The sequence below is a fragment of the Vagococcus fluvialis genome (genome assembly GCF_003337315.1).
GTDB lineage: Bacteria > Bacillota > Bacilli > Lactobacillales > Vagococcaceae > Vagococcus > Vagococcus fluvialis.
The window spans coordinates 1-57671 of record NZ_QPJV01000001.1 but is presented as its reverse complement, the minus strand read 5'-3'; the positions used below and the strand labels follow the sequence as shown (position 1 = coordinate 57671).

Annotated in this window: 55 protein-coding genes (1 of these 55 running past the window's edge); 34 read left to right on the top strand and 21 right to left on the bottom strand. The window is 32.0% G+C overall.

Features of this window, described 5'->3' with window-relative positions; genetic code table 11:
• The 13 genes from DFR54_RS00250 to clpB all read left to right on the top strand — a co-directional run.
• Positions 1 to 1062: the 3' portion of an FtsX-like permease family protein gene (locus DFR54_RS00250; protein ID WP_114288414.1), read on the top strand. 474 nt of this gene lie to the left of the window's left edge; 1062 of the gene's 1536 nt are visible here — the last part of the coding sequence; its start codon lies off the left edge, out of view; its stop codon occupies positions 1060 to 1062.
• 13 nt (positions 1063 to 1075) lie between these two features.
• Positions 1076 to 1750, top strand: coding sequence for an ABC transporter ATP-binding protein (locus tag DFR54_RS00245; RefSeq protein WP_086343127.1), 675 nt, complete (start codon positions 1076 to 1078; stop codon positions 1748 to 1750).
• A complete protein-coding gene (locus tag DFR54_RS00240) occupies positions 1743 to 3257 on the top strand; it encodes a PASTA domain-containing protein (protein ID WP_114288413.1) in 1515 nt (504 codons plus the stop codon). The genes DFR54_RS00245 and DFR54_RS00240 overlap by 8 nt, the downstream gene beginning before the upstream one ends.
• 181 nt (positions 3258 to 3438) lie before the next feature.
• Positions 3439 to 5754 (top strand): cation-translocating P-type ATPase, encoded by a 2316-nt coding sequence (locus DFR54_RS00235; protein WP_227258537.1) that lies wholly within the window; start codon positions 3439 to 3441, stop codon positions 5752 to 5754.
• Positions 5755 to 5904: 150 nt separating this feature from the next.
• Complete coding sequence (dnaG, locus tag DFR54_RS00230) at positions 5905 to 7752, top strand: DNA primase (protein WP_114288411.1); 1848 nt, start codon at positions 5905 to 5907, stop codon at positions 7750 to 7752.
• Positions 7753 to 7772: 20 nt separating this feature from the next.
• Positions 7773 to 8882: an RNA polymerase sigma factor RpoD gene (gene rpoD, locus DFR54_RS00225; RefSeq protein WP_086343131.1), complete on the top strand. Its 1110-nt coding sequence runs from the start codon at positions 7773 to 7775 to the stop codon at positions 8880 to 8882.
• A gap of 112 nt (positions 8883 to 8994) precedes the next feature.
• Positions 8995 to 9696, top strand: a complete 702-nt coding sequence (locus DFR54_RS00220) for a tRNA (adenine(22)-N(1))-methyltransferase (RefSeq protein ID WP_114288410.1) — start codon at positions 8995 to 8997, stop codon at positions 9694 to 9696.
• Entirely contained in the window at positions 9693 to 10814 is a 1122-nt protein-coding gene (locus tag DFR54_RS00215) for a Nif3-like dinuclear metal center hexameric protein (RefSeq protein WP_114288409.1), read from the top strand. Before DFR54_RS00220 ends, DFR54_RS00215 begins: the two co-directional genes overlap by 4 nt.
• Positions 10815 to 10827: 13 nt before the next feature.
• The gene (pepT, locus tag DFR54_RS00210) at positions 10828 to 12060 is read left to right on the top strand and encodes a peptidase T (RefSeq protein WP_114288408.1); all 1233 of its coding nucleotides are present in this window, start codon (positions 10828 to 10830) and stop codon (positions 12058 to 12060) included.
• A gap of 106 nt (positions 12061 to 12166) precedes the next feature.
• A complete protein-coding gene (locus DFR54_RS00205; RefSeq protein WP_114288407.1) occupies positions 12167 to 12595 on the top strand; it encodes a hypothetical protein in 429 nt (142 codons plus the stop codon).
• A gap of 91 nt (positions 12596 to 12686) precedes the next feature.
• Positions 12687 to 13631: a glycosyltransferase family 2 protein gene (locus DFR54_RS00200; protein WP_114288406.1), complete on the top strand. Its 945-nt coding sequence runs from the start codon at positions 12687 to 12689 to the stop codon at positions 13629 to 13631.
• A gap of 10 nt (positions 13632 to 13641) precedes the next feature.
• Complete coding sequence (locus tag DFR54_RS00195; RefSeq protein WP_114288405.1) at positions 13642 to 14100, top strand: GNAT family N-acetyltransferase; 459 nt, start codon at positions 13642 to 13644, stop codon at positions 14098 to 14100.
• An 89-nt stretch (positions 14101 to 14189) separates the two neighbouring features.
• The gene (clpB, locus tag DFR54_RS00190) at positions 14190 to 16790 is read left to right on the top strand and encodes an ATP-dependent chaperone ClpB (RefSeq protein WP_114288404.1); all 2601 of its coding nucleotides are present in this window, start codon (positions 14190 to 14192) and stop codon (positions 16788 to 16790) included.
• Positions 16791 to 16840: 50 nt separating this feature from the next.
• Here clpB and DFR54_RS00185 read toward each other — a convergent pair whose 3' ends face one another.
• Complete coding sequence (locus DFR54_RS00185; protein ID WP_114288403.1) at positions 16841 to 18064, bottom strand: GNAT family N-acetyltransferase; 1224 nt, start codon at positions 18062 to 18064, stop codon at positions 16841 to 16843.
• Positions 18065 to 18188: 124 nt separating this feature from the next.
• Between DFR54_RS00185 and lepA the strand changes: the two genes are divergently transcribed.
• From lepA to DFR54_RS13145, 3 genes are all read left to right on the top strand, one after another.
• A complete protein-coding gene (gene lepA / locus DFR54_RS00180) occupies positions 18189 to 20024 on the top strand; it encodes a translation elongation factor 4 (protein WP_114288402.1) in 1836 nt (611 codons plus the stop codon).
• Positions 20025 to 20137: 113 nt separating this feature from the next.
• Positions 20138 to 20308 (top strand): hypothetical protein, encoded by a 171-nt coding sequence (locus DFR54_RS13150; RefSeq protein WP_167800114.1) that lies wholly within the window; start codon positions 20138 to 20140, stop codon positions 20306 to 20308.
• Positions 20309 to 20318: 10 nt separating this feature from the next.
• Positions 20319 to 20519 carry a hypothetical protein gene (locus tag DFR54_RS13145; RefSeq protein ID WP_170126891.1) on the top strand — a complete coding sequence of 67 codons (201 nt, stop codon included), beginning with the start codon at positions 20319 to 20321 and terminating at the stop codon, positions 20517 to 20519.
• Here DFR54_RS13145 and DFR54_RS13555 read toward each other — a convergent pair.
• Both DFR54_RS13555 and DFR54_RS13140 read right to left on the bottom strand, forming a co-directional pair.
• The gene (locus tag DFR54_RS13555) at positions 20445 to 20618 is read right to left on the bottom strand and encodes a glycine zipper domain-containing protein (RefSeq protein ID WP_167800115.1); all 174 of its coding nucleotides are present in this window, start codon (positions 20616 to 20618) and stop codon (positions 20445 to 20447) included. The genes DFR54_RS13145 and DFR54_RS13555 overlap by 75 nt on opposite strands.
• Before the next feature lie 47 nt (positions 20619 to 20665).
• Entirely contained in the window at positions 20666 to 20830 is a 165-nt protein-coding gene (locus DFR54_RS13140; RefSeq protein WP_167800116.1) for a hypothetical protein, read from the bottom strand.
• A gap of 326 nt (positions 20831 to 21156) precedes the next feature.
• Between DFR54_RS13140 and DFR54_RS13135 the strand changes: the two genes are divergently transcribed.
• From DFR54_RS13135 to DFR54_RS00170, 3 genes are read left to right on the top strand one after another with little or no spacing between them, the layout of a single operon-like run.
• Positions 21157 to 21294: a hypothetical protein gene (locus DFR54_RS13135; protein WP_170126890.1), complete on the top strand. Its 138-nt coding sequence runs from the start codon at positions 21157 to 21159 to the stop codon at positions 21292 to 21294.
• On the top strand, positions 21291 to 21890 hold the full coding sequence (locus DFR54_RS00175; RefSeq protein WP_114288401.1) for a dUTP diphosphatase: 600 nt from the start codon (positions 21291 to 21293) through the stop codon (positions 21888 to 21890). Before DFR54_RS13135 ends, DFR54_RS00175 begins: the two co-directional genes overlap by 4 nt.
• 3 nt (positions 21891 to 21893) lie before the next feature.
• Positions 21894 to 22088 (top strand): hypothetical protein, encoded by a 195-nt coding sequence (locus DFR54_RS00170; protein ID WP_114288400.1) that lies wholly within the window; start codon positions 21894 to 21896, stop codon positions 22086 to 22088.
• A 521-nt stretch (positions 22089 to 22609) separates the two neighbouring features.
• On the opposite strand, the gene DFR54_RS00160 is transcribed toward DFR54_RS00170, so the two are convergent.
• Positions 22610 to 22891: a hypothetical protein gene (locus tag DFR54_RS00160; protein WP_114288398.1), complete on the bottom strand. Its 282-nt coding sequence runs from the start codon at positions 22889 to 22891 to the stop codon at positions 22610 to 22612.
• A gap of 407 nt (positions 22892 to 23298) precedes the next feature.
• Positions 23299 to 23448, bottom strand: coding sequence for a hypothetical protein (locus DFR54_RS13130; RefSeq protein ID WP_167800119.1), 150 nt, complete (start codon positions 23446 to 23448; stop codon positions 23299 to 23301).
• A 294-nt stretch (positions 23449 to 23742) separates the two neighbouring features.
• Here DFR54_RS13130 and DFR54_RS00155 point away from each other — a divergent pair, with 294 nt between their 5' ends.
• Genes DFR54_RS00155 through DFR54_RS00145 form a run of 3 tightly spaced genes read left to right on the top strand, consistent with a single transcriptional unit; the run spans position 23743 to position 26504 of the window.
• Positions 23743 to 24225 (top strand): FeoA family protein, encoded by a 483-nt coding sequence (locus DFR54_RS00155; RefSeq protein WP_114288397.1) that lies wholly within the window; start codon positions 23743 to 23745, stop codon positions 24223 to 24225.
• Positions 24219 to 26369, top strand: a complete 2151-nt coding sequence (gene feoB / locus DFR54_RS00150) for a ferrous iron transport protein B (RefSeq protein ID WP_114288396.1) — start codon at positions 24219 to 24221, stop codon at positions 26367 to 26369. The genes DFR54_RS00155 and feoB overlap by 7 nt, the downstream gene beginning before the upstream one ends.
• A gap of 9 nt (positions 26370 to 26378) precedes the next feature.
• On the top strand, positions 26379 to 26504 hold the full coding sequence (locus DFR54_RS00145) for a FeoB-associated Cys-rich membrane protein (protein WP_114288395.1): 126 nt from the start codon (positions 26379 to 26381) through the stop codon (positions 26502 to 26504).
• Positions 26505 to 26545: 41 nt separating this feature from the next.
• Here DFR54_RS00145 and DFR54_RS00140 read toward each other — a convergent pair whose 3' ends face one another.
• The 3 genes from DFR54_RS00140 to DFR54_RS00130 all read right to left on the bottom strand — a co-directional run bounded on the left by DFR54_RS00140 (position 26546) and on the right by DFR54_RS00130 (position 28360).
• Positions 26546 to 26743 carry a YwbE family protein gene (locus DFR54_RS00140; protein WP_114288394.1) on the bottom strand — a complete coding sequence of 66 codons (198 nt, stop codon included), beginning with the start codon at positions 26741 to 26743 and terminating at the stop codon, positions 26546 to 26548.
• A gap of 113 nt (positions 26744 to 26856) precedes the next feature.
• On the bottom strand, positions 26857 to 27057 hold the full coding sequence (locus DFR54_RS00135) for a CsbD family protein (protein ID WP_114288393.1): 201 nt from the start codon (positions 27055 to 27057) through the stop codon (positions 26857 to 26859).
• Between the two features lie 127 nt (positions 27058 to 27184).
• Positions 27185 to 28360, bottom strand: a complete 1176-nt coding sequence (locus tag DFR54_RS00130; RefSeq protein WP_114288392.1) for a serine hydrolase — start codon at positions 28358 to 28360, stop codon at positions 27185 to 27187.
• 235 nt (positions 28361 to 28595) lie between these two features.
• On the opposite strand from DFR54_RS00130, the gene DFR54_RS00125 reads away from it, so the two are divergent.
• From DFR54_RS00125 to pbp4, 3 genes are all read left to right on the top strand, one after another.
• On the top strand, positions 28596 to 29780 hold the full coding sequence (locus DFR54_RS00125) for a glycoside hydrolase family 3 N-terminal domain-containing protein (protein WP_114288391.1): 1185 nt from the start codon (positions 28596 to 28598) through the stop codon (positions 29778 to 29780).
• 219 nt (positions 29781 to 29999) lie between these two features.
• Positions 30000 to 31517, top strand: coding sequence for a UDP-N-acetylmuramoyl-L-alanyl-D-glutamate--L-lysine ligase (locus DFR54_RS00120; protein ID WP_114288390.1), 1518 nt, complete (start codon positions 30000 to 30002; stop codon positions 31515 to 31517).
• A gap of 93 nt (positions 31518 to 31610) precedes the next feature.
• Positions 31611 to 33620 (top strand): penicillin-binding protein PBP4(5), encoded by a 2010-nt coding sequence (gene pbp4 / locus DFR54_RS00115; RefSeq protein WP_114288389.1) that lies wholly within the window; start codon positions 31611 to 31613, stop codon positions 33618 to 33620.
• A gap of 21 nt (positions 33621 to 33641) precedes the next feature.
• Here pbp4 and DFR54_RS00110 read toward each other — a convergent pair whose 3' ends face one another.
• Both DFR54_RS00110 and DFR54_RS00105 read right to left on the bottom strand, forming a co-directional pair.
• Positions 33642 to 34829: a DUF998 domain-containing protein gene (locus DFR54_RS00110; RefSeq protein WP_114288388.1), complete on the bottom strand. Its 1188-nt coding sequence runs from the start codon at positions 34827 to 34829 to the stop codon at positions 33642 to 33644.
• 75 nt (positions 34830 to 34904) lie between these two features.
• Positions 34905 to 35516, bottom strand: a complete 612-nt coding sequence (locus DFR54_RS00105; RefSeq protein WP_114288387.1) for a YczE/YyaS/YitT family protein — start codon at positions 35514 to 35516, stop codon at positions 34905 to 34907.
• Between the two features lie 81 nt (positions 35517 to 35597).
• Between DFR54_RS00105 and DFR54_RS00100 the strand changes: the two genes are divergently transcribed.
• The 5 genes from DFR54_RS00100 to DFR54_RS00080 all read left to right on the top strand — a co-directional run bounded on the left by DFR54_RS00100 (position 35598) and on the right by DFR54_RS00080 (position 40773).
• On the top strand, positions 35598 to 36254 hold the full coding sequence (locus DFR54_RS00100; RefSeq protein ID WP_114288386.1) for a cyclic nucleotide-binding domain-containing protein: 657 nt from the start codon (positions 35598 to 35600) through the stop codon (positions 36252 to 36254).
• A 69-nt stretch (positions 36255 to 36323) separates the two neighbouring features.
• Positions 36324 to 38663, top strand: coding sequence for an ABC transporter ATP-binding protein/permease (locus tag DFR54_RS00095; protein WP_114288385.1), 2340 nt, complete (start codon positions 36324 to 36326; stop codon positions 38661 to 38663).
• Between the two features lie 110 nt (positions 38664 to 38773).
• Positions 38774 to 39337: a nucleotidyltransferase family protein gene (locus DFR54_RS00090; RefSeq protein ID WP_114288384.1), complete on the top strand. Its 564-nt coding sequence runs from the start codon at positions 38774 to 38776 to the stop codon at positions 39335 to 39337.
• 36 nt (positions 39338 to 39373) lie between these two features.
• Positions 39374 to 40327, top strand: coding sequence for an aminoglycoside phosphotransferase family protein (locus tag DFR54_RS00085; RefSeq protein ID WP_170126889.1), 954 nt, complete (start codon positions 39374 to 39376; stop codon positions 40325 to 40327).
• On the top strand, positions 40324 to 40773 hold the full coding sequence (locus tag DFR54_RS00080; RefSeq protein ID WP_114288382.1) for a GNAT family N-acetyltransferase: 450 nt from the start codon (positions 40324 to 40326) through the stop codon (positions 40771 to 40773). The genes DFR54_RS00085 and DFR54_RS00080 overlap by 4 nt, the downstream gene beginning before the upstream one ends.
• Positions 40774 to 40790: 17 nt before the next feature.
• Here the strand turns inward: DFR54_RS00080 and xerS are convergent, their stop codons facing one another.
• The 11 genes from xerS to DFR54_RS00025 form a co-directional block, all read right to left on the bottom strand.
• Positions 40791 to 41864: a tyrosine recombinase XerS gene (gene xerS / locus DFR54_RS00075; protein WP_114288381.1), complete on the bottom strand. Its 1074-nt coding sequence runs from the start codon at positions 41862 to 41864 to the stop codon at positions 40791 to 40793.
• Between the two features lie 897 nt (positions 41865 to 42761).
• Entirely contained in the window at positions 42762 to 43307 is a 546-nt protein-coding gene (locus tag DFR54_RS00070; RefSeq protein ID WP_114288380.1) for a phosphoribosyltransferase family protein, read from the bottom strand.
• Position 43308: 1 nt separating this feature from the next.
• Positions 43309 to 44382 carry an NCS2 family permease gene (locus DFR54_RS00065; RefSeq protein ID WP_114288379.1) on the bottom strand — a complete coding sequence of 358 codons (1074 nt, stop codon included), beginning with the start codon at positions 44380 to 44382 and terminating at the stop codon, positions 43309 to 43311.
• Between the two features lie 246 nt (positions 44383 to 44628).
• Positions 44629 to 45201, bottom strand: a complete 573-nt coding sequence (locus tag DFR54_RS00060; RefSeq protein ID WP_167807122.1) for a CGNR zinc finger domain-containing protein — start codon at positions 45199 to 45201, stop codon at positions 44629 to 44631.
• A gap of 112 nt (positions 45202 to 45313) precedes the next feature.
• Positions 45314 to 45823: a GNAT family N-acetyltransferase gene (locus tag DFR54_RS00055; RefSeq protein WP_114288377.1), complete on the bottom strand. Its 510-nt coding sequence runs from the start codon at positions 45821 to 45823 to the stop codon at positions 45314 to 45316.
• A gap of 14 nt (positions 45824 to 45837) precedes the next feature.
• Positions 45838 to 46434 (bottom strand): VanZ family protein, encoded by a 597-nt coding sequence (locus DFR54_RS00050; protein WP_114288376.1) that lies wholly within the window; start codon positions 46432 to 46434, stop codon positions 45838 to 45840.
• Positions 46435 to 46529: 95 nt separating this feature from the next.
• A complete protein-coding gene (locus DFR54_RS00045) occupies positions 46530 to 47477 on the bottom strand; it encodes a DUF7916 family protein (RefSeq protein WP_114288375.1) in 948 nt (315 codons plus the stop codon).
• Between the two features lie 79 nt (positions 47478 to 47556).
• Positions 47557 to 48306: an ABC transporter ATP-binding protein gene (locus DFR54_RS00040; RefSeq protein WP_114288374.1), complete on the bottom strand. Its 750-nt coding sequence runs from the start codon at positions 48304 to 48306 to the stop codon at positions 47557 to 47559.
• Entirely contained in the window at positions 48307 to 49179 is an 873-nt protein-coding gene (locus tag DFR54_RS00035) for an ABC transporter permease (RefSeq protein WP_114288373.1), read from the bottom strand.
• Position 49180: 1 nt separating this feature from the next.
• The gene (gene trpX / locus DFR54_RS00030; RefSeq protein WP_114288372.1) at positions 49181 to 50185 is read right to left on the bottom strand and encodes a tryptophan ABC transporter substrate-binding protein; all 1005 of its coding nucleotides are present in this window, start codon (positions 50183 to 50185) and stop codon (positions 49181 to 49183) included.
• 344 nt (positions 50186 to 50529) lie between these two features.
• Positions 50530 to 51153, bottom strand: a complete 624-nt coding sequence (locus DFR54_RS00025) for a hypothetical protein (protein ID WP_114288371.1) — start codon at positions 51151 to 51153, stop codon at positions 50530 to 50532.
• 185 nt (positions 51154 to 51338) lie between these two features.
• Here DFR54_RS00025 and DFR54_RS00020 point away from each other — a divergent pair, with 185 nt between their 5' ends.
• The 4 genes from DFR54_RS00020 (at position 51339) to DFR54_RS00005 (ending at position 57535) form a co-directional block, all read left to right on the top strand.
• Positions 51339 to 52934, top strand: coding sequence for a cell division site-positioning protein MapZ family protein (locus DFR54_RS00020; protein ID WP_114288370.1), 1596 nt, complete (start codon positions 51339 to 51341; stop codon positions 52932 to 52934).
• A 65-nt stretch (positions 52935 to 52999) separates the two neighbouring features.
• Entirely contained in the window at positions 53000 to 54709 is a 1710-nt protein-coding gene (locus tag DFR54_RS00015; RefSeq protein ID WP_114288369.1) for an NFACT RNA binding domain-containing protein, read from the top strand.
• Positions 54706 to 55911 (top strand): glycoside hydrolase family protein, encoded by a 1206-nt coding sequence (locus DFR54_RS00010; RefSeq protein WP_114288368.1) that lies wholly within the window; start codon positions 54706 to 54708, stop codon positions 55909 to 55911. Before DFR54_RS00015 ends, DFR54_RS00010 begins: the two co-directional genes overlap by 4 nt.
• A 190-nt stretch (positions 55912 to 56101) precedes the next feature.
• Positions 56102 to 57535, top strand: coding sequence for an APC family permease (locus tag DFR54_RS00005; RefSeq protein WP_114288367.1), 1434 nt, complete (start codon positions 56102 to 56104; stop codon positions 57533 to 57535).
• Positions 57536 to 57671: the final 136 nt, after the last annotated feature.

Sequence of the window (57671 nt, the reverse complement as noted above, 5' to 3'; positions counted from 1 at the left end):
TTTGAAAAAGAAGAAATAGAAAAAGCTAAAAATGTAGTCCTAATTTCTGAGCAAGTTGCTAAAGAAAACAATGTTCGTGTTGGTGATAAAATAGTTTTAGATTACAATAGCTTCTCTGGTATGATGATGAGATCTGACGGAGAAGAAGTAGAAGCTAAACCAGTTAAAAAAGATTATCAAGCAGAAGTTATTGGTGTTTTTAGTGTTCTTCAAAGTGAAAAAAAATCTAATAAGAAAAATGATTCTGCTTCTATGAATGCTGAGTCTAACTATATGGACCGTGTCAATTCAATTTATGCACCAAATGGTTTTGTTACGAATTTAACTAAAGAAACACAACTTTTAGAATTTGAGAACCAACCTGAAATGTATGAAGGACAAACTAAAGAAGAGTTTGAGAAGAATTTAGATGAATTTAACTATGGTCAAGCCACTTATACACTTAAATCACCTGAAGTGGCTGAAGACTTTAGAATTAATGCTGACAAAATTTTAAAAGATGCAAAAAATAAGTATTCAAAAGTATTAATTAGTTCTGATCAATACACTCAAGTAGCAGGACCTGTTAAAGGAATGTCAAAAATTTCTAAATTAGTTTTAATTATTTCTGTTCTAGCATCAATTTTAATTATTACTTTAGTAACTATTTTATTCTTGAGAGACCGTAAACATGAGCTTGGTATTTACTTATCTCTTGGGGAGAAACGCTCAAAAGTAGTCGGTCAAATTGTATTTGAAGTAGTTGTTGTTGCCTTCGTTGCTATTACTATTTCAGTATTCACAGGAAATATGTTAGCTAAAGGATTTTCTAATTCTTTAATACAATCTCAAAAGACAGAACAAGTTGATAACGGAATGGGCTACAATATGGATGATTACGAGTTAGCTAGACTAACAAATAGCAGTATTTCAGAAGATGATGTAATTGATGCATACAATATTTCACTAAATCCTACTTATATCCTTCTTTTCTATGTAGTAGGTATTGGCGTTGTTTTAGTATCGACAGTGGCACCACTGATCTATATTATGCGACTAAATCCTAAGAAGATAATGATGTAAGGAGGAAAAGTAGATGGCGATTTTAAAAGCAAGAAAATTAGATTACTTTTATCAAGATGGAGATAAATTAAGATATATTTTAAAAAATACAAATGTAGATTTTGAACAAGGAACTTTTTATACAATAGTAGGTCAATCAGGATCAGGTAAAACGACCTTACTTTCTTTATTATCTGGTTTAGATGAACCAAAAAAAGGAACAGTTTATTATAAAAATAAAAATATTAAACAAATTGGACTTGAAAGTTATCGTCGAAATGAAATTAGTATTATCTTCCAACACTATAATTTAATCCCTTATTTAACTGGTGTGGAAAATGTATTAGTGCCAATGGCGATTACTGAAAATAAATTACCAGAAGACCATACTAAAGTAGCATATAATCTGTTAGACTATATTGGTATTGGTAAGGATAAAGCAAGTAGAATTGTTAATCGATTATCTGGGGGAGAACAACAACGTGTGGCGATAGCAAGAGCTCTTGCTACAAACGTTGATATTATTTTAGCTGATGAGCCAACTGGAAACTTAGATGAAGAAATGGAACAAGAAATTGTAGAAATTTTTAAACTTCTAGCTCATGAGCATAATAAATGTGTCATTGTAGTTACTCACTCTCAAGAAATCGCTCTTCAATCAGATAAAGCTTTCGTCCTTAAAAAAGGAGTTTTGAAAGAGTATGAGTGATTTTTTATCAAACTTTTCTGGTGATGACTACAAAGAAAAATTGCCAAAGTCAAAAAGAGAAAAGGAAGTTAAACCAAAAGTAACGAAAGAAGTTTTAGAAGAACCTAAAAAGAGAAAAAAAAAACGTCGCAAAGAAGAACCATCTTCTAACGACACCTCTCAAAAAATAAACGCACCAATTTTTGATGATCCAGAGTTACTTAACGTTGATGATACACCTAAAAAATCTACTAAAAAAGTAGAACCATCAGAAGATGGCTATGTTTCAGATGATTTACATGAGGTTGAAATTGACCCCGAGTATGAAAAGAAACAACGGAATAAAAAAATTCTGATTGGTGTATCAAGTTTAGCAGTTGTCATTATTGGTTATACGACTTATTATCAAATGACCCGTGTTAAAATGCCTGATTTTGTTGATAAATCAGTGACAGATGTTCGAAAGTGGGCAACTGATAATCGAATGGAATTAGATTTAAAAGAAGCCTATTCTTTAAAAGTTGAATCTAGTAACATTATTAAGCAAGTAGTTAACCCAGGTAAAAAAGTAAAAAAAGGTTCAACACTTAACTTTACAGTAAGTGAGGGAGCTGATCCGGAAGAAATAATTTCACTACCTGACTTTAAAACAATGTCAGAAAAAGAAGTGAATGAATTTGTTGAGAAAAATAAAGCTGAGAACCTAAGTGTTATTACTGAATACAGCGACAAAGTCGAAAAAGGTAAATTCACTCGTCTTGAATTTGGTAACAAAGAAGTAACGGCTGATAATTATCGAAGACGTGATAATTTGAATGTTTATTTCTCAAAAGGTGTAGAAATTTTTGAGAAGAATATACCTGTACCAGACTTTATTGGGAAAACTAAAGCAGAAGTAGATGAATGGGCTAAAAAAAGTGGTGTCTTGATTGCTTATGAAGATGTTGACTCTGATAAAGTTGAAGAAGGAAAAATTATTGGCCAAAGTGTTGAAAAAAATCAAAAAGTAGCTAAAAATGATAAGTTAACTATAAAAGTTTCAATTGGAAAAGCTATTGTAGTGCCATATTTTGGTGACTATACTGCTGAAACAAGTACTACAGCAGTTGAAGGTTTAGATGTTAGAGTGCAACAAGTTTTCTCTGACTCTGTTCCTTACGGTCAATTAATTAGCCAGTCTATTGAATCAGGGACAAAACTAACAGGGAAAGATCAAAAGTCTGTTAAAGTTGTTTACTCTTATGGTCAACCTTATATTAAATCCTACTTTGGTCAGCTTGAAGGTGATTTACCTAAACTGATTTATGATGATTTTAATTCAAAAGGGGCAAGCATTACTTATGACGTTTACTATGTAGATTCAGATGCTGAAAAAGGACAAATTGTTAAAATGAGTGTCTACAATCAGTATATTGCTTCTAATTCTTACTTAACTTTTGGTATTAGTAACGGAAGATTTGCTAGCCAACCAGGGAAAACACCAGAAAAAGGACCTGAAACAGAAGCAGAAAATGTTTTTTCAAAATAAAAATAAGAGAGGGGACTGTGACAGCAGTATGTCACAGTCCCTTTTTTACAAACTAAACGGTGTTACAGAAGTAGCATCTTCTTTTTATTCTTAAATTTAATTAAAGTCGTTTCTTTTCTCTATGGAAATAGGTATACTGTTAAAGACGGCTTTTTAACAAACGTAAAGGATGACACTAAGAATGAATGAAAATTTACAAGGTTTAACAAATCAAGAGGTTCAGGATAGAATTTCAAAGAATCAACAAAATAATTATAATGAAGATGTTTCAAAATCAACTAAAGATATTATTAAGGACAATGTCTTTACTTTATTTAACTTTTTAAACTTAGCCATTGGTATCTGTTTAGCTGCAGTAGGAGCGTTCAGTAACCTATTTTTTATGGTTATTATTATAATGAACGTAACAATTGGTATCATTCAAGAAATTCGAGCAAAAAACTTAATTGCTAAACTTTCAATTATCAATGAAGATACAGCCATTGTCTTAAGAGATGGTCAAGAAGTTGAAATGTCATCAGAGATGATTGTCTTAGATGATGTTGTTAAATTAGCTGCTGGTGATCAAGTGCCATCTGATATGGTTGTGATTAGTGGCTTTGTAGAGGCCAATGAAGCCTTATTAACTGGTGAATCTGACTTAATCAAAAAAGAAGCAGATGCTGAGTTATTATCAGGAAGTTTTATTTCAAGTGGGCAATGTTATGCTCGAGTGATTCATGTAGGTAAAGACAACTATGCAACTAAAATTGCTAATAAAGCTAAAGTCCATAAACCTTTTAACTCTGAGTTAGTTTCCTCTATTAGAAAAGTAGCTAAGTTTACAAGTTTTGTTATTGTACCATTAGGTGTGATTTTATTTGTAGAAGCTTATTTTCTAGGGAATGGAGAGTTAAAATCTTCTGTTGTTGCTTCAGCTGCTGCCCTTTTAGGAATGTTACCTAAGGGAATGGTTTTACTAATTATGATTGCTTTAGCAACTGCTGTAGCAAAACTAGCTAAAAAAGAAGTTTTAGTTCAAGACATGTATTCAGTAGAAACATTAGCTCATGTTGATGTGATTTGTTTAGATAAAACTGGAACAATTACTGAAGGAAAAATGAAAGTTTTAGATGTCGATGTGATTAATGAGGATTATAGTTCAAAGTTTGAAGATATCATGAGTAGTTATATGTTTGCCTCATCTGACAGTAATATTACGATGAAAGCCATTCGCGATCATTTTGGTAACCAGGAAGTTTACACAGCAGAATCTATTATTAGCTTCTCTTCTGAAAGAAAATGGGGAGCAATGGTTTTTGAAAATCTTGGTACAGTGGCTTTAGGTGCTCCCGAAAGATTATTTAATGAATCTGATTTACCTAAAGAAATTGATGAAGCTCAAAGTGAAGGTTACCGTGTGTTAATGTTAGGAATCACAAGTCAAACAACTGTTGATGAAGAATCATTGCCTAAACTTAGTCCACTAGCAATTATTAAAATTGACGACCCTATTAGAGAAAATGCAAATGAAACACTAGCTTATTTAAAGGATGAGGGTGTGGATATTAAAGTTATTTCAGGAGATAACCCTGTTACAGTTTCAAACGTTGCTAGACGAGCAGGCCTTGATGGTTACGAAAGATATATTGATTTATCCGAATTAGAAACAGAAGAAGAAGTTAAAGGAATTGTCAATGACTATAAAGTCTTTGGCCGTGTATCACCTCAGCAAAAACAAATGTTAGTCCAAGAATTAAAAGCTCAAGGTCATGTTGTTGCAATGACAGGAGATGGTGTTAATGATGTCTTAGCATTAAAAGAAGCAGATTGTAGTATTGCTATGGCAGAAGGGGACAACGCAACACGTCAAATCTCTAACTTAGTTTTACTTAATTCTGACTTCACAACTTTACCAGACGTTTTATTTGAAGGACGTCGTGTGGTTAATAATGTAACTAAAGTATCTAGTATTTTCTTTATTAAAACTATTTATTCATTAATATTATCAGTTTTATGTGCTTTAACAGCAATTACATTCCCATTTATCCCAATTCAAATCACTCTCTTAGATTTAGCAATTGAAGGATATCCAGCATTTTTCTTATCATTTGAAAATGATAAACGTAAAGTAACAACTAAGTTTTTACCAACAGCCTTAAGACGGGCTTTACCAAATGCGATTTTAGTCATCTTAAATATTGTCTTTATTTACATTTATGCAACAATGAACAACTGGTCACAAATTGATATGACGACTTTAATGTACTACATGTTAATCGCTGTTAGTTCAATGGCAGTTATTAAAGCTTGTTTACCATTTAACTTACTAAGAGCTTTCTTAGCCGTGACGACAACAATTGGTACATATGTTGCAGCAATGTTATTCAAAGGTTTATTAGAAATCTCAATGTTAACTAAAGAAACATTACCTGTTTTCGCTATTTTAGTTGTGATTTCAATTATCTTAAAAATCGTTTTAGACAAAGTAATTGTTAAAGAAAAAACCTATGCTTAACTCTTAAGAAAGTTTTTATGAAAATAAGAAGAAAAACTGGCTTTATTTATAGGATATGGTATACTTTAAGTTGTAGATTTGTGTCATATAGTCGCACTGGATTCAGTGCGACTTTTGTCACTTTAAAATGATAAGGGGAGGTTATTAATAGTGGCACAATTAATCCCTCAAGAAACAATTGAAATGGTTAGACAACAGACAAACATTGTTGATGTTGTTGGGCAGTATGTTCAATTGAAAAAGTCTGGTAAAAACTATCTAGGCTTATGTCCCTTTCACAATGAAAAATCACCATCCTTTTCAGTAGCAGAGGATAAACAAATTTTTCACTGCTTCGGTTGTGGAAAAGGTGGTAATGTCTTTTCATTCATCCAGGAGATTGAAGGGTTAAGTTTCCCAGAATCTGTTGAAAAAGTAGCAGATTTAGCAAATATTTCTGTCTCACTTAATCTTACTAACAGACCCCAAGTGATGTCACCAAAAGTTCTTGAAGAGTCTCAACTCATTCAAATTCATGAAAAAACCAGTGAGTTATATCATCATATTTTGATGAACACTCAAGTCGGAGAAAAAGCGCTTGAATATTTGAAAGAACGAGGCTTAACTGAAGAGGTGATTAAAACCTTCCAAATTGGTTTTGCTCCAAGGGATCGTCGACTCTTACACAAGGTATTAGAAAAAGATAACTACTCAGATGAGGTATTAAAGAAAACAGGCTTGCTATTTCAACTTGAAGATGGTAATTGGATTGACCGATTCTATCAACGAATTATGTTTCCCATTACAAATTTCCAAGGGAAAGTAATTGGTTTTTCAGGTCGAATTTTAGAGGACGTGGATTTTGATGCAACTGATCAGCCGAAGTATTTAAATAGTCCAGAAACAGATTTATTTAATAAAAGATTTATCTTATATAATTTCCATCAAAGTCGAACGGAAATTAGAAAGAAAAATGAAGTTATTTTGTTTGAAGGATTTATGGATGTTATTTCTGCTTGGATGTCAGGTGTAAAAAACGGTGTTGCCTCAATGGGAACAAGTTTAACAATGGAACAAATTAATGCCCTTGAAAAAATTAGTGACGAAGTTTTGATAGCCTATGATGGTGATAATGCTGGTATTGAAGCAACAAGTCGTGCTATTGATTTATTATCTAATCAAAGCTCTATGGGAATTCAAATTATTAGTATTCCTGACAAAATGGACCCTGATGATTACCGTAGAAAATACGGTGAAGACAACTTACATCAACTAATTAAAAATAGCCGCGAAACTGTTTTTCAGTTTAAAAAAGATTATCTAAAACGTAATAAAAATTTGACCATTGAAGCTGATAAACTTCTCTATATTGACGAGTTACTTGGCGAGTTAATTCATGTGTCATCAATTGTCGAAGTGGACTTAGCCTTAAGTCAATTAGCAGATGAGTTTCATGTCTCAAAAAACACTTTACAAAATGAATTACGAACGAAAAAACAAAGTTTCAAACAACAAAGCATGGCATCTTATTCTCAGGAAGATTACGGAGAAAAAGAAATAGTCATTCCAAAACACTATGAAGTTAAAAAAATTGGCCAAGTAGAGAAGGCTGAAATGACACTAATTTTTAGATTATTAACTGAAAGAAGTGCTTATCAGTTTTTATCAGCAAGAGAAGATTTAACTTTTGCTCATGATGTTTACCAGGAGTTATATTTACATTTAACTAATTATATACAACTTCACGGAGAGATAGTCATTGCAGATTTTCTTGATTATTTAAAAGAGCAAGAGCTAAAACAAGTTTTAATTCAAACCACGATGCAAAACTTCAGTGAAGAAAGCACCAAACAAGAATTAGAGGATTGCTTATTAGTTATTAAAAAAGGGGAGATTCAAGAGCGAATTAACACTTTGATTAATGACCAACAAGAAGCTAGACGAGTTGGAAATAGCGACTTAGAAGCCGAGGCAACACTTCAAATTATTATGTTACAGAAACAACTTAAATCGATTTAATCTAAAGGGGGATTTCTTTTATGTCAGTAAATAAAGACATGTACAAAAAAGAAGTAGATAAATTTATCAAAGAGAATAAGGTAAAGGGGCAAGTTGTTTTCGATGAGTTAACAGATAAGTTAGCAACACCTTTTGAACTAGATTCAGATGAAATGGATTCTTTAATCCAAAAAGTTGAAGATGCTGGAATCAGTGTTGTAGACGAAAATGGTGAGCCTAGTGAACGCAGTCTTAAAGCAACAAATAAAAAAGAAGAAACTGAAAAAGAAAAAGAAGAAGATTTAATCGCTCCTGCTGGTGTTAAAATTAATGACCCTGTTCGTATGTATTTAAAAGAAATTGGTCGTGTGTCACTTTTAACAGCTGATGAAGAGGTTGCTTTAGCCTTAAGAATCAAAGAAGGTGACCCAGAAGCTAAACAAGAATTAGCAGAAGCCAACCTCAGATTAGTAGTAAGTATTGCTAAACGTTATGTGGGACGTGGTATGCAATTCCTTGATTTAATCCAAGAAGGTAACATGGGATTAATGAAAGCTGTAGAAAAATTTGACCATGAAAAAGGATTTAAATTCTCTACTTATGCAACTTGGTGGATTCGTCAAGCGATTACTCGTGCTATCGCTGACCAAGCAAGAACAATTCGTATCCCAGTTCATATGGTTGAAACAATTAACAAATTAATCCGTATTCAACGTCAATTACTACAAGACTTAGGACGCGAACCGACTCCAGAAGAAATCGGTGCTGAAATGGATTTACCAGCTGAAAAAGTTCGTGAAATCTTAAAAATTGCTCAAGAGCCAGTTTCATTAGAAACACCAATTGGTGAGGAAGATGATTCTCATTTAGGCGATTTCATTGAAGATCAAGAAGCAACAAGTCCAGCTGAACATGCTGCATATGAATTATTAAAAGAGCAATTAGAAAGTGTTTTAGATACACTAACAGACCGTGAAGAAAATGTACTGCGTTTACGTTTTGGTCTTGATGATGGACGTACAAGAACTTTAGAAGAAGTAGGAAAAGTTTTCGGTGTAACAAGAGAACGTATCCGTCAAATTGAAGCTAAAGCATTAAGAAAATTAAGACATCCATCTCGTTCTAAACAATTAAAAGATTTCTTAGAATAAGATTTTTTAGAGTTATCGTAAAGATAACTCTTTTTTATTACCTTTAGTTATTTAAATTAAATAGATTAATGATATAATCGTTTTATGAGATTAAAATGAGGATGGTAGATACATGGATTATAAACACTTATCAGAAAGATTACACCGAGCAGGAGAATTTGTACCAGAAGGGGCAATTCTAGCAGATATTGGTAGCGACCATGCGTATTTACCTGCCTACTTAATAATGAATAATAAAATTAGTTCAGCTATTGCTGGAGAAGTAGTAGACGGTCCTTATCTGTCTGCCAAAAACTTAGTCGCTGAACTTAATTTAGTTGATAAAATTGATGTTAGAAAAGGCGATGGACTTGCTGTTGTTAGCCCTGAGGACAATGTTACAGCGATTTCAATTTGTGGAATGGGTGGCTCATTAATTCGTGACATATTACATCGTGGTCTTTTAGGAAATCATCTAACAGGCAAAGAAACTCTTGTTTTACAGCCCAATATTGGTGAACCTACTTTAAGAACTTGGTTAGTAAATAATTATTATGAAATTATTAAAGAAGATATTATACGTGAAAACGAAAAAACTTACGAAATTATTGTAGCTAAAAAAAGAGAAAACTTAATTCCCCTATCAGAAAAAGAATTACTTTTTGGACCACATTTATTAAAACAACAAGGACCTATTTTTACTAATAAATGGCAACATGAGTTGAAACAATTTGAAAATATTTTAACTCAATTAGAAAAATCAACTAAGAATGTATCTGAAAAGATAGAAGAAATCCAAACTAAAATTAACTTAGTAAAAGAGGTGCTAAAATGAGTATCACAGGATATGAATTTATCCAAAGATTAGAAAGTTATTGCCCTTTATACTTAGCTGAAAAAGGAGATCCTGTAGGCCTTCATATAGGAACACTTAACAAACCTGTTAAAAATATTATGATGACTTTAGATGTAAGACCAGCTGTTGTAAAGGAAGCTATTGAAAAAAAAGTGGACTTAATTATTGCTAAACATCCACCGATTTTTAGACCGATAAAACGTCTGACAACAGATGATTTTCAAACTCAGATGTATGCGGACTTAATTAAGAATGATATCGCAGTTTATGCCGCACATACTAATATGGATATTGTGTCTCCTGGCTTAAATGATTGGTTTTTAGAAAAACTAGACATAATTCCTGATGATTTTGTCACAAAAACTCATTCATTTAACTATAAAAAATTAGTCGTCTTCACTCCAAGAAGTCATTCTGGTTTAATTAGAGAACAGATGGCTAAAATTGGTGTTGGTCAAATTGGTCCTGACTACAGTGACTGTAGCTATACAAGTTCTGGAACAGGTCGATTTAAACCTATAAATGGAGCAACTCCTTACATTGGAGAAAAAGATAACATTGAAGTAGTGGAAGAGGACAGAATTGAATTTCTATTTTCTGAATTAATTGAAAAAGAAGTTATTCAATCACTTATTAAAGTTCATCCTTACGAAGAACCAGCCTTTGACATTTTTACAGTTGAAAACTTGAAAGACGAATATGGTTTAGGTCGAGTTGGTGACTTGAAAGAGCCTATGAGTTTAATGGATTTTACTAAAAAAGTTAAAACGGTGTTTCATTTAGATGGCTTAAGACTTATCACTGACACAAAGGACAAAGAAGTTAAACGAATCGCCATTTGCGGTGGTAGTGGTGAGAAATTTTACAAAGATGCTTTGAAGAAAAAAGCCGATGTTTATATCACTGGTGATGTTTATTACCACACAGCCCATGACATGATTGAAGAAAAACTATCAGTTATTGATCCTGGACATTACATTGAAGAGTTATGCAAAGAAAAGTTTGTAGAACTATTTAATACTTGGAAAAAAGAGAATAATTGGGATGTTTCATTTATGATAAGCGAAACAAATACTAACCCATTTGAATTTATTTAAAGGAGAGATACATATGTATAAAAATTTAGTCCCACGTTTTATCGATTACGTTAAAACAGAAACTCGCTCTGATGCGACAAGTACCACAACTCCCTCAACACATACACAAGTTGAGTTTGCTTTAACATTAAAAAAGGAAATTGAAGAAATCGGACTTTCAGATGTTTTCTACAATGAAAAAAATGGTTTCCTAATTGGAACTCTACCAAGTAACACTGATAAAGAGGTACGTAGTATCGGATTTATCGCCCACTTAGACACAGCTGATTTTAACGCAACAAATGTTAACCCTCAGTTTGTAGAAAACTATGATGGAGAGTCAGATATCACTTTAGATAAAGATGGTAAATTCAAATTAACAACAACTGATTTCCCTAACTTAAAAAATTATAAAGGTCAGACATTAATTACAACTGATGGAAGTACACTTTTAGGAGCAGATGATAAATCTGGAATTGCTGAAATTGTTACTGCTATGGAATACTTAATAGCACATCCTGAAATTGAACATGGTAAAATCATGGTTGCATTTGGACCAGATGAAGAAATCGGTGTGGGAGCCGATAAATTTGATGTCTCTGAATTTGATGTCGATTTTGCTTATACGATGGACGGTGGACCTGTTGGTGAATTACAATTCGAAACATTTAATGGCGCGGGAGCAACTATTAAAATCGAAGGTAAAAATGTTCACCCTGGAACTGCTAAAAACACAATGATTAATGCGATTCAAGTAGCAATTGATATTCAAAATGAATTACCACAAGATGAAGTCCCTGAAAAAACAGAAGGTCGTGAAGGATTTTTCCATTTACTTGATTTAAGCGGAGTTCCAGAAGAAGCGAATATGGCTTATATTATTCGTGACCACGATATGGATAAATTCAAAGCTCGTAAAGCTTTATTACAAGACATTGTAGACCGTAAAAACAAAGAGTTTGGTCAAGACCGCGTTACTTTAACAATGGAAGATTCTTACTACAACATGGGAGATATTATTCAAAAAGACATGAGTATTATTTCTTTAGTGGAAGAAGCTATGACTAACATTGATATTAAGCCATTAGTTGAAGCTGTACGTGGTGGAACAGATGGTTCTAAAATTTCTTACTTAGGAATTCCAACTCCTAATATTTTTGCTGGTGGAGAAAATATGCACGGACGTTTTGAGTTTGTGGCTGTTGAATCAATGGAGAAAGCAACATCTTTAATCGTTGAAATTGCACGCTTAAACGCAACTAAATAAGACTTAAAAGCTATGATCTTATGTCATAGCTTTTTGTTTGTAGACATAACTATAGACTCAAGGTAAAATTAAATAACGAAAAATATTTTTTAAGGAAGTTGCCTAAATGGAAAAGTTTATCGGAAAAATTGATACAAAATCTTTACTTTTATTTCTTGGTATTTTACTTCTAAATCTTATTGTTTCATTGTATCTAAATGGATTCCAGCTACCAAATCGGGATGTTCTTTCAGTTAAATTGATAAGTAGCTTTTATTTAGCTACGCTTGTCCCTTCAGTCATTAAAATGGTGAAAGAACCTATTGATCCTGAATATGCATTTTTTATTTTATGTTTCACATTAATAGGTAGTAGTTTTGTCTTAAGTATGGTTGTTGGACAGATTAAGTTACTTTATAAAACGCCTTTATTAATCGAAAGAGAAGTTTTATTAATGGATATCCTACAAATCAGTTTAATCGTCATCGGAAGCTTACTCATATTAGTAAAAACAATCTATACTATGGTAACTCATAAATCTAAAACAAGAGACTAAAGTTTTTAAGTCAAAAATAACTCTCTAGTCTCTTTAATTTATATTTTGTATAGGTTATGATGATTAAAGGTGAAGGAAAGAAGGCTTAAAGATGACATTATTATCTATAGTTGTACCTTGTTACAACGAAGAGGAAACTATACTCTCTTTTTATCAAGAAGTAATGAAAATAAAAGAACAGATGCCTCCACTTAACTTTGAGTTTATCTTTGTTAATGATGGTTCATCTGACAACACACTAAAACAATTAAAAATATTAGAAAATAAAGATCCAAAACAAGTAAAATACTTATCATTTTCAAGAAATTTCGGAAAAGAAGCGGCTTTATATGCGGGATTAAAACATGCAACAGGTGATTTAATTACTGTCATGGATGCAGATTTACAAGATCCACCAAGCTTATTACCTGAAATGTATCGCTTGATAACGGAACAAAACTACGATTGTATTGGGACTAGACGAAAAAATCGCGAAGGGGAGCCAAAAATTAGATCCTTTTTCGCTAAAAAATTCTACAAAATAATTAATAAAATATCAGATGTTCAAATCGTTGATGGTGCTAGGGACTTTAGACTGATGACAAGACAAATGGTAGATGCTATTTTAGAATTACAAGAGTATAATCGCTTTTCAAAAGGCTTATTCAGTTGGGTAGGCTTTGATACTTTTTATTTAGAGTATGAAAATGTAGAGAGACAAGAAGGCAAATCTTCTTGGTCATTTGGACAACTATTTATGTATTCTTTAGACGGCATTATCGCCTTTTCTGAATTCCCGTTAATTATTTCAGCAGTTGTTGGCATGCTATCATTTATTCTAGCAATTATTGCTTTAATTTTTATAGTTGTTAGAGCTTTAATATTTGGTGATCCAACGTCTGGTTGGCCATCTCTTGTTTGTATTATTTTAGCCTTAGGAGGCTTGCAGTTATTTTGTTTAGGTATATTAGGGCAATACTTAGGAAAAACCTTTCTTGAAACTAAAAAAAGACCTATCTATATTTTAAAAGAAAAAAGTGATTCACTTACAAACTAGGAGGTAATTTATGACTATCAAAAAAGTACCAACTAATCATCACGATCTATTAAGCTTAGTAGATGAATTAAATCAATTTTTTGTAGCAGAGTGGGGAGAAGATACAACACTTTCATATGCTAATCATCATAATTTAGACGATATGCATGCAGCTTTTGTTGCATATGAAAACAATGTAGCTATCGGTTGTGCTTGTTGGAAATTAAGAAGTGATACCTTACCAGAAGTTAAACGGATGTATGTTAAATCAGATTATCGCGGGGCTAATGTATCGGGGCAACTTCTAGAAGAAATTGAAACAGATATCAAAAAGACTGGTTTTGACTTTTCTGTTTTAGAAACTGGGTCAGATATGACTCAAGCTATTCGATTTTATGAAAAACAAGGTTATAAAATCGTCCCAAATTTTGCTGAATTTATAGGGGATACCCTATGTGTTTGTTTAAAAAAAGACTTAACAAAAAATTAGACTTTTAAGGTCTATTTTTTTGACTTATCATTTGACCTATTTTGACCAAAAGAGTAAAATATAAGATGTAAGTAAGAGGAGGAATGACAATGAACATCGAAAAAATGACAACAACCTTACAACAAGCAATTGCTGAAGCACAACAAATTGCAGTAACTAGACAACAACAAAACATTGACATTGTCCATCTATGGAAAATATTCTTACAACCTAATCACTTTGCAAGAAATTTTTACCAAGGATTAGGAGTTAACCTTGACTCATTTGAGCAAGAAGTTAACAGAGAGATTGATAAACTACCACAAGTTAGTGGTGGCAATGTTCAATATGGACAAAATTTAAGTCAAAATTTATTTAACCTATTACAAGAAGCAGATAAACTAAGATCTAAGTTTGAAGATGATTTTCTTTCAACAGAAATCGTTGTTTTAGCTTTAATGAAATTAAAAAATCATCCTTTAACAGTCTTCTTAAAAAATCAACAAATTACTGAAAAAGAAGTACGAGAAAAAATAGAAAGTATGAGAGGAGGAGACCGTGTGACATCTCAAAACCAAGAAGAACAATACGAAGCATTAGAAAAATATGCGATTAATATGATTGAAGCTGTTAAAAGCGGAAAACAAGATCCAATTATTGGCCGTGACGAAGAAATTCGTGATGTGGTTCGTATTCTTTCACGTAAAACAAAAAATAATCCAGTTTTAATTGGAGAGCCTGGTGTCGGTAAAACAGCGATTATTGAAGGACTCGCTCAAAGAATTGTTAAAAAAGATGTTCCTGAAAACTTAAAAGGGAAAACTATTTTTTCTTTAGATATGGGAGCTTTAATCGCTGGAGCTAAATTCCGCGGTGAATTTGAAGAACGCTTAAAAGCAGTTTTAAAAGAAGTGAAAAAAAGTGATGGTGACATCATCCTATTCATTGACGAAATTCATACGATTGTTGGTGCAGGTAAAACTGAAGGTAGCATGGATGCAGGTAACTTATTAAAACCAATGCTTGCTCGTGGGGAACTACATTGTATTGGCGCTACTACTTTAGATGAGTATCGCGAATACATGGAAAAAGACAAAGCCTTAGAGCGTCGTTTCCAAAAAGTTTTAGTTAAAGAACCAACTGTGGAAGACACTATTAGCATTTTAAGAGGACTTAAAGAACGTTTTGAAATTCACCACGGCGTTAATATTCACGACAATGCGTTAGTTGCAGCAACAACATTATCAAATCGCTACATTACTGACCGTTTCTTACCGGATAAGGCCATTGATTTAGTTGATGAAGCTTGTGCAACAATTCGTGTAGAAATGAACTCTATGCCCACTGAATTAGACCAAGTAACAAGACGTTTAATGCAGTTAGAAATTGAGGAAGCTGCTCTAAAAAAAGAAGAAGATGACGCAAGTAAAAAACGTCTTGCTCTTTTACAAGAAGAACTATCAGAGCTTCGCGAAGAAACTAATATGTTAAAAATGCAATGGGAAACTGAAAAAGAAGAAGTGGATAAAGTTAATAAAAAACGTGCTGAAATCGACGCTGCTAAAACACAACTTGAAAATGCAGAAAATAATTATGATTTAGAAGAGGCTGCTGTTTTAAGACACGGAACGATTCCAAAACTTCAACAGGAACTAGCTGAACTTGAAGCAAAAGAAAGTTCTGATACTAAAATGGTACAAGAAGTCGTAACTGAAAAAGAAATCGCAACAGTAGTGGGACGATTAACAGGAATTCCAGTTTCTAAATTAGAAGAAGGGGAACGTGAAAAGATTTTACGCCTTAACGAAACTCTTCATCGTCGTGTAATCGGACAAGATGAAGCAGTTAATGCTGTTTCAGATGCGGTTATTAGATCACGTGCTGGCCTTCAAGATCCAAATCGACCATTAGGCTCATTTTTATTCCTAGGACCAACTGGTGTAGGTAAAACAGAATTAGCTAAGTCTTTAGCAGAAAACTTATTTGATTCAGAAGAACACATGGTTCGTATTGATATGAGTGAGTACATGGAAAAACACAGTGTCTCTCGTCTTGTAGGAGCTCCTCCTGGATATGTAGGTTATGAAGAAGGCGGACAATTAACTGAGGCTGTTAGAAGAAGCCCTTACACAATTGTCTTACTTGATGAAATCGAAAAAGCACATCCTGATGTCTTTAATATATTACTCCAAGTCTTAGATGATGGCCGATTAACAGATTCTAAGGGTCGCGTTGTAGACTTTAAAAACACTGTTTTAATTATGACAAGTAATATTGGTTCACAATTACTTCTTGAAGGGGTATCTGAAGAAGGGCATATTTTACCTGAAACATCTGAAGCTGTTATGACGATGTTAAAAGCGCACTTTAAACCAGAATTCTTAAACCGTATTGATGACACAATTTTATTTACACCGCTTAGCCTAGAAAACGTAAAATCAATTATTATTAAGATGACTGAGCAATTAACTAAACGCTTAGAACATCAAGAAATCTACTTAGAAATTTCTGATGAAGCAAATGTATGGATTGCTGAACAAGCTTATGATCCAATTTACGGTGCAAGACCGATCAAACGTTTCTTGACAAGAGAAGTAGAAACACCACTTGCTAAAGAAATTGTGGCTGGAAATGTACCTCCAAAAACAAAAGTAGTTATCAAATTAGTTGATGATGAATTAACATTTGAAAAAACAGCAATTGAAGAGTAACAAAAAAGAAGCAAACAAGTTTTTCTTGTTTGCTTCTTTTGATTTTGGTATCAGAAATAATCACTGAAATAAGCTTCTTGGTCAGGAATAATTCTTTCTAATGTTCTTAAAGTTTCTTTATCTGTTTTTAGTCTTTCAATACGATATAAGTATGAGGGACGTTTATAGCTCATAAATAACGCTGCCATTGTTTGGACGTTAATGTAAACTGGATTTCCAATAGGTTCATCTGTAATAGTTAAATCATCATTTTCATCCCAAATTAGACCAAAAACGCGGTTATTCCATTCAGCAATAGGATCTTCCACAACAAAGTGGAATGGTTTACCAGTTGTAATGAATGGGTAATCAGCAATAAATTTTTCAACATCAACAATTCTGGCCATAAAGTAAGGTTCAATTGTTTCTTTTATCTCACTATCTTCAAATAGAAAAGCAATAGGTTCACTATTAAATGTCTCACCTTGAACTAAATCAACCATTGAAAAGTGAGCAGAGACAAAATTCCATAAACCTTGGCGAGCTTCCTGATTTAAATAAAACATTTCTTTAATATGGAATACTTCCTCAGCAATCCAGTAGAAACAAACACCTTGAGGTTCGCCTTCACGGTTATAGTAGATAGCTGCTGTTCTTTCTTCCTCATTTTCCCAACGCCAATATTCTTCCCAGTTTAAATCTTGACGAATCATCGCCCCATGATTAACTAAGGCAAACTCGTCATAAACTTTGAAGACATCCTCATGTTGTATATCCTCACGATTAACGTAACCTGGCACATCAACTCGTTTAGGAAGTTGCGAGTCCTTTAATTCAAATGAAATCTTATCAGACATAATTTCCCAGCCCTTATATCTGTAGTAGGGAATACTGTATGGATAAAGATAAGAAATCCATTGCTCATTTTCACGCATTTTTTCTAAACCTTGTTTAATTAATTCACTCATTAAACCAAGATTAGTAAATTCAGGATAAGTCCCAACACCAGTAACTCCAGCCATTTTATATACTTTATCATGAATATTAACTTCACATGGGTAGATAGCTAGCTGAGAAATCAAACGATCATCTTGTGTGAACCAACCATACACATCGGCTTCACGTAAAACAGGTCGTTTGGCACGAATAATCTCAGATTCATCTTCATAGCCACCTTCTTCAATATCAGAATCAGTTACTTGGAAAACATAACGAAGTAGCTCATTAAATTGTTTTAAATGCTTTAACTCAACTTTTTTTAAATGTAACGAGTTCTTTATCTGTTTTATGTCCATTGTTTTAAGCTCCTAAAATTATTTTCTATCTTATTATATCAAAGTCCTTATGAAAATACTTTAAAAAGAGTGGAAAGCTTGGTATAATTAAAAATGCTGATTGAAAAGAAAGTAGGAGAGTTATATGAATTTTGAGGAAATGAAAAAAAGACAAGAATCCATTCGTAATTTCTCCATCATAGCACATATTGATCACGGAAAGTCCACATTAGCTGACCGTATTTTACAACAAACTGAAACAGTTTCGGATCGTGAAATGCAAGCCCAGTTATTAGATTCAATGGATTTAGAAAGAGAACGAGGCATTACAATTAAATTGAATGCAGTCGAACTAACGTATGACGCAAAAGATGGAAATGAATATATTTTTCACCTGATTGATACGCCAGGTCACGTAGACTTCACTTATGAGGTGTCACGAAGTCTAGCCGCTTGTGAAGGGGCCATTCTAGTAGTTGACGCTGCTCAAGGTATAGAAGCACAAACACTCGCTAACGTTTATTTAGCAGTGGACAATGATTTAGAAATTATCCCAGTTATTAATAAAATTGACTTACCAGCCGCAGACCCAGAGCGTGTTCGTGAAGAAATCGAAACAGTTATTGGTATTGATGCGAGTGAAGCTGTTTTAGCTAGTGCTAAAGCGGGTATTGGTATTGAAGATATCTTAGAGCAAATTGTAGAGTACATTCCAGCACCAACTGGAGATGTTGAAGCACCACTTAAAGCTTTAATCTTTGACTCAGTTTATGACGCTTACCGCGGAGTTGTACTTAATATTCGTGTCATGGATGGTGTTGTTAAACCAGGGGACGTTATCCAATTAATGCAAAATGGAAAAGAATACGAAGTAACAGAAGTAGGGATTTTCTCACCAAAAGCTGTAGCTCGTGATTTCCTAATGGTAGGAGATGTTGGTTACATTACTGCCAGCATTAAAAATATTGCGGACACACAAGTAGGGGATACTATTACATTAGCTAATAACCCTGCAAGTGAACCTTTAGAAGGTTACCGTAAAATGAACCCAATGGTGTATTGTGGTTTATATCCAATTGATAACTCAAAATACAATGATTTACGTGAATCATTAGAAAAATTACAATTAAACGACTCTGCATTAGAGTTTGAACCAGAATCATCACAAGCTTTAGGATTCGGATTCCGTTGTGGATTCTTAGGACTTCTACATATGGATGTTATCCAAGAACGATTAGAGCGTGAATTTAACTTAGACTTAATTACCACAGCTCCATCGGTAATTTACCATGTAAACAAAACAGATGGAACAATGGTTGTCGTTGATAACCCTGCAGAATTCCCGGATCCAAGTACAATTGATACTGTAGAAGAACCGTTTGTAAAAGCACAAATTATGGTACCTAATGAGTATGTAGGAGCAGTTATGGAAATCGCTCAACGTAAGCGTGGGGAATTTGTAACAATGGATTACTTAGATGATTACCGAGTAAATGTAGTTTACAACATGCCTTTATCAGAAATCGTCTTTGACTTCTTCGATAAATTAAAATCAGGAACAAAAGGTTATGCCTCACTTGATTATGATTTAATTGGATACCGACCAAGTAACTTAGTTAAAATGGATATCCTTCTTAATAGTGAAACAGTGGATGCTTTAAGTTTCATCGTTCATAAAGATTTCTCTTACGAACGTGGTAAAGCAATCGTTGATAAGTTAAGAAAACTTATCCCAAGACAACAATTCGAAGTACCAGTCCAAGCAGCAATTGGTACTAAAATCGTTTCTCGTGCCGACATTAAAGCCTTACGTAAAAACGTACTTGCTAAATGTTACGGAGGAGATGTATCTCGAAAACGTAAATTACTTGAAAAACAAAAAGATGGTAAGAAGCGTATGAAACAAATCGGATCAGTAGAAGTGCCGCAAGAGGCATTCATGGCTGTTCTTAAAATGGACGAGGACGAACCTAAGAAGTAGTAAGGGTTTGTGTGAGTCGAGGCTAACTGAATAATAGTATTTTCCAACAATCTTCCAACATTTATTGAAAATGTCAGTAGAATGTTGGATTTTTTTATGCTTCATTTTTTAATATGTTCTCAAAGTCTTTTAGAAACAATCATGCTAGAAAAGAAACCCTACCCGATTGGGCTTTAGAAGAAAATCAAATTTACGAGGAAACACCTTTATCGCCAGAAGAAAAAGCAAAAATGGATGCAATGTTTGACAAATTAAAAATACCTAAACAACAAGCAGGAGGATAGTTATGATCGTATGGCATTATTCGACAGTGGGAATGGAAGTTATTTAAAATCGGCTCAAAAGTTTGAAATAACTGAAGGATTAGTAGATGAAATATTTATTAAAGTTTTTGAAGAATTAAAAAAAACAAGAATGAAATCATCCTTGTTTATCAGAAGCTTTATTCGAAAGAATTATTCCAAAAATCAACCCCAAGCTAGTTCCGATAGCTAAATTATCCATTAGTAATCCAAAACAGCTGCCAACACCAATAGAAACGATAAAATACGTAGTCCAAATATTATCTTTCTGTTTACGATTATTTTTAGACATAATTAACAACTCCTATACAAAAGTATATCAAAAAAATCAGTATATAATCATCTTCGTTTATTAAAGAAATGTTTTCTAATAGTATTTGCTAACAATATCCCAAGTAACATATAAGGGTAAATTAAAAGTGAATCAAGTAGTTTAAGACCTAAGTAGATAAAACAAGTGGCGTAAAGAGAAACAATTATTAAACGTTGCCATTTATCAATCATAGTTAGCAACTCCTTTTTAGGATTTATTTTACTGATCATAGGTTTTATATAAGTAGAGACCAATGGCTGTACCTATTAAGTAGCTAACAATGAATGAGATAGTGAAATAAAGAAGAATATTATTATGCAATAATCCGAGAAAGATTCCAACAGTACAACCAAACATAGAGAATAAAGAAATGCTTAAAGATAAATAGACATTTTTCTTTTTATTCATAATTTACTACTCCTTTTCAACAGATTATAACACTAATTTAATTGATAGGAAATAATAGTGATTAGAAATTTAGAGAGAAAGATATCCAATTGAAGGGTGGTGTGGAAGAGTGAGAGTCGAGAACACAGCGAAAAATATTAATAATTATTCAGAAGAAACTTTATCACTGGAAAAATTAAAAGATGGTGATTATAGAATTGTCGCTAAATCAGAACAGTTTGAAATGAGTAGACCTAATTCTGTATGAACTTTAAAAAACTACAAGCAATGCAATTAGAACTAGATAACAGTATCTTATCAGCTAAACCTCAAATGACAGCCGAGGAGCGATTTAACAAAACGTTAGTCGCTTTGAATGTGGAAGTGGCAGAGGTAGCAAATTGTGCTGAACATTTTAAATTTTGGGAGGACAATAAAGGTAAAGTTGATGACAAGAGGTTTAAATTTTACGGATTAAAACGAATTAACGAAACAAATCCAAAACCTCGTAAGATGATTGATAATAACAATAGTGATGTTATTACTGTAGAACAAGCCCATAAACTAACCCTAGTCGAAGAATTTAGCGATTGTCTGCATTTTATATTGAGTTTGGCGAATCAGTTGAATGAAGAAATTGATATCAGTGAAAATGAAGTGCCTGGTAATTCTAAATTTAAAGAAGAAAATTATCTTAATATTCAAAGCGCAATATTAGCGATGAGACATGACAGTTATTTTGAAAGTTTAGTTTTTAACTTTTTTGACTATATTGTGAGTCTAGGTATCACCACACAAGAACTAGAACAAGTTTACTACGAGAAGAACGAAGAAAACTATCGTAGGTTGAGAGAGGGGTATTAGTATATGGAATTCAAATATCCAGTTATTGAAGCTTGGGTAAGGACGAGCAACGGCTATGATTGGTTAGAAATAGACATGATTGATTATTGCGATGATTCATTTTTAATATTAGATGCTATAGGTAATGAGAAGTACTACAAATTAAGTGAGCATGATTTAAGGGTAGGAAGAGAAGTTATTACTTGCAAGGAGGGCTAACATGCAAATATATCAAGTTGAAAGACAAGATGGTAATAATTTTAGGTAAATAAAAAAGCTTACTAAGAAGCAAGCCTTTCCCCGAAAGATTTTAAAAAATCTTCATCCCCACAGGAATGAATTATATCATAATTTTTATTTTAGGAAAATAGAAAAAAGCCTATCCATTGAAAGATAGCCATATCTAATATAAATAAGAATTATGGGGATAGGGAAGAGACTTATAAATATTAGATAAGGCTAGTTGAAGCTTGTATATACATTACCAAAAAATGAAGATGAATGCTATCTTTTTCTAAGAAAATGAGAAAGGTATTGTTAAGAAATTTTATGTCTTAGTACTCAAGGGGGGTAACGGTTGCCATATTTAGACAAACTAAAAAAAGTTCAAGGCAATCTGGAAAATTTAGATAATAAAAGTAAAGATGAAGTTATCAAGTTTGCTCAATTGATAGTCAAAATGAGTATAAAAAAAAGACTGATAGCTAAAAAGCGATATCAGTCTTGGTTAATAAATTTTATTAATTGTAAAAAGTATAAACATGTCTGAATTCTAAATTTAACATTTCTAAATATCTACTGCCTAACGGTGTTAAAACACAAGCGTCTTGATAACTAGTTATATCAGCTCCATTAGTTTTCGTAGATAATCTATGTTCCGTTATCATTTCCATAGCAAAAGAAAAATTATTTCTAGGTGTGTGCATAGGGGATTTAGGATTTGTATACGGTCTGGGTCCAACATTTTTAAATTTATTAATATTGTTGAGCATCATCCTGAGGGTCATATCAATATTATTCATAAAAATCATGTCCTTTCTAGAACAAGTTAAGTGTAACACGAATAACAAGTAATAGCTCGTTGATACAATTATTGATAGGTTGCGAAGAGAACAGAGTAAATGAGACAAATAAAAAGAGCACTCAACAAATTTCTGAAGAATGCTCTTTCTATGGGGCGCCTCTGTAGTTACGCCATAATTTGGACAGGGAGCGATTTAGTGTTTTGAAATTCTTCACCCTGTGTGGAACGATTACAGAGTTTCTAATATTCATCATATCTCCATCTCCTTTCTATATGTCAAGTATAACACGAAAGCGTTTTAAAAGCTTTTAAATAGACTTTTATATAAAAAATAAGCATCTACCATCATGGAAACGGTAAATGCTCTCAGTACGAATAGGAAATATTCATTAGGTAAGTTACTCCTTATGCAATTTTTTGTAATTCAGATACTGCGTTTTGAATTGTTGTACCAGTAGCAAATTTAGACTCATCCTCTTTAGAAAAAACGATGAATAAATTTAAATCTGTGTCTAGTGTTACACGATACTCTAATTGTTTGTTATTGAATGTCATATACATTCTCCTTTCTGATGTAGATTAAAAGGCGACTCGATAAGTCATAACGAAATTCCATTAATTAATATACCATTATTATAAAATATTATCAAATAATTGAATTTGAAAAGAATTAAAATCATTTCTATTTTTTCTTATATTTCATAAGAATATATCATTTAGAGTCTCTAATATATAATAAATGTGTTTATTTTCACAATATTTCATTGACAAATGCTACTGTTAGGATTTAAAATTAATAATAATGAGAATCATTATCAAGTGTTGATTTTATAAGAAGGAGATCTTGTAATGGAAACTATTTTAGCAGGCAAACTGAATCAAGTTTATCAATTTCAAGAGTTCAGTGGCTCAAAAATTCACGAAAGACATTTAAGTCATTTAGGTTTAGTAAGTGGTGTGGATTTATACATTGTTTCTAAACAAGTAGGACAACCAATTATTCTTGTTTTCAAAGGAACTCGCATTGGACTTGATGAATCAATTGCTAAAGATATTAAAGTTATTGAAAAAGATTTTTCTGATATGAGTAGGTGGACATCTCTAGATGAATTAAAAGTCGGAGAGAAGGCTCATGTTGTTAAAATTCTTAGCACAGGTGCTTTAAGAAGAAGGCTTATGGATATGGGGCTTACTAAAAATACTCAAATAGAAATAAAAAAATACGCGCCATTAGGTGACCCCATAGAAATAAATGTTAGAAACTATGAACTAACGTTACGAAAAAAAGAAGCCAATTTAATTATGGTAGAAAGAGTGTTTGAGGAATGTTAAACGAAAAGCATATTGCCTTAGTAGGAAATCCTAACAGTGGTAAAACCAGTTTATTTAATGAACTAACAGGCTCAAATCAATCTGTAGGAAATTGGCCAGGTGTAACTGTTGAAAGAAAAAGTGGTCGCTTAAAAGGCAATCAGCATATTCTTTTACAAGATTTACCAGGTATCTATTCTTTATCTCCATATACCCCAGAAGAAGTTGTCGCAAGGGACTATCTCTTAAAAGAACATCCTCATCAGCTACTTAATATTGTTGATGGAACTAATTTAGAAAGAAACCTTTACTTAACTACTCAACTTTTAGAAACAGGAACTCCCATGACACTCTGTATTAATATGATGGATGTTGTAAAAAAAGAAGGAACTATTATTAATTGCGATAAACTTGCTTATGCTTTAGGTGTTCCAGTTTTTCCTATTAGTGTCGTTAAAAAAGAGGGCCTTGATAAAATCAAGGAGCAAATGAGAGATAATCCAATTACTTTTCAAACTTCAGAACAATATCCATTATACGATGATCGATTAGAGGTAGCTTTAAATGAAATCAGTCAACTGATTGTTAACTACGTACCAAAGCATCAATTACGTTGGTACACAATCAAATTGTTTGAAAGAGATATTAACGTTTTAGAAGAATTAACTCTTTCAAATGAGCTTAAAAAGGAAATCGAAGAAATTATACGAATGACTGAAAAAATTATTGGAGATGACAGTGAGAGTATTATTATTAACGAACGCTATGACTTTATTTCTCAAATAGTTGCTTTAAGCACAGTGAAATCTAATGATTTTAAATTAACTACTAGTGATAAGATAGACCGAGTTGTCACTAATAAATGGTTATCTTTACCTATTTTTGCTAGCATTATGTGGGCTGTTTATTATTTGTCCATTCAAACAGTGGGGACAATGGGAACAGATTGGGTAAATGACGTTTTATTTGGGGAGTTAGTCCCTAATTTTGTGACTCACTACTTGGAAATTTGGCAAATCGCACCATGGCTACAATCTCTCATTTTAGATGGCATTATTGCTGGAGTCGGGGCAGTACTTGGATTTTTACCTCAGTTAATCGTCTTATTCCTTTGTCTTTCTCTTTTAGAAGACTGTGGTTATATGGCTCGAATTGCTTTTGTTATGGACCGTTTCTTTAGAAAATTTGGTTTATCTGGTAAATCATTTATTCCAATGTTAATTGCTACAGGTTGTGGAGTACCTGGGGTTATGGCAAGTCGAACTATTGAAAATGAAAAAGATCGCCGAATGACTATTATGACAACTACTTTTATGCCATGTTCTGCTAAACTACCAATCATCGGTTTAATTGCGGGAGCCTTTTTCCCTCACAGCAGTTGGGTAGCTCCATCAGCTTATTTTATTGGTATTGGTGCCATTGTATTATCAGGCATCATCTTAAAGAAAACCGCACTCTTTGGTGGGAAAGCCGCTCCTTTTATTATGGAGATGCCAGCTTATCATTTACCAAGATTTAAAAATAGTATGAGACAAACCTTTGACCGCTCAAGTGCCTTTGTAAAAAAAGCAGGAACGATTATTTTTGCCAGTTCAGTTATTATTTGGTTCTTAATGTCATTTGATTTTAGATTTCAAATGGTTGATGCTGATCAGAGTATCTTAGCCTTTTTAGGTAAAGTTTTCTCAGTTATTTTTATTCCTTTAGGTTGGGGAAACTGGCAAACAACTGTTGCTACAGTGACTGGTTTAATTGCTAAAGAAAATGTCGTCGGAACATTTGGTATTCTTTTTGGTTTCCAGGAATTAGCAACAGAAACAGGTACAGAGTTTTGGCAATTATTTAGTGCTAGTTTGACACCACTGGCTGGCTATTCTTTCTTAATCTTTAATTTATTATGCGCACCATGTTTTGCTGCTATTGGAGCCATTAGAAGAGAGATGAACGACTGGAAGTGGACTACTTTAGCTATTTCCTACCAATGCGGTTTAGCTTACCTTGTTAGCTTTATTATTTACCAACTAGGTTCCGTTTTACTAGAAGGTGCATCATTTGGTATTGGCGCTATGATATCTAGTATTTGTTTACTAGGAATTTTATTCTTATTAGTTAAAAAACCACAAATAAGAAAAGAAATTATTGTTGAAGGTATTGAGATACTTTAGGAGGTTCTTATGGGAACGATTATTTTAGCAAGTTTAATTTTTTTAGGCGTAGGTATTGTCATTTATCAATATGGTATCAAAAGAAAAAGGAGTTGCGACTGTTCCTCAGTTGATTGTCCTGTTAAAAAGAAATAAAAAATAAGCTAGGTGAGAGTCATCTCAACTTAGCTTATTTTTTATTCTATAATCACTTGTACACGACCAACCATATTATCTTCCTCAAGCATCACTTTAATACCATGAGGGTGATTTTGACTATTGGTTAGAATTTTTTTAACATGTCCACGCGTTACATTTCCAGTTCGTTGATCTTTTTTCAAGACAATATCTACTAATTGACCAATCTTAATATCTTTTCTATTTTTGCCGTTCATTTTAATTCCTCCTACTCAATTACTGAGAATGTCATATCATTATTTAATTTATTCAACTAATTATTTATAAAAAAGAAAGTAAGGTAATGATATACCTTACTTTCCCGTATTGTCTATTTTTTGTGTTCAAATTTATCTTTTACTTTATCTGTAACTTCTTCTGCAGCGTCCTTAATGTCATTAGCAACTTCTTTTAATTTACCTTTACCTTGGTCAATTAAGCCTTCAGCTTTTAGCTCTTGATCATTAGTCATATCACCGGTTACTTCTTTAACTTTTCCTTTTACCTTATCTGTAAAACCTTTGTCTGTCATAGAAAAACCTCCTAATATTTTTTTACTACAAGACCATTCTATCACGAATATTAATAACTCTCAAAAGATACACTTGTTTATTACCGAGCAAAAAGAACAGTTTAGGTGACTAATAATTAGTTTTAATCTATTTGGTTTTCATCTGTAACATGAAATCATCTACAATGGCCGCTAAATCTGAAATTGACTTTTCACTATAACTTTCATCATAACCTGATGTCATAATAGTTAAGTAATAAGGATTTTTTTTATCTTTTACAAGAGAGATATCGTTACTAACAGTGTACATCGGCATCCAACCAGTTTTGTGAACCACATCAACGCCAGGGAGCCCCACAGCCACACCATCATCAAAAGTACTATTTTGCATCCATTCGTAAAGCTGATTAATATTTTTACTACTATCTTTTTTATCATGAACATATTTCATTGCTTTAGATAAAATGCGCGGCGTTGAGAAAACACGATTGTTAGGAGATAGAGGATCTAGTTCATGCAGAAATTGAATAAATTGCTGTTCACCAACATGATTTAAAAGCATTAAGTAAGCAACATTATCACTATATCTAATAACAAGTTCAGCTAATTTTCCAATTGTATAAGTGGTTCCAATTGGCTCAAACTGAATAATACCAGTTCCATCAATTTTAAAACCAGCTGTATAAGTTAACTCTGTATTTAAATCTAATTGTTTCTGATCTACTAAAGTCATTACATAAGCAATAAAGGGAAGCTTAATACTACTTGCTGTTCGTCTGACTTTTTCTGAACCATATCCGTAAGAATAGGTGCCATCTACTGTTTCAATATAGATACTCACGTCACCACCATGAGTTGCCATAAAATCATTCATTCCTTGGTCTAGGCTTTTAGTGAGTTCATCATGAGATAATTTAGCTTTTCTTTTTTCTTCTCTTTTTGACATATGAATCTCTCTAGGTTCTAAATATTTCGCTTCAATAAAACCCTTTTTAGGGTTTGCAATAATTTCTACCCATTCTTTATTATTTTCAACAGGTTTTACTGATACTACAGTTCCTTTAGGTAAAACATCTTCACTAATAGTCCCCAAGTCAAGATTCATTTTAGGGTAGATTTCTTCTGTAACAACTTGTTCCTCTTCAAATACGCTTTTCTTTTTAGAAGGAGCTTTCTCCAATGAAGCAACTTCTTTTTTTATATTTGGTGTTTCAATTTTTTCAGCACGACTTTGTAAAGTACTTTTAACTTTTATCACAGAAATAACGCTTACTAAAATCAGCACAACAAACAAACTAACCAACACAATAACTTTCTTCTTCATTTACCCACAACTTTCTTTTATTTTTATACCATTCTTTCTATTATAAGAAATAATCAGCCTTTTTTTCAACACTATTAAGAAGAATTAAATAGCTTTCTCATAATTAGCTGAGTTATTTATTATTGAAAACAAATGTTATCTAAGTTTTATTAATTTATCCGTTTTTCCATCTGTGTTAGTATGTTATTATTGGTTAGCATTTCAAAGAAAACCAAAAGTAAAAGGAGGGGACTTAATGTTTTTCAGCAAAAAAAATGCGGTCATTGCCTTTATCATTTTAATAACCGCAATTGGTGTTGCTATTAGTTTACTATTTAGTGAATCACCAGCTGACATTAAAAAAATTCCAGCTAATAAAGAGAAGAAGGAAACAACTGAAGTTTCTAAAGAAGCTGAAGTTAAAACTAGTGAGGACCAATTAAAAGAGTTAATAAAAAACATGTCTTTAGATCAAAAAATCGGCCAACTATTTTTAGCCCGTGTTCCTGAAACGAATCAAATAGAAGATTTAAAAACATATCATCTTGGTGGTTACTTATTATTTGGGCGTGATATGGAAAATGAAACAGCCGATTCATTAAAATCAAAAATCGCTTCATATCAAGAGGCTACTGATTTTCCACTTTTAATTGCTTCAGATGAAGAAGGTGGAACAGTCACAAGAATTAGTCAAAATACTGACATTGTAGCAGAAAAATTTAAATCACCTCAAGAATTGTATAAATCTGGTGGGATTGAAGCTATAAAAAAAGATATTGATCATAAATCATCTCTTTTTAAAGTATTCGGTATTCATACAGGACTTTATCCAGTAGCTGATGTATCAACTAACCCAGATAGCTTCATCTATGACCGAACGATTGGCTTAGATACAGATGGAACAAGTGATTATATTTCTGAAGTAGTCAAAGAATTACACAAAAATCAAATTGGTTCAACTTTAAAACACTTCCCAGGCTCTGGAGATAACTCAGACTCTCATACTGAAATTGTTCGTGATAAGCGCTCCTTAGACGAGATTATGACTCAATCTATTCCACCCTTTAAAGCAGGAATAGACGCTGGTGCTGATAGTATTTTAGTCTCACATAATATAGTTGAGCAAATTGACAAAAATGTCCCAGCATCGATTTCACCTAATGTTCACGAGTTAATTCGAAAGGATTTAGGTTTTGAAGGTGTTGTGATGACTGATGACATGGATATGAATGGATTATCTGACTTTATTAGTCAAGAAGAAGCAGCTTTAGCAGCACTTAAAGCAGGAAATGACTTAATTTTATCTTCCACATACAAAACTCAAATTCCTGTCATTAAATCAGCCATTCAATCAGGTGATTATAAAGAAGAAGACCTAGATCAGTCAGTACTTAGAGTATTAACCTGGAAACATGAATTAGGTTTAATTTCATTAGATTAAAAAATCAGGGTGGATCAAAAACCGTTTTACTCGTAAGGATAAATAAAAAATGGGGCTGACGTTTAGTTCAGCTCCATTTTTTTATTTATCCTCTAATTCAACTTTTTAACAAATAAATTTAGAATTTGATATAGAGAACAGATTTTTACGTCTAGAAAATGATAAATCTATGGTAAAATAGGCTATATAATTTTCGAATAAAAAACTAGGATGTTGACTATGACTATAAATTTAAAAGAAATAGAAGTATTACTCAAAAATGAACACTTACTAAAAGAATTTGTCACTGAAGATGGTTGGTATTTTAACTTACCAAATGAAGACAAAGCTATTACTCACTTGTCCTATGATTCAAGAGATATTAGTTCCGAGACACTCTTTTTTTGTAAAGGATTAAACTTTAAAGAAGAGTACTTGGAAAAAGCTGTTGCGGAAGGATTACAATTCTATGTATCTGAGATGCCTTATAATGTTTCTAATACATTGGGAATTATCGTAACAGATATTAGAAAAGCTATGGCTTTGATTAGTATGCATTTTTACGGATTACCACAAGAAAAATTAACTCTAATCGGCTATACAGGGACAAAAGGAAAAACGACTGCTGCTTACTTCACTAAATTTATTTTAGATGAATATACAAACAACAAAATAGCGATGTTTTCTACAATGAACACAACTCTTGACGGTGTTAACTACTTTAAATCAGCTTTAACAACACCTGAATCATTAGATTTGTATCGCATGATGTCAGAAGCTGTGAATAACAAAATGTCTCATTTAATTATGGAAGTTTCATCTCAAGCTTATAAATTACAGCGTGTTTACGGATTAACTTTTGATGTCGGGATTTTCTTAAATATTTCTCCTGATCACATTAGCCCGATTGAGCATCCAACCTTTGATGATTATTACTACTGTAAACGTCAATTGATTGAAAACTCAAAACAAATGGTTTTAAACACAGAAACTAAAGATTATGCTCTTTTAAAAGAGATGACTGAAAGTTTAAGTATTCCTTATTATTCGTATAGTAGCTCAAATCCTGATTCTGACTATACATGGACAAAAGAAGATAATAGTTTATTAGATTTTACCGTTGTTTCTAAAGAAGATACTTTAGGAATTAATGGGGATTATAAGATTAAACTTATGGGAGATTTTAATAAAGACAACGCTCTAGCAAGTTTAATTACAGCCACTATAACAGGAGCGACATCTGAAGCTTGCCATAAAGGATTGGCTGAAACTTTAGTTCCTGGACGTATGGAACATTTAAAACATCCAAATGGAGCCAATATTTTTATTGATTATGCCCACAACTATTTAAGTTTAAAAAATTTACTTAGCTTCGCTAAAGAAACTCATCCTGATGGAAAAATTATAACAGTCATCGGAAGCACAGGAGATAAAGCTATTTCAAGGCGAGCCGATTTTGGAAAGGTATTAACTGAATTAACAGATATCGCTGTTTTAACCGCTGATGACCCTGCCTCTGAGGACCCACAGAAAATAGCAGAAGAAATTGGATCGGCTATTACTAATAAAAATGTGGAACAAATTATTATTATTGACCGAGAAGAAGCAATTAATCACGCTTTAAATATCGCCGGACCTCTTGATTCAGTTATTTTAGCTGGAAAAGGACAAGATAAATACCAAAAGATTAATGGTATAGATACACCTTATCTAGGAGATTTTGAAGTCGCTGAAAAATTTATAATTTCTCACTCATGAAACATAAGAGAGCTGAATTTTATAGCTCTCTTTTTTGATAATTAAAAATATGGTGTGTTATAATATACCTATTGGAGAAGAAAGAGGTCAGTTATGGAAAATAAGAGAAGTAGAAAACGTAAAAAAAATAATAAACCACTTTATATTACTATAGGAGCAGCTAGCCTTGTTGTTATTTCAGCAGGTTCGTTTTTTGGTTACCAACACTATCAAAAATCACAAAAGGAAAAAGTGATAAAAGAATTTGTAGCCCAATTTGAAAAAAAAGACTTTAAAAAATTAGTATCCACTTTAGATGAATCCAGTATTAAACAAAATGAATTAACTAAAGAAACGGCTATTGAAAAATATGAGACTATTTTTAATAACTTAAACCTAACTAAAATAGATGGTACGGTAACTGATATTAATAAAGATCACTTTAAACTTAAATTTAATATGACTTCCTCATTTGGCGACATCAAAGATATCAACTATGAAGGAGATATTATAAAAAATAAAAAAGGGGATTATGCAATTGACTGGAATTATTCTTTAATTTTCCCAGAGATGGAAAAAGGGGATAAAGTTTTTATCAACCACTATTCACCTAAAAGAGGACAAATTTTAGATAAAAATAACCAACCTCTAGCAACTGAGACAAATTATTTACAATACGGGATTGTCCCTAAAGAGCTTGGGGAAGGAGAGGCGAGAAAAACTCGTATTAAACAGGTTAGTGAAAAACTTGATACAACTGTCGAAAGTATTAAGAGTCAGCTAGAACAAAGCTGGGTAACAGAGGAATTATTTGTTCCCCTAAAAACATTGCCTAGTGATCAAGTTGTAACAGAGATGGAAGCACTAAATATTCATCATAAAGAAATTTCTAAACGATATTATCCGTTGAAAGAAGCTACTGCTCAGTTAATAGGATATACAGGTACAGTCACTGCTGAAGAACTTGAAAAAGATCCTGAATTATCAGGTTTTGAAACAACAGGAAAAACAGGTCTTGAAGCCCAATTAGATAAAGAACTACGTGGGAAAATAGGTGTTCGTGTTGACATAGTAGATGAGAACAATGAAGTTAGAAAAGCTATCATTGATGAAAATGTTACTGATGGAAAAGATGTTCATCTAACAATTGATAGCAACATTCAAAAACAAGCTTTTGATTCCTTAAACACTTTACCAGGAGCAACAGTTGTGACCGCACCTAAAACAGGAGAATTAACTGCGGTTGTCAGCTCTCCTTCATATGATCCAAATGAATTTATCTTAGGTATGTCACAAAAGAAATATGATGAGTATGCTAAGGATCCACTAAATCCATTTTTAGCTCGTTTTGCTGTTGGATTTGCTCCTGGTTCAACTTTTAAAGCCATTACAGCTGCTATTGGGATTGATGCCAAGGTGACTACTCCTGATAAAATACATGATATCTCAGGTTTGAAATGGCAAAAAGATGGTTCTTGGGGAGATTATTTTGTAACTCGTGTATCTGATGCTGTTTCTCAAGTAAATATGACAGATGCCTTAGTTTATTCAGACAATATTTACTTTTCAAAAGAAGCCCTTGAAATGGGTGAGAAGACTTACCTATCTGGATTAGAGAAATTTCCCTTTGGTGAAAAAATGAATGTTCACATTCCCATGACACCAGCCCAAATTAGTAATGATGGTATTAAATCAGAAATCTTGTTAGCTGATACATCCTATGGTCAAGGTCAATTACTAATTAACCCTATCCAACAAGCTATTATGTATTCTGTTTTTCCAAATAAAGGAAACTTAGTTATGCCAAAAATCATTCAAGAAGAAGAAAGTAAAACTCAAAAAGATATTATCAGTGAAAATGCTGCTAATCTTGTTACAAATGCTTTAATCCAAACTGTTGAAAACGCAAACGGAACAGCTCATGTTTTAAGTAATGGTACAACTATTGCTGCTAAAACAGGAACAGCTGAAATTAAAGAAAAACAGGATACAAAAGGCAAAGAAAATAGTTTTATTTTAGCTTACGAACCTACAGAAGGTCGTTACTTAATCGTTAGTATGATTGAGGGTGCTGATGGTACTTCGGCTGTTGAAAAGAACAAAACATTAATTAATAGTCTATAAGAAAAAGAAGAACTAGCAGATTTATTCCTCTGCTAGTTCTTCTTTTATAGGTTCAATACTTATTTCATAGACTGCATTTGTTAAATGAGCTAATTGTTGAATATGTTGTAGTAATAATAAAATCCAACTTAGGGCTAAACCAAATGCCAATAATTCAAAGACTGTTAAAGATAAGTAGCCAATGTTTTGGAATAAAAAGTTACAGGCAACTAAGACCGCTGCAATTCCGTAAGAAATCGTTAGAAATTCCTTCGTCACTTTTGGTAAAATCCAACGAATACTAACAATCAAAATAACTATTAAATAGACTAACATCTCAGCAGCTTTTGTATGAAGAGCATGAAGTTGTCCTGTACCATTATTAGGGAAGAATCCAACACCTCCAAGGGAGATTGCTACCATTGTTAGTAAAACTCTTAAACTAGCCACTTTAAAGCCTGTATAGCCACTTTTTTTAAGATTTACAAATAAATAGTCAATTAAAGCTACCATCAGTAGAGCGGAAAGCATCAAAGTTAAATTAAATTGCCAACTACTCGCTGCTTCATTAGTCCCTAAAAAACTAAAGTTGTGTTGCCACCAGCGACTCTCGCTATTAGTTAACATCGCAAAGAATACACCACCGATTATCACAACAATTAAGATAGTTACAATCATTGAAGACGTAAAACTATAAGCTGCATAAATCATCAAATAATTAATAATAGCTGTAAAAATAAAGAAAATAGCTGTTGCTGTATAAATATCAAAACTTGCTCCTTCAAACATCATACCAATAATCCAGAAGAAACTTAAAATTCCAAGCATCAAAATGACAATAAAAGCACCAATAATGGTAGGGACATTACGCCACTGAATATCACTTAATTCAGGATTTTTTTCTTTTCTCTTTCTGTTAATAAAGATGGAAATAAAAGAAAAACTTCCACTAATTAATCCTAATAACATCGTAGCTGTTGCAATTGAAAAATCTCCAGTCATGGAAATCTGTTTATCTCCCCATGTAAAGAAGACAATAAAGAAAATCACACTACACATTAAAGCAGGTAATAAAAACCATCTTAAGGAAACATTTTGTGTTTCAAAAGGCGTTTTCTTTTTTTCAATAACAAGTCGTTGATGTTCTTTTTTTACAGAAATTGTTTCTTGATCTAAAATACTTAAATCATCGTCTAACTCCTTAGGTAAACTAACTTTGTATTCTTGCATTATCTCAACTCCTAATCAATCTATCACTTTTATATTCTCATATTGCTCATAGAGTGACAAGTCGTTCCTTGATAATTATTTAGCAAAAAGTGTTATTTTTTTAGAGAAACTAATAACACCAGACAATAAGAACAAACTTAAGATAGTTCCTTCTCTGACAACTATTGGTAGTGAAAATAAAACCGAAATAAGAATAGATAAGACAACACAAACTATATCAACTCCGTAGCGGTAATTAGAGAAGGTCAATTTAGTTTTACTAGCCAATAATTGGCAAAAAGATTCAATAGGGAAGGTCAGCAAATTAATTCTAAGTACTTGTCCTGTTCCAAAGCCTGCGATTGCCACACCTAAAACAAAAACACTAATTTTTAGGAAATAAGAAACTAAGGTAACATTAGCAAAAAGAGTATAGTAAACAAAGTTAATAACCATACCAAAACTCATAGTTGCAACAAACATTAGTAGGTATTTACTTAATTTTCTGTTCTCATCAATTACTAAACAACCGACTAAAAATAATAAATTGATAACAGAAGTAATAGTTCCTACTTGAATAGTTGTTAAATTGGATACGGCGACATTGAGAGAATTGAAACTGCTAACGCCTATTCCTGCTTTAATAGTTAAAGATATTCCCACTGCGCTAATAAAATAATAAATCAAAGAGCTCATTAGTTTTTTCATTTAAATCATCCTTTCATCGTTTATAGTACTCTTATTAAAAAAATGGTAATATGAGATATAGCCTATTTTCGGAGGAAAAAAATGAAGAAAACAATGTACTCTACTTCAAAATGGAAGCTAAAGAAAAACATCCCTGGTGTCACAAAAGATATTCTTAAAGAGTCCTTTGTATTTAATTTCAAAAATGGGGAGTTTATCACTAAAGAGATGGATGAATTAACCTACTTATTTATCATTCTTGAAGGACGAGCTAAAGTAATTGCCACACAAGATAATGGTAAACGAATCATTCTTCAGTTTTTAATAACTGATGATTTAATTGGTGATTTAACTATTATTGAGGCTGAAGAAACAATCAAAGATGTGATATCTATGGGGGATACTGTCTGTTTAGGAATTCCGATAGATATTATTAGAAACCATGTTTTAACTGAACCAGACTTTTTATTATTCTTATCTAGATATATCGGTAAAAAGTTACTTCTTAGAATGAATCACTTTAAAGAGCAACAAACTCAAGAATTAAAAGTTAGATTAGCTAAATTATTACTAGAAGTTTCGATTAACAATGAATATCATGAAAAACACACTGAAATTGCAGAATACTTAGGTGTAAGTTACAGACACTTTATGCATACGTTTAAATATTTTAAAGAAGAAGCCTTAGTTACAAAAAATAAAAAAGGCTATATCATTAATCCCAAAATGTTAAAATCTTTAATAAATGAACTGAGTTAATATTCAGTTAATATTCAGTTAATGTTCAAGTGTTAGAGTTAAAAAAACAAAAGAAATGAGATGGTATAAATGTTGGAACTAAAAGACATCAAAAAATATTATCATGTTGGAGATACCGTCACAAAAGCCTTAGATGGAGTATCAGTTTCCTTTAGAAGACAAGAGTTCGTTGCTATATTAGGTGCTAGTGGTTCTGGTAAAACAACTATGTTAAATGTGACAGGTGGTTTAGATAATTATGATTCAGGAGACATGATTATCGACGGAAAATCTACTAAAACCTTTAAAGATAGTGACTGGGATGCTTATCGAAATAACTCTATTGGTTTTGTTTTCCAAAGTTATAACTTAATTAGCCACTTAGGAATTATCGAAAATGTTGAGCTTGGAATGACCTTAAGCGGTGTTGATAAAGCGACTAAAAGAGAAAATGCCAAAAATGCTTTAGAACGTGTTGGTTTAAGTGACCATATGAATAAAAAACCTAATCAATTATCAGGTGGTCAAATGCAACGTGTGGCTATCGCTCGTGCTTTAGCCAATGATCCGGATATCTTGCTTTGTGACGAACCTACAGGAGCATTAGATACTGAAACAAGTGTTCAAATCATGAATTTAATCAAAGAACTCTCAAAAGAAAAATTAGTTATTATGGTAACTCATAATCCTGACTTAGCTTATGAGTATGCAGATCGTATTATCGAATTCTCAGATGGACGAATCAAAAAAGATTCTAACCCTCATGTTGAAAGTAAAAAGAAAGATCAATTTGAATTAAAAAGAACAAAAATGAGTTTTTGGACTGCTTTAAATCTCTCATTTAATAACTTGAGAACAAAAAAAGGACGTACTTTCTTAACTGCCTTTGCTTCAAGTATCGGGATTATCAGTATAGGAATCGTTTTGGCTTTATCTACCGGTTTCCAGAAACAAATTGATCAAACCCAATCTGAAACTTTAGCCAAATTTCCAATCACTATTTCTAAAGTAACTACCGATCAAACAGCTAATCCTCAACATTCACTAGGTAGTGAGAAAGGTTCATTTTCAAAAGAAAAAACAATAACTGCTAAAAGAAGTGAAGAAGATAAGATGCAACATGTTAATAAAATAGATCAAACATTTGTTGATTATGTTGAAAATATGGATAAGAGTTTTAATAGTAATTTAGGATTTACTCGAACAGTTAACATGAATTTACTTCGAAAAACGGGAGATGAGGTTAAACCTGTTTCATTTTCTAATCAAGCAGACTCTACAGGACTTTCTATGTCTAGTGCCATGGCAAGTATGACAGGTATTGGTGTTTCATCATTCCCAACATCCCTTGATTCAGACGAGAATGACTTTTTAAAAGATAACTACACAGTTTTAGCTGGTAACTATCCTAAAAAAGCTACTGATATTGTTTTAATAGTTGATAGAAATAATAGTACCAACATTAACGCATTAAAAAATCTGGGCTTCGATGTTAAAGAAGATGAAAAATTAGATTTTAATCAAATCGTCGGTACAGAGATGAAGTTAGTTCACAATAATGAATATTATCAAGAACTACCAACAGGAAACTTCATTCCAGCAACTGACTATAAAACTTTATATGATAACGAAAACAACAATACATTAACAGTTAGCGGTATTTTACGTGTTAAATCATCTTCAACGATGAATTTAATCGCACCAGGATTTGCATATAGTAATGAATTAACATCTAAAATTGTTACTGACAATGAAAATTCAGCTATTGTCAAAGCTCAACTTGATAGTGATGTTAACGTTATGAGTAACGAACCCTTAGATAAATCTGGAAAAGAAAGCTTTATTACTTACTTAGGAGGTAGCAGTATTCCTTCAAGTATTATGATTTATCCAAGTAACTACAGTAACAAAGACGATGTATTAGCCTATTTAGATGATTTTAATAAAGGTAAGAGCAAAGAAGATAAAATCATCTATTCAGATTTAGCAGGAACAATGACTGATTTAACAGGTGGTCTTATGGATGCTGTCACTTATGTTTTAATAGCATTTGCTGGTATTTCACTTGTTACAAGTATGATTATGATTGGCATTATCACTTATACATCAGTACTTGAAAGAACGAAAGAAATTGGTGTTTTAAAAGCTTTAGGAGCCCGTAAAAAAGATATTACTCGTGTTTTTGATGCAGAAACATGTATTTTAGGAATTGCTTCAGGTACTTTAGGAGTCTTTATTGCCTACTTGTCAACATTCCCAATCAATAGTCTACTGTACAATTTGACTGACTTAAAAAATGTAGCTCAACTCAACCCAGTTCACGGACTTACTTTAATCATTGTTTCAACAATCTTAACGATGATTGGTGGACATATCCCAGCTAAAATTGCTGCGAAAAAAGATGCTGCTATCGCTTTAAGAGCCGATTAATAGTTTAAAAGAACTTCTCCTATAAAAGAGAGGTTCTTTTTTTCGAATGTACGTTCGACTTTGTTTTTATTTTCCATTATACTGATAAAAAAGAGTAGGGGAGTCTCGAAATGAATGAAACTAGTTTAAAAAAATTATTTTCTAAAAACTCTGATATAATGGAAATCTTAGCTATAATACATCAGTTAAATTTAAAAGATTGTTGGTTGTGTGCAGGAACTTTAAGAAACTATGTTTGGAATTATTTATCAAAGCAAAAGACAAGTTTAATTTCTGATGTGGATATTATTTTTTACGATCCGGATATTTCTTATAAAGAAACTTTAGAAATAGAGAAAAACTTGAAAAACAAGTATCCTTTATATGATTGGGAACTTAAAAATCAAGTCTATATGAATATCCATAATCCAAATACAAAACCTTATATAAATAGTGCTGACGCATTAGCTAAGTTTCCTGAGACATGTACTGCTATTGGTTTAAGATTGGATAGTAATAACCAGTTAGAGCTACTCGCTCCCTGTGGCATTAATGATTTGGTTTCTCTAACAATCAAACCAACACCATTTTTTATGGAAGACACTGCTAGAATGGTTGTTTATCATCAAAGAGTAGAAAAGAAGCAATGGCTAAAAAAATGGCCTGAGTTAAAAACAGAAAATCAGTTAACATAAAAATATTATGTTAACCATATAACGAGGTGGATAATTTTGGAAGAAAACAGTCAAGATTTTTTACAAAAGAATATTCCTTATTATGAAGCGTGGGATAGTATTAACTTTATTGATTTAGGTTGGTCCCAAGACAAGAAGTATCTAGTTACTAAAAATCAAACTTCCTATATCCTTCGCTTATTTAAGAGTGATAAACTTACTGAAAAACAAGTTGAATTTAACTTTATTAAAGAATGTCATGATATTATCCCTTGTTCAAAACCCATTGAATGCGGTAAAGTTTCTGATATTTCAGCTTACGGCTATATTCTTTTGAACTATGTTGAAGGAAAAACTTTGGAAGAGACTATCGAAACATTTTCAACTCAAAAACAATATGATTTAGGCGTCATAGCAGGTAAAATTCTTAAAAAAATTCACGAACTACCAATTTCTAATGACATTAACCAAGAAGAAATTTTAGGCAATCTCTTTTACAAAAAAGAAAGACAGTTGAACCAATACATTGAAGGGAATTATCGACTTCCTCATGAAGAGGAGGTTATCTCTTACGTTAAAAATCGCCTAGAGGCAATCAAAACTCAGAAAATTGTGAAACAACATGGTGATTTTCATCCTGGTAACCTAATACTAACTCCTCAAAATAACATAGTTGTTATTGATTTTAATAGGTGGGATTTAGGTGATCCTTTTGAAGAATTTTTAAAGATCTCCTTATTCACAGTAGAAACGTCACCAGTATTTGCGCTAGGACAGATTGAAGGCTATTTTAACAATCAAATACCTGATATCTTTTGGGAGCAATTAAAATTTTATTCACTGCATACCAGCTTATTTTCTATTGTTTGGGCTGAAACATTTGGTGCAAATGATGTAGCTAATATGATAACTCGCTATGAAAGAATCTATCAAGATTACTTTACTAAAGATACTTTAGTTCCTAGATGGGTAGAAAAGGCTCTAAAACAACTTAAGAGGAGCTCAATATGAAAATAATCCCTTATAAAACATTTTTGCTTGAAGAAGTGTTAACGTTAATAAAGGAAACCATTATAAAAATTAACAAAAAAGATTACACTGATGAGCAAGTTTACAGTTGGTCAGCAATTGATTCAGAAAAATTTAAAGCGAACATTCATGAGTTTGCTTTTGTTGCAGTAAACGAAGTTAATGAAATAATTGGTTTTATTAATATGGACCATTCTGGTTATATTGATCATTTATTTACTCATTCAAACTATCAAGGTCAAGGAATTGCTTCACTTTTGGTTGATAAAGTTGAAGAAAGAAGTCAAATTCATTCCTTTAGAACCTATGCATCTATAACAGCAAAATCTTTTTTCATGTCTAAAGGGTTCACAGTAGTAGAAGAAAACATCGCGATACTAAACAATGAAAAATTCTTAAATTACTATATGAAAAAAACAACCTTCTAAATTAGCAAGGTTGTTTTTTATTCGCTCCACAAATCATTCATAGCATCCCGTTGTTCTTTGTCCACGATATGCGTATAAATAGACGTAGCACTTGTTCCAGTTTGTCCTAATTGATGAGATACTGTGAGTAAACTATTCGTTTTTTTATAGAGCTGAGTTCCTACAGTATGCCTTAGTTTATGAGGTGTAATTCTAACTTTAAATGCAGCCGAGTACTTGGCCACAAGTTTTTCGACTGTTGAAGGCTCAATTCGCTTAGCTTTTCCCTTATAAGTTGTTAGAAATAAAGCTTTTTCATGAACTTCAGGTTTGTATAACTCTTCTCTGGCTTCAGCATAATCTATTATGTAATCAATAAAGAGGGAAGAAATCAATGCAACATCCTTAAATCCGCCTTTACGGATAACGGTAGCTTCTAAATTAATAGTGTCTAGATCATTAACTTGCATATTAACAAGTTCAGACAACCTTATTCCTGTCCCTAAAAAAAGAGCAATTATCCCTAAATCCCTAACCTTATTTCGTCTAAATGCAGCTTTTGCTTGGTGACTAGCTAAGGTTGCCTCATAATCTTGATCAATATAATATAAAAATAAAATGGCTTCATCATCTAACAATAATTTTTTCTCAATTGATCTAGAACGTTCCTGTAGAGTTGTTGAAGTCTTCATATTTTCAATTTTTAACATCACATTTTGCTTCAAATACGGATCATTATCTTCGTTTTCAGTTTGACTGCTCAGATATTTAAATAAAGAACGTAATGCTGTGATTGAGCGCTGTATTGTAACAAAGGAGCGATTTCGATTGTCTTTTGAAGTACCAACTTTAGGAGAATTCATTAAAAAAGACTTATAGAGATCAAGATCTTCTTTTTTTAACACTTCTAAATCTGCTAATTGAATTTCTGAAGAGGTTAGCATGTTTTCAGATTCTAACCATTCAAAAAAACGCCTAAACTCTTTAGCATATTCATATAAAGTAACAGTAGAGTAGGGTACGATACTTTTTGAATGAAGGTATTCATTAACAAACCAGGGAAGTGATTGTTGTTCTAATTCAAGTAATTTTGTTATTTTTTCATTTCTCATAATGATATTTCCTCCACATTAAAAGAGAACTAATGTTCTTATCTAATTATAGGTAACTCTAATCAATTTGTCAAAAAATAAAAAAAACAAATACAATGTAGAATTTTTATGATTATATCTACCTTTCCGGAAAGCTACTTCTTTCAAGAAAGGTAGATTTTATCCAAGGATAACTTTTTGAAAGACCTCTTAAATTATAAAATTGCTTATTATCATCAAATTAGCTGGTTTTCACATAATTATAGATTAAAACATATAAATATGTTATTTATGATTAAATGTTAATCGTTATTTAAATCTATTAAATTAAAATAAATTTAAGTCATTTAATTTATTAAGTTTGAATAATTTTATTACATATCATTAAATAGCTTGTTTAAATGCATTTAAAAGCTAATACTTAGTATAAAAATTTTTAAATGCAATCTGCATAACCACAAAACAAACAAATAACATTTTATAATCTGTAGTTCAGTAGATTTATATTAATCTATAAGAAATTCATCATAAAAATCATTTTTTACCTCTCTTGATATCTTTTCATTTAACTTGGTTTAATATATATTATGTAAACCAAATAGTTATTTTTTTATTAGCAGTCTACTCCCTATCATAAAGTGACATAAAAAAAGAATCCTACCGGTTTAATCAGTAGGATTCTTTTTAGGGTTAATCGTACATTTTTTCCTAATGAACATATTATGTAACATCAATAGTATTCCTGATACTTGTAAAATACTGGCAACTGTAAATGCTGTACTTGCATAAGTTGACTCGTTAATATCGTAAAGATCATTAAAGAACTAAATATCATAATACTTGCTATTATACTTTGTTTATTATTATTCCAACACATGCTAATTTCTCCAGTTCTTTCTATGATAGAATCAAACAAGATTATAATGGGAATAATGGTAATTCCTCTAAAAAGACAATATCCTCTCTCTTAGCTGCATCCCCTTCAGCAAGTATAGCAGCTTTTACAACGACTTTTGCTCCAGCTTTTTCAACTAAGTTTACAAGAGCTTGCAATGATTCCCCTGTACTAATTACATCATCAATAATAGCTACCTTTTTGTCTTTAATTAACTCAACATCATGACCATCTAAATACAATGTTTGCTCTTTCTGAGTCGTAATAGAAAATACTGATGCTTCTAAAGGTGACTCCATATAACTTTTAACACTTTTCCTTGCGACGATATAGCTTTTAAACCCTTTAATTCTTGCTAATTCCTGTAAAAGAGGAATTCCTTTTGCTTCAGCTGTTACTAAAAAATCGATATTTTCTGGTAAACGTTTGACAATCTCACTAGCAGCAACAGTTGTCATTTCAGCGTCTCCTAATAAAACAAATGAGGCAATGGCTAAATCATCTGCTACTTGAATGATTGGTAAGTTTCTAGTTAAACCTGCTACTTTTAATTCATAATGTTTTTTCATTTTACAAGACCACTCCTATTATTGGTAATATAAATTTAATTGCTAATCCTGCTAACATACCGAAAAATGGATCAAATAAAGCTGTAACAACCATTGTCACACTTCCAACTAAAGGGTTATCAGCAACTGCTGGTTGAATGTTTCCAGTCACTGTTACAAAAGCACCTAATACGAATAAAAATCCCGCAATTGATTCTGTTGGCACGAATTTCCCCATTTTTGGTAAAATACCTGTTGCTAAAATAATGGCCATAATCACCATCATCAAAACACCAGAAAAAACTGGATGTGGCGCACTACCTGTTGCTGAAATAATTGATTCTAATGGTGCTCCGCCAAATAAGCTAGAAATTAAATCTGCTACAGAGCTGACAACTGTTAAAACATCAATGTTAACAGGATTTACATCGTTTCCAGTCATACTCCCTGTAATCATACCAAAAGAAATATTTGAACCAATATTTAAACACGCTAAAGCTAATGATCCTCTCAATATTCTTCCAGATATCATTGGTTTTATAAGAGATAACTTTTGGTCTCCTACCCCATCTGGTAATTCTATTTTTGCTTTTTTATAATAAACTGAATAGAGAGTTGAAATAACTACTGATAATAAAATAGTGTAGATTAAGTCTTTTGTAAAAATATATACTAGAATAGCTGTAACCATTGAAAGCCAACCAACATCAGTATTTGTTTTAGTCATGCTAATTGCAGTTCTAGCTAAAATGAAACCAACACCTGCCATCATACCTGAAGTAATATCATTTCCCATAAAATCCACTAAGGTATTCATCCATCCAAACAAACCAACAACTGTCATAATGACCGCTGCCCATAGAATAATAGAAACTCTTTCTCGCTTATTTCCACCGATTGAGCCTGCTACAGTGATTGTTTCCACCTGAAAAGATATTGGTGCAACTGAACCAGTAATACTATTTGCAACTGCTGAAAAACCAAAAGCTAGTGCAGTAGGAAATGCTGCAAATCCTAATGATAAGGCCAAAATTCCTTGTGGTATTCCATTAATTACGACACCAATAGCTGCAAGTAGATCTTGAAAAAACTCCATAAAACACTCCTCTTTCTTCTTAAATCTACTCACATAATAGAATACCTTTATAAATAAAACAATAGTTTTGTTTATATTTTTATTTTTTTAACGTTTATAGTTCGCTTTTTAATACATATTTTTAACACCTAACCTATAAATAACGAACAAAAAGCGTTAAAATCGAATAATAAAAAAAGAGCTACTATAAGCTCTTTAGATTAGATATTAAAGTAGTTCCGAAAATATGATTGATACAAATATTAATTATTTCGTCTTATTAAGAAACTTTTCAACTTTATTTCGATTACCACATAATTTCATAGAACACCACTTTCTACGACCTGACTGATTAATAAAAAATAACGGACACTCTTCATTGGCACATTTAGCTAATTTTTTAAGTTCATCTGATTGGATTAAACTTACTAATGATAAAAAGAGAATCGTTTTGATTCCTATAATCCCTTTTTCAACTGGAATCATAAGAGGATCGTTGTCTACAAAAATCAGAGTAAAAGGGCTGCTCCCGATAAAAGATTCAATTTCTGATTTCACATCATCTATGGTATCAGCATCATTTATAACTCTTGTAAATATTTTAGAGAGCTCTTCTCTAAGTTGCTTAACATCTTCAATGTTTAAACTGGTATCTAAACAACTATACATAACTGATAATTGTCGATTATAATCTTCATTTTTATCAATAGGAATTTCTAACCAAAGTTTAAACGAATCAATCGTATTAAATAAATCTACTAATTTTCCTTGCTTTAAAATTTTAGTGTTGCAAAAATTTAGTACTAAATTTTCAGTAATATTTGGGAAGTCGTTCTTCATACTAATACACCTCATAATTAATAGTATAATCATTATACTATTAATCTAACCTCTAATCTATAAAATAGCGGTTAATTTCCGATTGTTTAACCTGTAGATTATAAATAAGAGGTTAAATCAGTTCGATTCTATAGTGTTCTATGTGACTATTATTAATGAAAATTGTTTTTTCTAATTTACCACCACATGATTGAATGACATTTTTAGAAATCATATTTTCTTTTTTACAAGTTAATAATACTTCTTTTAAATCCGATTTTTCTCCAGCAAATCTTAAGACTTTTACTAATGCTTCTCTAGCATATCCCTGCCCTCTTTTACTTTTTCTAATAGTGTAACTTATATGACCACCATCTAATTCTTGGAAAGGTAATAGACAAAATCTAAAGTCTATTACACCTATTAACTCTTCCTTATCACTTACAATAAAATACTGAATCGTTTTAGGTTTATTTTTCGGTGGATTACATTCTAATTTTTTGATATTCTTACGCCACATAGATAATTCATTTGCTTGGATTAAACTATTACATCCATGTATTATCTCTTTACTTTTTCTAAACTCTTTTTGTAATAATAATAAATCCGAATCTTTAATATCATCAATTTTGATTAATTTCATCTCTAACTCTCTTTCTAACTCAAAAAACTTGCCACTGCAGCAATAACAACATAAAGCTGAGGCTCGTATTTTAGGAATTTACTTGATTGAAATAGTGGTATTGGTTCTATTTTTCTTAATAATAATTTTGAAAATACAAAGTAAATAGACCAACCTACTGCTGCTCCAATCGTATTAGTAATTAGATCATTGATATCTGTTGCTCTAAAGCGAGTGAATAACTGGCTTAATTCAATAAATAATGATAAATAAAAGCCTAATTTAATTATTTCAAAACCATTGTGATATTTCCGCCACATTAAGGGTAAAAAGAAACCTAAAGGGATAAACATCACAACATTTAAATAATCAGAATGTAAGATACCATTAACAAAAGGTATTAAGCTAATATTAGGATCAAAAATATTCCCCTGTACATTTAAAACTCTTTGCCAATTGGAGATACTTGGAAAACCGATTACTTCTTTTAACATGATTAATAGATAAAACATTAATAAGTAACCTATTATATAATGAATTTTTTCCTGATATTTCAATACTCTTTCAAATAATTTTTGCTGCTTATAATTGTATATAGAAATAATAATGAGTGCTAACGCTAAACTAAACATAAAAAAACCTCCTTAGATAAGATTATATCTAAGAAAGGTTTTTAATTCATAGGTCTTTAGCTTTATTTTTTATGGTTAACATAATATTTTTATGTTTATCTGTTGATTGAAGTGCCAACTCTGTTCATCGTATGTCTTAAACCTCTTATAGCTATTGATGTCGCATAAATATTTTCAACTGGTGCTAAACCACTGTATCCAGCGTCTCCAATATGCTGAATATCCACTCCACAAATTTTATTACGAATAGCAATTTGTTTAACTGTTTCTTGATCAGCACTTTCTTGACTTGTTCCAATAGCAGACATAGACAATGCGCCAGCTTTTCTAATATACTTCACTGCATCTCTGACATCCTCATCTGTCACACCAGGTACTGTTCCAACTGCTGGTAATAATACAATATCAGCACCAGCTTCAACAAATGACTGGATAGCTTCCATGTTTACCACATCTTCGTCAACACCTGCTCCGTGCATTTTTCCTGCAATTACTAAACCAAAAAAATGTTCTTTCGCAAGTTTAACGGCATCTGCTATTTTTTCATTTGTTACACCTGTCCCAGGATTTCCTGTTAAACAAATAAAGTCAAAACCAAGCTTTTGTGCTTCTTGCAGGGTTTCTTTAGAGCACTGACGACCTTCTGAAATTAAAGTAATGGTTTCATTCATTTTAGTATCTAAATCAACTGGCTCTAAATTAACACCCACTGGTCTACCAGTTAAGTATTTTAATTGGTCAACTGGATTTTTCTTTAAATGACGTGGATCATTAAATTCATCAATAACATCTTGCAAATTAGCACTACCAGGTAATCCCATAACAACAGGGTTAAATACATCAAATCCATTTAATAAAATTAAATCAGCACCATATGCACTAGCTAATTCTGCATTTGTAATATCTCCTGCCACTGATTGAGAGATGGCTACATTTTCAGAACAAATAATACGGCCTTCTGATGCTTTGATAGCTTGTTTTAATTCCATAGGAGTCATTTTTTTAACTTCACTTGCTGTACAGCTTAATAATCGTTTTACCATTATTATCAATTCTCCCTTATATATTCTGTATTGTCTTTATTATATAGAATATTTCACTCAAGTGCTATGATTAATCCATTTAGTTAAAAAAACTTAATAGGTCAGACATCTCAAGTTTTTCTTTTTCTTCTTTATTAATGTCATATTTCACTTGTCCTTGTTCTAATACAATCATTCGATTGCCATATTTTAAAGCGTCTTCCATGCGATGAGTAATCATTAGGCAAGTTAACTGATTTTCTGCAACTATTTTTTCTGTTAGACTCATGATTTGTGTTGCTGTTTTAGGGTCAAGAGCTGCTGTATGTTCGTCTAATAATAAGATTTCTGGTTGTTTAATGGTTGACATTAACAAACTAAGAGCTTGTCTTTGACCACCTGATAAATTTCCAGAAGGCGTATCTAAATGATTTTCTAACCCATTGCCGATTCTTTGACATAATTTATAAAAAACATCTCTATTTTCTTTCAGTTTTCGTAAGCTAAAGCGACGTTTTTCACCTCTTAAACTTGCTAAGAGTAAATTTTCAGATACTGTCATACGTGGTGCTGTCCCTTGTTTAGGATCTTGAAAAACCCGACCTATATAATCTGCTCTCTTTTCTTCTGATAGATTCGTTACATTTTTATTATTGATAAAAACATGGCCAGATGTTAATTGTAATTTGCCACTAATAGAGTTAAATAAAGTTGATTTACCAGCGCCATTCCCGCCTAATATTGTAATGAAATCACCCTTTTTTACTTCTAAATTCAGATGATTCATAATGACCATGCCAGCTTCAGTTTTTTTATAGCCTTCTTCTAATTTTAAAATTGTTTCAGACATTTATTTGGCCTCCTTAGTTGGTAAAATACGTTGCTTAATTTGTGGAAACATTAAGCAAATCGCTAAAATAACAGATGAATACAGTTTTAAATATGTTGTATCTAATTTCAACTTGATAACCAATAGAATTAATAATTGATATAAAACACTTCCTAAAACAATTGCAATAAGCCTTTCTGAAAGAGTAAGTTCACCAAAAAGGAGCTCCCCTAATATAATAGAAGCAAGTCCAATAACAATGACACCAATTCCTTTATTCACATCCGCATAGCCTTCACTTTGGGCAATTAAAGCACCCGCTAAGCCGATAATTCCATTTGAAATCATTAAGCCTAATATTTTCATACGATCTGTATTGATTCCAAAAGATTTTGCCATCTCTTCATTATCGCCGGTTGCTACATACGCTTGGCCTAGATCAGTATATAGAAATAATAGAATACCTCCTATTACAATTACTAAAACAATTAATGAAATGATAATTTTATCATAATTAGGTGGGAGATTTAAAAAATCCAAACTATTAAATAGTTTCTTTTGATTAAGTAAAGACAAATTAGGTGATTTCATAATAAAAAGCATGACAGAATTTAAAGCACTCATGACTAAAATTCCTGATAAGATAATCGGGATTTTACCTTTTGTATAAAGTAGACCTGTCACAAGACCTGCCAACATACCTGCTCCGACACCTAAAAGTGTTGCTAAAATGGGAGAAACACCACTTGTAATCGCTGTTACACAAACAGCTCCTCCTAAAGGAAAACTACCTTCTGTTGTTAAATCCGGGAAATTTAAAATTCTAAATGTTAAATAGATACCTAATCCAAGTACTGCCCATAAGAATCCTTGTGCGATTGTAGAAACGATCATCTTATTCTCCTCCTTTAATAATTGCTTTGTCTTTAATTGACTGATTAATAGAGATGTTTAAAAAATCAGCTTGCTTTTGGTTGATTATAATATCTCCTGAATCGAAAGTGTAAATTGGTGTTGTTGCAGGCTTACTTTCTCCTTTTAAAATACTAGCCACCATCTCACCAGTTTTAACTCCTAATTCATATTGATTAATACCAACTGTTGCTAAACCACCTTGCTCCACCATAGTGTCAACAGAAGGAATAACAGGTATTTTGTATTGGTTAGCCACATCAACTATTGTTTGCATCGCATTAGCCATTGTATTATCTGTTGGTAAGTAAACGAAATCCACTTCTTTTGACATCACTTGCATCATTTGAGAAATTTCATTTGTTGACGGTACAGGATAACTCTTTACATCAAAACCTGATTTTTTTGCTTCAGTAGTAATTTTTTCTGCTTGATAAGCTGAGTTGTCTTCTGCTGATGAATAGAGAATCCCCATTTTCTTACTACTTGGTAAAATTTCTTTTACTAACTCTAGTTGTGCTTCGACAGGAGATTGATCACTAACACCAGTAATATTTCCACCTGGATGATTATTATCTTCAACTAATCCTGCACTTTTAGGATCACTAATTGCACCTAGGACAATTGGAATCTCCTGCGTTTGATTGGCTAATGCTTGTGCAGCAGGAGTGGCAATCCCCACAAGGATATTCGATTTTTCGTTAATTAAATGCTGGCTCATACTTGTTAATTTACTTTGATCTGCTTGACCATTTTGAAAGACAATGTTTGCTGTTTCCCCGTCCTTAAAACCTTCTTTTGCTAATGAATCTACCATTCCCTTATAGATATCATCTAAAGCTGGGTGGGAAACAAATTGTAAAACACCAATTGTTGGTAATTTAGCTTTTTCATTTAATTTTTCTTGCTCCTTACTGTCTTTAATATAACTTCCTGCTAAAAACAATCCTAATACAGTAATTACAGCTACTATTTTTTTATTCATTATTTTTCCTCTTTTCTAATTAACTTTTTCTTTTACATAAAAAATAGGCACAAACCAAATCATAATGGTTTGTGCCTACTCTATTTCTAGATAAACAAAAACCGCATAAATCTATGCGGTGGAATAATCATTCTTACCTGACATAGATACATCTTTTAGAAGTTGTGTTCTAAAAAGTCGTATCCATGCCAAAAATTTAGCCTAAATACAACTATCTACGCCAAGTTTGCCATGAAAAACTATTTAATTCTTTTGTTATTTGGTTAAATGCTGTTTTATTCATGACAATTCCTCTTTTCTTAAAATATTAAATTTATCCTACACCTAGAAATTCTAAATGTCAACAACTACTCAAAAAATACTTCTGATGTGTGTGTTTGACCATCATTATTTGTCTGTGTATTTTCTGTCGCTGAATCTTCTGTTTGAACTTCTTTTCTAACTGGTTTTTTTCTAGGGATTTTGGGATTAATAATTTGGTTTAACTCTGTTGTTATTTCTTCAGGTCCTACTGATAAATCATTGAAACTATAGCGACCAATTTCTTTACCTTCATTGTAGACAATAAAGGTGTTTTTATCATTGATACCTAGGTCTTTATTCATTTTTTGATTTGGATAAACAGGTTCGTATATGTAGACTGTTTCAGGTAGATTTTCAATCGATTTTTTTTCATTAAACATTTTTTCTACCTTTTTGTAGCCTTTATTCTCTGATGGGTCAATAACTGCAATAACTTGTTGCTCTTTTTTCTTAAGTAAGTCAGTCAATTCACTATCTTGAATTTTTTTAAACTGTTTATTTTTATAAGTTATCTTAGCAACTGAATCTACTTGTTGCTCACGAATAGTCGGACGATATAAGGACTTAAATACATTCATCATAACAATCCCAACAACTATTATTATAATAACTGCAATTGTTTTTTTCTTTTTTAATAGAACTAAAAGCTCATCTACTATGTTGCTCATTAAAAAACCACCTTAAAATCTTAATGGACTTATTATAACCTAAAAGTAATTGCTTGAGAATAGAAAGAGTGTTTTATCTTAAATCCTACTAGCTGATTTCTTGTTTTTGCTATATTTTTTTACCTCTTTAGTATATAATGATATAATTGTAGAGCTATATTAATATGATTAGGAGCGTACTTATTTTGACAAAAGAAACTAATAAATGTCCTAATTGTGGTCATCAGTTTAAAGATGGAGAAGAATATTGTCCAAACTGTGATTTATTTATTCCAGTTAATGACCAAACAGATCAAGAAGAAACCTTTGATCCAAATCAAACAAAACAATTTAAGACATTCAAAGAAATAGAAAAAGAACCAACTGAAAATTACCCAGAATCAAGGTTTAAACATCGTAACTTTAAGCCTGAAACTAATAATACTGTAGAAGATACACCTAAAGAGGATAAAATTGATGTCCCAGAAGCTAAGGCACCTATTGAAGAGCCTCAAAGTGAGCAAGAAACTGAAACTGAAGTTTTTGAAGTACCAACTGAAGAAATCTCATCAGTTGAAGACACTCAAACAATAGACCCTGTTGTTCCTACTGAAGAAGTTGAAGAGAAAAAAATTTCAACTCCTACTCCTTCTACTGAGCCAACAACAGAAGAATTAGTAGTTAAAAAGTTAGAAAGTCGCCGTGAATCTAGTTCTTCCAACAATCGTAAAAAACTGATTATTGGATTATCTGCTGCAGCTGTTTTAGCTGTTGGCGGTTTCTACGTTTATTCTAACGAACAAGATAAAGCTGCGGAAAAAGACCGTGTTGCTTTAATTGACTCTACTGAAAAAGAATTAGACTCTCTATTTTCCTCTAAAGACAAAGTTTTCTTAAAAAACGATATCAAAGAAGCTGATTTTAAGAAAGCTCAAGAAGAACTAGATAAGCTAAAAACAAAAGATGGGTATGATAACTTAAAAGAATTATTTGACGAAGCTGAAGATAAGTTTAACAAACAAGAAAAAATGAACGCCTTATTCAAATCACCCATTATGGTTGGTAAAGAACTTAAAGAGAATGTCCTAGTAAAGAATAGCTCTCCTATTACATTAACTCGTGTTAGTGAAGAAAAAGACGGTTTTGACATTCTGTTTAATAAAGCTTTTGATGAAGCTGAAAAACAGAAAAATCAATTAGCTACTATTAACGAAAAATTAGATCAGTTAATTAAGGATGACTCAGTTGTTAAAACAGCTACGCGTAAGCAATACGAAGAAACTGAAGAGCTGATTAAAGCTCTTAAAGATGAAGATGCTAAAAAAGACTATCTAGCAAAACTTAAAAAAGTTGATACTTATTTAGTTGATTCTGAGAAAAAGAAACAAGAAGCTGAAGAATTAGCTCGTCAGGCAGAAGAACAACGATTAGCTGAACTAAATCAACAAAATCAAACTAATACGACAACTCAAACTATTGCCCCTACTACACCTACTGGTCCTGGTGGCAATTATAAATGGGGAAATCGTCAAGATGCTTATATTGATTATAATGATGCAGCATGGGGCTGGGCTCCTGGTGTACAAGAAAAAGTTATTGCTGAAGTTATCAGTCGCGGTTATGTTGTCGAAGGTGGCTATACACTAGTACCTAAATACATTGAAAACGGTGAGGGTTTCTACGACTTGTACGCAACAACTAACTCAAAAATTTTCCCAAAAAGTAAACCTGAAGAGTTCCCTCTTTACGTTGTAACGATAAACGCAAAAACAGGTTGGTTTAAAGGAAACGGACCTAATTAAGATATTTTAAAAGAGGCCAGTTTTTCTGTGCCTCTTTTTTTGATAAAAAAGATGGAGGTTATCTTATGTCCTTTGATGGTATTTTTACCCATTTGATGAAACAAGAATTGAATAGTCTATTATATGGAGGAAGAATTTCAAAAATTCATCAACCATATGACAATGAATTAATGCTTGTTATTAGAAGCCAAGGGAAAAATCACACCTTACTTCTATCTGCACACCCAACTTACGCTCGTGTTCAAATTACCCAGATACAATACAGTAACCCTTCTACTCCACCTAACTTTTGTATGGTGATTAGAAAGTATCTGGATGGTAGTATTTTAGAAAAGATTGAACAACTTGAAAATGACCGTATTCTTAATTTTTACTTTTCAAGTCGTAATGAACTTGGTGATTTAGAGAATATTATTCTATCTATTGAGTTGATGGGTAGACATAGTAATATCATTTTATATAATCAAAATTCAATGAAAATAATCGATGCGATTAAACATATTGGTACGAGTGTAAACTCTTACCGTACTATTTTACCAGGAATGGACTATATTGCTCCTCCTACTCAGGATAAGTTAAATCCTTTTGATGTTTCTGAGCATAAACTCTTTGAAATCATTAAAACAACAGAGAATTTAGACACTGCTTTCATCCAAACAACTTTTCAAGGAATTGGTAAAGATACAGCAAAAGAGTTGGTTTATCAACTTAATTTAAATCCTAAAGAAAAGATAAAATCTTGGTATTATTTTTTCAATCAACTTGAAACAACTATTAAACCTACTTTAACCATTACAAATGGAAAAGAACAGTTCTCCCCTATTCCTTTTGTTACATTAGGTGATGAAAATACCTTTTATGACAGTTTAAGTTCACTACTTGATGGTTTCTATGAAGGAAAAGCTGAAAGAGATCGTGTGAAGCAGCAAGCAGGTGAGCTATTTAGAAAAATAAAAAATGACCAGGTTAAAATTAGTAAAAAAATAGAAAAGTTAGAAAAATCATTAATTGATGCAGACCATGCTGAGATTTTTAGAATTAAAGGCGAACTTTTAACAACTTTTCTACATGAAGTGCCTCGTGGAGTAAAAACTGTTACTTTAAATAATTATTATGAGGAAAACGAGCCAATTGAAATTGCTTTAAACGAAGCCATTACTCCTAATCAAAATGCACAAAAATATTTCCAACGTTACCAAAAACTTAAAAATAGTGTCAAAGTTGTGATTGAGCAACTTGAAAAAGCTAAGTACGAATTACTCTACTTACAATCTATCGAAAGTCAGTTAGAAATAGCGGCACCTAAGGATATTGAGCTTATTAAGGAAGAGTTAATTGCTGAGAAGTATATTAAGGACAAACAAAAAAAGAAAAAAGCTAAACAAAAGAAAAGTGAACCAGAAACATTCACATCATCTACTGGTATTAAGATTTTAGTTGGTAAAAATAATTTACAAAATGACCAATTAACCTTAAAAACTTCTAGTAAAACAGATATTTGGCTTCATGCAAAAGATATACCAGGCTCTCATGTAATTATTAAAAGTAAAGAACCTGATGAAACAACTCTCATTGAAGCCGCTCACTTAGCAGCTTTTTATTCAAAGTATCGCCTATCTTCACAAGTTCCAGTAGATTACGTGCAAGTTAAACATGTTAAAAAACCAAATGGAGCTAAACCAGGTTATGTTATATATGAGAATCAGCAAACTTTATTTGTCACACCAGATAAAGAATTAATTGAAAAAGCGTTGTTAAATGGAGGTCAACTATGAGATTTAGAGAAGCATTAATTTTATTTATTGGTATTAGTATTATGGTTTTTGGGTTGAGTTATTTCGTTTATCGATATTTCTTTAAAAAAGATTTAAAAGACAAAAAAATGAATATTTTTATGTTAATTGTAGCTGCAGTTGGTATGACTATGTTTTTACCACAGACAATAACATTTATTAAAGAGAAAAAAGGTATTATTAATAATGCCAACGTTCAATATGTAAGTGCTAAGAAAGTCGTCAGTTACGCAAACTCTCGTGAAAGACTCGTTCTTCCAACAGCTTATGACACAATCGAAAATACTCACCCTTCTGTTATCAGTTTTCCCGAAAAATGGAACGGGTATAAATATTGGATGGGTATTACTGCTTATCCTAAGGGGGACGCAACTTACGAAAATCCCCATGTTTTCAAATCGAATGACTTAATTGAATGGATTCCAGATGAAAGTAATCCTTTAGATGAACCTAAATCAGAAAAATTCAATGGTAAAACACCACTTCAGTATGATTCTGATACTAATATTATCTATAACAAAGAAGAAGATCGTATTGAGCTATTTTGGCGTTTTGTAGATGATATTTCTGGTGATGTTATTATCTATAGAATTGATACAAAAGATGGCAAAAACTGGTCTGAAAAGCAAATTATACACCAAGCAAATCGTCAAAAGGGAGATTGGATTTCTCCAGCATTTATTAAAGATGAAAATGGCTACCAAGTTTGGTATGTTGCTAACGGGTTTAAGATTTGGCACAGATCAAGTCAAGATGGAATCAATTGGAGTAAAGAAAATGAAGTTAAAATGGCTTATGCAACCTCTGATAATATGAAACACTGGCACTTAGATGTACAAAAAACAGACTTAGGATATGAAACAGTTGTCTCTGGTTTTGAATCAAAAGGAAAAATAGAACTATCCCAAAGACATGTTATGAATGTTTATTATTCAAAATCAGCTGATGGAGTAACTTGGGATAAATTAACCCCTATTATCTTCCCTTCAAAAGATAAACATCAATTTGATGGAAAAGGTCTTTATAAGAGCGCTCTATTAAAAGAGAATGGTCAGTACTATGTTTTTTATAGTGGAATTGGCTTTGATGACACTCGTGGAATCGGTCTTTCTTATGGAAAAGATCCTCTTAATCTAAAAGGTCTAAACTACTCAGATACATCTGACTTACTAACAACTAAATAAAAAATCAAAGAACTAGTTATCTAGTTCTTTTTTTGATGCTTTAGACAGATATTGTTATCATTTTTTAACGAAAGCGATTGTTATTTTAACCTGATTATCATTTGAAGCTACTTTTCCTCTTTTTTGATTGTCACAGACTTTGAAAATTATTATCATGAGTAAGGTATCAAAAATATTGAGGAGTGATTATATGAAGGATTCAAAGCAACTTAGATGGTATAACGTAGCCATCATTGCCTTTGTATCTGTTTGGGGACTTGGAAATGTTGTAAATAACTACGCAACACAAGGTTTATCAGTAATCGTGTCATGGATTTTAATTATGGCTCTTTACTTTGTTCCCTATGCTTTAATTGTTGGTCAATTAGGTTCGACTTTTAAAGACAGTACTGGAGGAGTTAGTAGTTGGGTTAAAAATACAACTACCAAAAAAATTGGTTATTTTGCAGCTTGGACTTATTGGGTAGTACATATCCCCTACTTAGCTCAAAAACCTCAAGGGATTTTAATTTCGATTAGTTGGATTTTTAAACAGAATGGAGATTTTATTAATACTGTCAGTGCAACAACTGTAGCCATGATTTGTTTAGTTATTTTCCTATTCTTTTTATGGATTTCATCTAAAGGATTAACAACTCTTAAACGTATCGGTGGTGTCGCAGGAACTGCTATGTTTATTATGTCATTATTATTCATACTTTTAGCTGTATCTGCGCCTGCTATCTCTGATGCAACTTTCGCAACACCTGATATGGGTAATATTAAATCATATTTACCGAAATTTGATTTTGCTTACTTCACAACTATTTCAATGTTAGTATTTGCTGTAGGTGGAGCAGAAAAAATTTCACCTTATGTTAACGAAACAAAAAATGCTTCAAAAGAATTCCCTAAAGGAATGCTTGTGTTAGCTATTATGATTGCAGTTTGTGCGATTTTAGGTTCGTTCTCAATGGGAATGTTATTTGATAGCAACAATATTCCAAATGACTTAATGGCAAATGGTGCTTATGAAGCATTTGGTAAATTAGGTGCTTATTACAAAGTTGGTAACCTTTTTGTTATTATCTATGCAGTAGCTCAAATGTTAGCACAAATTTCAGCTCTAGCTTTCTCAATTGATGCACCATTAAAAATTCTTTTAGCTGACTCAGATAAAGAATTTATTCCAGAAAGCTTCTCTAAAACAAATAGTAAAGGGACTCCTGTTAAAGGGTACATTCTAACTGGGATTTTGGTAAGTATTTTAATTATCGTTCCTGGTTTAGGAATTGAGAACATGAATGAAAACTACAAGTGGTTACTTAACTTAAACTCAATTGTTATGCCACTTCGTTACTTATGGGTATTCTTTGCTTATATGATGATTAATAAAATGCATAAAGATTTTAATTCTGATTATAAATTTATTAAAAATCCTAAAATTGGTTATTTAGTAGGTTTATGGTGTTTCTTATTTACAGCCTTTGCTTGTATTTTAGGAGCTGTTCCTAAGATTCCTTACGCTGATAACCCAAGAGCATTTATTTTCCAATTAATTATGAACATTTTAACACCAATTGTTTTAATTAGTTTAGGACTTATCTTCCCATTCTTCGCAAGAAGAGCTCAAAAAAATAGTTAATTTCTTAAACAGTTTATCTTGATGATAAACTGTTTTTTTTAGGTTGTATAATTTTTGATGTGGATGAAGAAATTCATTCGCATCTATTTTTTTACAAAATAATAGAAACATACGAACTTTCCCGTTAAAATTAAAG

What these genes read in the sequence shown, in the direction of transcription:
- DFR54_RS13150 (WP_167800114.1), top strand. Translation starts at nt 20,138, where the DNA reads ATGTTCTCAAAGTCTTTTAGAAACAATCATGCTAGAAAAGAAACCCTA.
- DFR54_RS00155 (WP_114288397.1), top strand. Translation starts at nt 23,743, where the DNA reads ATGGAAACTATTTTAGCAGGCAAACTGAATCAAGTTTATCAATTTCAA.
- DFR54_RS00065 (WP_114288379.1), bottom strand. Translation starts at nt 44,382, where the DNA reads ATGGAGTTTTTTCAAGATCTACTTGCAGCTATTGGTGTCGTAATTAAT.
- DFR54_RS00130 (WP_114288392.1), bottom strand. Translation starts at nt 28,360, where the DNA reads ATGAAGAAGAAAGTTATTGTGTTGGTTAGTTTGTTTGTTGTGCTGATT.
- DFR54_RS00170 (WP_114288400.1), top strand. Translation starts at nt 21,894, where the DNA reads ATGGAATTCAAATATCCAGTTATTGAAGCTTGGGTAAGGACGAGCAAC.
- DFR54_RS13140 (WP_167800116.1), bottom strand. Translation starts at nt 20,830, where the DNA reads ATGATTGATAAATGGCAACGTTTAATAATTGTTTCTCTTTACGCCACT.
- DFR54_RS00035 (WP_114288373.1), bottom strand. Translation starts at nt 49,179, where the DNA reads ATGATCGTTTCTACAATCGCACAAGGATTCTTATGGGCAGTACTTGGA.
- DFR54_RS00240 (WP_114288413.1), top strand. Translation starts at nt 1,743, where the DNA reads ATGAGTGATTTTTTATCAAACTTTTCTGGTGATGACTACAAAGAAAAA.
- DFR54_RS00125 (WP_114288391.1), top strand. Translation starts at nt 28,596, where the DNA reads ATGTTTTTCAGCAAAAAAAATGCGGTCATTGCCTTTATCATTTTAATA.
- DFR54_RS00050 (WP_114288376.1), bottom strand. Translation starts at nt 46,434, where the DNA reads ATGTTTAGTTTAGCGTTAGCACTCATTATTATTTCTATATACAATTAT.
- DFR54_RS00005 (WP_114288367.1), top strand. Translation starts at nt 56,102, where the DNA reads ATGAAGGATTCAAAGCAACTTAGATGGTATAACGTAGCCATCATTGCC.
- DFR54_RS00235 (WP_227258537.1), top strand. Translation starts at nt 3,439, where the DNA reads ATGAATGAAAATTTACAAGGTTTAACAAATCAAGAGGTTCAGGATAGA.
- DFR54_RS00205 (WP_114288407.1), top strand. Translation starts at nt 12,167, where the DNA reads ATGGAAAAGTTTATCGGAAAAATTGATACAAAATCTTTACTTTTATTT.
- DFR54_RS00200 (WP_114288406.1), top strand. Translation starts at nt 12,687, where the DNA reads ATGACATTATTATCTATAGTTGTACCTTGTTACAACGAAGAGGAAACT.
- DFR54_RS13145 (WP_170126891.1), top strand. Translation starts at nt 20,319, where the DNA reads ATGGCATTATTCGACAGTGGGAATGGAAGTTATTTAAAATCGGCTCAA.
- DFR54_RS00095 (WP_114288385.1), top strand. Translation starts at nt 36,324, where the DNA reads ATGTTGGAACTAAAAGACATCAAAAAATATTATCATGTTGGAGATACC.
- DFR54_RS00060 (WP_167807122.1), bottom strand. Translation starts at nt 45,201, where the DNA reads ATGAAGAACGACTTCCCAAATATTACTGAAAATTTAGTACTAAATTTT.
- DFR54_RS00220 (WP_114288410.1), top strand. Translation starts at nt 8,995, where the DNA reads ATGGATTATAAACACTTATCAGAAAGATTACACCGAGCAGGAGAATTT.
- DFR54_RS00070 (WP_114288380.1), bottom strand. Translation starts at nt 43,307, where the DNA reads ATGAAAAAACATTATGAATTAAAAGTAGCAGGTTTAACTAGAAACTTA.
- DFR54_RS00045 (WP_114288375.1), bottom strand. Translation starts at nt 47,477, where the DNA reads ATGGTAAAACGATTATTAAGCTGTACAGCAAGTGAAGTTAAAAAAATG.
- DFR54_RS00025 (WP_114288371.1), bottom strand. Translation starts at nt 51,153, where the DNA reads ATGAGCAACATAGTAGATGAGCTTTTAGTTCTATTAAAAAAGAAAAAA.
- DFR54_RS00135 (WP_114288393.1), bottom strand. Translation starts at nt 27,057, where the DNA reads ATGACAGACAAAGGTTTTACAGATAAGGTAAAAGGAAAAGTTAAAGAA.
- DFR54_RS00160 (WP_114288398.1), bottom strand. Translation starts at nt 22,891, where the DNA reads ATGAATAATATTGATATGACCCTCAGGATGATGCTCAACAATATTAAT.
- DFR54_RS00080 (WP_114288382.1), top strand. Translation starts at nt 40,324, where the DNA reads ATGAAAATAATCCCTTATAAAACATTTTTGCTTGAAGAAGTGTTAACG.
- DFR54_RS00110 (WP_114288388.1), bottom strand. Translation starts at nt 34,829, where the DNA reads ATGCAAGAATACAAAGTTAGTTTACCTAAGGAGTTAGACGATGATTTA.
- DFR54_RS00245 (WP_086343127.1), top strand. Translation starts at nt 1,076, where the DNA reads ATGGCGATTTTAAAAGCAAGAAAATTAGATTACTTTTATCAAGATGGA.
- lepA (WP_114288402.1), top strand. Translation starts at nt 18,189, where the DNA reads ATGAATTTTGAGGAAATGAAAAAAAGACAAGAATCCATTCGTAATTTC.
- pbp4 (WP_114288389.1), top strand. Translation starts at nt 31,611, where the DNA reads ATGGAAAATAAGAGAAGTAGAAAACGTAAAAAAAATAATAAACCACTT.
- DFR54_RS00145 (WP_114288395.1), top strand. Translation starts at nt 26,379, where the DNA reads ATGGGAACGATTATTTTAGCAAGTTTAATTTTTTTAGGCGTAGGTATT.
- DFR54_RS00140 (WP_114288394.1), bottom strand. Translation starts at nt 26,743, where the DNA reads ATGAACGGCAAAAATAGAAAAGATATTAAGATTGGTCAATTAGTAGAT.
- DFR54_RS13555 (WP_167800115.1), bottom strand. Translation starts at nt 20,618, where the DNA reads ATGTCTAAAAATAATCGTAAACAGAAAGATAATATTTGGACTACGTAT.
- DFR54_RS00090 (WP_114288384.1), top strand. Translation starts at nt 38,774, where the DNA reads ATGAATGAAACTAGTTTAAAAAAATTATTTTCTAAAAACTCTGATATA.
- rpoD (WP_086343131.1), top strand. Translation starts at nt 7,773, where the DNA reads ATGTCAGTAAATAAAGACATGTACAAAAAAGAAGTAGATAAATTTATC.
- xerS (WP_114288381.1), bottom strand. Translation starts at nt 41,864, where the DNA reads ATGAGAAATGAAAAAATAACAAAATTACTTGAATTAGAACAACAATCA.
- pepT (WP_114288408.1), top strand. Translation starts at nt 10,828, where the DNA reads ATGTATAAAAATTTAGTCCCACGTTTTATCGATTACGTTAAAACAGAA.
- DFR54_RS00055 (WP_114288377.1), bottom strand. Translation starts at nt 45,823, where the DNA reads ATGAAATTAATCAAAATTGATGATATTAAAGATTCGGATTTATTATTA.
- DFR54_RS00175 (WP_114288401.1), top strand. Translation starts at nt 21,291, where the DNA reads ATGAACTTTAAAAAACTACAAGCAATGCAATTAGAACTAGATAACAGT.
- DFR54_RS00185 (WP_114288403.1), bottom strand. Translation starts at nt 18,064, where the DNA reads ATGGACATAAAACAGATAAAGAACTCGTTACATTTAAAAAAAGTTGAG.
- clpB (WP_114288404.1), top strand. Translation starts at nt 14,190, where the DNA reads ATGAACATCGAAAAAATGACAACAACCTTACAACAAGCAATTGCTGAA.
- DFR54_RS00215 (WP_114288409.1), top strand. Translation starts at nt 9,693, where the DNA reads ATGAGTATCACAGGATATGAATTTATCCAAAGATTAGAAAGTTATTGC.
- DFR54_RS13130 (WP_167800119.1), bottom strand. Translation starts at nt 23,448, where the DNA reads ATGACATTCAATAACAAACAATTAGAGTATCGTGTAACACTAGACACA.
- DFR54_RS00105 (WP_114288387.1), bottom strand. Translation starts at nt 35,516, where the DNA reads ATGAAAAAACTAATGAGCTCTTTGATTTATTATTTTATTAGCGCAGTG.
- DFR54_RS00015 (WP_114288369.1), top strand. Translation starts at nt 53,000, where the DNA reads ATGTCCTTTGATGGTATTTTTACCCATTTGATGAAACAAGAATTGAAT.
- DFR54_RS00120 (WP_114288390.1), top strand. Translation starts at nt 30,000, where the DNA reads ATGACTATAAATTTAAAAGAAATAGAAGTATTACTCAAAAATGAACAC.
- DFR54_RS00010 (WP_114288368.1), top strand. Translation starts at nt 54,706, where the DNA reads ATGAGATTTAGAGAAGCATTAATTTTATTTATTGGTATTAGTATTATG.
- DFR54_RS00195 (WP_114288405.1), top strand. Translation starts at nt 13,642, where the DNA reads ATGACTATCAAAAAAGTACCAACTAATCATCACGATCTATTAAGCTTA.
- DFR54_RS00100 (WP_114288386.1), top strand. Translation starts at nt 35,598, where the DNA reads ATGAAGAAAACAATGTACTCTACTTCAAAATGGAAGCTAAAGAAAAAC.
- DFR54_RS00040 (WP_114288374.1), bottom strand. Translation starts at nt 48,306, where the DNA reads ATGTCTGAAACAATTTTAAAATTAGAAGAAGGCTATAAAAAAACTGAA.
- feoB (WP_114288396.1), top strand. Translation starts at nt 24,219, where the DNA reads ATGTTAAACGAAAAGCATATTGCCTTAGTAGGAAATCCTAACAGTGGT.